This window comes from Fructilactobacillus sp. X8R1C1 (assembly GCF_059900945.1).
On sequence record NZ_JBWXVH010000005.1, the window covers coordinates 115343 to 173013 of the forward strand.

At 40.4% G+C, this 57671-nt stretch carries 48 protein-coding genes, 1 tRNA gene and 1 pseudogene (2 of these 50 running past the window's edge); 30 read left to right on the plus strand and 20 right to left on the minus strand.

Annotation, left to right across the window (positions count from 1 at the left end):
* Both AC6UD1_RS05890 and AC6UD1_RS05895 read left to right on the plus strand, forming a co-directional pair.
* Positions 1 to 494 carry the end of a D-alanyl-D-alanine carboxypeptidase family protein gene (locus AC6UD1_RS05890; protein ID WP_500707533.1) on the plus strand. It extends 835 nt beyond the left edge of the window, so the window shows 494 of its 1329 coding nt (coding positions 836–1329); its start codon lies beyond the left edge, outside the window; its stop codon occupies positions 492 to 494.
* Positions 495 to 592: 98 nt separating this feature from the next.
* Positions 593 to 666: transfer RNA gene (locus AC6UD1_RS05895), tRNA-Lys, on the plus strand.
* A 275-nt stretch (positions 667 to 941) separates the two neighbouring features.
* Here AC6UD1_RS05895 and AC6UD1_RS05900 read toward each other — a convergent pair.
* Positions 942 to 1862, minus strand: a complete 921-nt coding sequence (locus AC6UD1_RS05900) for an L-lactate dehydrogenase (protein WP_500707534.1) — start codon at positions 1860 to 1862, stop codon at positions 942 to 944.
* Positions 1863 to 2207: 345 nt separating this feature from the next.
* Between AC6UD1_RS05900 and AC6UD1_RS05905 the strand changes: the two genes are divergently transcribed.
* Positions 2208 to 3065 carry a DUF8370 family protein gene (locus AC6UD1_RS05905; RefSeq protein ID WP_500707535.1) on the plus strand — a complete coding sequence of 286 codons (858 nt, stop codon included), beginning with the start codon at positions 2208 to 2210 and terminating at the stop codon, positions 3063 to 3065.
* A gap of 154 nt (positions 3066 to 3219) precedes the next feature.
* Here AC6UD1_RS05905 and AC6UD1_RS05910 read toward each other — a convergent pair whose 3' ends face one another.
* Entirely contained in the window at positions 3220 to 4359 is a 1140-nt protein-coding gene (locus tag AC6UD1_RS05910) for a trans-sulfuration enzyme family protein (RefSeq protein ID WP_500707536.1), read from the minus strand.
* A 232-nt stretch (positions 4360 to 4591) separates the two neighbouring features.
* On the opposite strand from AC6UD1_RS05910, the gene AC6UD1_RS05915 reads away from it, so the two are divergent.
* From AC6UD1_RS05915 to AC6UD1_RS05950, 8 genes are all read left to right on the plus strand, one after another.
* Positions 4592 to 5242, plus strand: a complete 651-nt coding sequence (locus tag AC6UD1_RS05915) for a TVP38/TMEM64 family protein (RefSeq protein WP_500701453.1) — start codon at positions 4592 to 4594, stop codon at positions 5240 to 5242.
* A 166-nt stretch (positions 5243 to 5408) separates the two neighbouring features.
* Positions 5409 to 6128 (plus strand): nicotinamide mononucleotide transporter, encoded by a 720-nt coding sequence (locus AC6UD1_RS05920; RefSeq protein WP_500707537.1) that lies wholly within the window; start codon positions 5409 to 5411, stop codon positions 6126 to 6128.
* A gap of 351 nt (positions 6129 to 6479) precedes the next feature.
* The gene (locus tag AC6UD1_RS05925) at positions 6480 to 7601 is read left to right on the plus strand and encodes an NAD(P)-dependent alcohol dehydrogenase (protein WP_500701455.1); all 1122 of its coding nucleotides are present in this window, start codon (positions 6480 to 6482) and stop codon (positions 7599 to 7601) included.
* 64 nt (positions 7602 to 7665) lie between these two features.
* On the plus strand, positions 7666 to 9126 hold the full coding sequence (aldA, locus tag AC6UD1_RS05930) for an aldehyde dehydrogenase (RefSeq protein ID WP_500694229.1): 1461 nt from the start codon (positions 7666 to 7668) through the stop codon (positions 9124 to 9126).
* A 165-nt stretch (positions 9127 to 9291) separates the two neighbouring features.
* A complete protein-coding gene (locus AC6UD1_RS05935) occupies positions 9292 to 9786 on the plus strand; it encodes a GNAT family N-acetyltransferase (protein ID WP_500707538.1) in 495 nt (164 codons plus the stop codon).
* A 116-nt stretch (positions 9787 to 9902) separates the two neighbouring features.
* Entirely contained in the window at positions 9903 to 10739 is an 837-nt protein-coding gene (locus AC6UD1_RS05940) for an aldo/keto reductase (RefSeq protein WP_500707539.1), read from the plus strand.
* Positions 10740 to 10762: 23 nt separating this feature from the next.
* Positions 10763 to 11365, plus strand: a complete 603-nt coding sequence (locus AC6UD1_RS05945; RefSeq protein WP_500707540.1) for an NAD(P)H-binding protein — start codon at positions 10763 to 10765, stop codon at positions 11363 to 11365.
* Positions 11366 to 11388: 23 nt separating this feature from the next.
* Positions 11389 to 12432 (plus strand): zinc-dependent alcohol dehydrogenase family protein, encoded by a 1044-nt coding sequence (locus tag AC6UD1_RS05950; protein ID WP_500707541.1) that lies wholly within the window; start codon positions 11389 to 11391, stop codon positions 12430 to 12432.
* A 102-nt stretch (positions 12433 to 12534) separates the two neighbouring features.
* Here AC6UD1_RS05950 and AC6UD1_RS05955 read toward each other — a convergent pair whose 3' ends face one another.
* Positions 12535 to 13272, minus strand: coding sequence for an SDR family oxidoreductase (locus AC6UD1_RS05955; protein WP_500707542.1), 738 nt, complete (start codon positions 13270 to 13272; stop codon positions 12535 to 12537).
* A gap of 150 nt (positions 13273 to 13422) precedes the next feature.
* Complete coding sequence (locus tag AC6UD1_RS05960) at positions 13423 to 14169, minus strand: SDR family oxidoreductase (RefSeq protein ID WP_500707543.1); 747 nt, start codon at positions 14167 to 14169, stop codon at positions 13423 to 13425.
* A 182-nt stretch (positions 14170 to 14351) separates the two neighbouring features.
* Here AC6UD1_RS05960 and AC6UD1_RS05965 point away from each other — a divergent pair, with 182 nt between their 5' ends.
* Positions 14352 to 15578, plus strand: a complete 1227-nt coding sequence (locus tag AC6UD1_RS05965; protein ID WP_500695913.1) for an ammonium transporter — start codon at positions 14352 to 14354, stop codon at positions 15576 to 15578.
* Between the two features lie 463 nt (positions 15579 to 16041).
* Here the strand turns inward: AC6UD1_RS05965 and AC6UD1_RS05970 are convergent, their stop codons facing one another.
* Positions 16042 to 16398, minus strand: coding sequence for a hypothetical protein (locus AC6UD1_RS05970; protein ID WP_500699731.1), 357 nt, complete (start codon positions 16396 to 16398; stop codon positions 16042 to 16044).
* Between the two features lie 403 nt (positions 16399 to 16801).
* Here AC6UD1_RS05970 and AC6UD1_RS05975 point away from each other — a divergent pair, with 403 nt between their 5' ends.
* Positions 16802 to 17368: an LbetaH domain-containing protein gene (locus AC6UD1_RS05975; protein ID WP_500707544.1), complete on the plus strand. Its 567-nt coding sequence runs from the start codon at positions 16802 to 16804 to the stop codon at positions 17366 to 17368.
* A 147-nt stretch (positions 17369 to 17515) separates the two neighbouring features.
* On the opposite strand, the gene AC6UD1_RS05980 is transcribed toward AC6UD1_RS05975, so the two are convergent.
* From AC6UD1_RS05980 to AC6UD1_RS05995, 4 genes are all read right to left on the minus strand, one after another.
* Positions 17516 to 17878, minus strand: a complete 363-nt coding sequence (locus AC6UD1_RS05980; protein ID WP_500699733.1) for a type II toxin-antitoxin system PemK/MazF family toxin — start codon at positions 17876 to 17878, stop codon at positions 17516 to 17518.
* The gene (locus tag AC6UD1_RS05985) at positions 17875 to 18117 is read right to left on the minus strand and encodes a hypothetical protein (protein ID WP_500694239.1); all 243 of its coding nucleotides are present in this window, start codon (positions 18115 to 18117) and stop codon (positions 17875 to 17877) included. Before AC6UD1_RS05985 ends, AC6UD1_RS05980 begins: the two co-directional genes overlap by 4 nt.
* A gap of 301 nt (positions 18118 to 18418) precedes the next feature.
* Positions 18419 to 19435, minus strand: coding sequence for an NADP-dependent oxidoreductase (locus AC6UD1_RS05990; RefSeq protein WP_500707545.1), 1017 nt, complete (start codon positions 19433 to 19435; stop codon positions 18419 to 18421).
* 12 nt (positions 19436 to 19447) lie between these two features.
* A complete protein-coding gene (locus AC6UD1_RS05995) occupies positions 19448 to 20260 on the minus strand; it encodes an oxidoreductase (RefSeq protein ID WP_500707546.1) in 813 nt (270 codons plus the stop codon).
* A 104-nt stretch (positions 20261 to 20364) separates the two neighbouring features.
* On the opposite strand from AC6UD1_RS05995, the gene AC6UD1_RS06000 reads away from it, so the two are divergent.
* Positions 20365 to 20904 (plus strand): TetR/AcrR family transcriptional regulator, encoded by a 540-nt coding sequence (locus AC6UD1_RS06000; RefSeq protein ID WP_500707547.1) that lies wholly within the window; start codon positions 20365 to 20367, stop codon positions 20902 to 20904.
* A 12-nt stretch (positions 20905 to 20916) separates the two neighbouring features.
* Positions 20917 to 21612, plus strand: coding sequence for a type 1 glutamine amidotransferase domain-containing protein (locus AC6UD1_RS06005; RefSeq protein ID WP_500707548.1), 696 nt, complete (start codon positions 20917 to 20919; stop codon positions 21610 to 21612).
* 84 nt (positions 21613 to 21696) lie between these two features.
* Here the strand turns inward: AC6UD1_RS06005 and AC6UD1_RS06010 are convergent, their stop codons facing one another.
* Together AC6UD1_RS06010 and AC6UD1_RS06015 are read right to left on the minus strand one after the other, a co-directional pair.
* Positions 21697 to 22059: a MerR family transcriptional regulator gene (locus AC6UD1_RS06010; RefSeq protein ID WP_500707549.1), complete on the minus strand. Its 363-nt coding sequence runs from the start codon at positions 22057 to 22059 to the stop codon at positions 21697 to 21699.
* 103 nt (positions 22060 to 22162) lie between these two features.
* Positions 22163 to 22534 (minus strand): carboxymuconolactone decarboxylase family protein, encoded by a 372-nt coding sequence (locus AC6UD1_RS06015; protein WP_500699738.1) that lies wholly within the window; start codon positions 22532 to 22534, stop codon positions 22163 to 22165.
* A 290-nt stretch (positions 22535 to 22824) separates the two neighbouring features.
* Between AC6UD1_RS06015 and AC6UD1_RS06020 the strand changes: the two genes are divergently transcribed.
* The 5 genes and pseudogenes from AC6UD1_RS06020 to AC6UD1_RS06040 all read left to right on the plus strand — a co-directional run bounded on the left by AC6UD1_RS06020 (position 22825) and on the right by AC6UD1_RS06040 (position 28271).
* On the plus strand, positions 22825 to 23460 hold the full coding sequence (locus AC6UD1_RS06020; protein WP_500707550.1) for a MucBP domain-containing protein: 636 nt from the start codon (positions 22825 to 22827) through the stop codon (positions 23458 to 23460).
* Between the two features lie 546 nt (positions 23461 to 24006).
* Positions 24007 to 25023 (plus strand): zinc-dependent alcohol dehydrogenase family protein, encoded by a 1017-nt coding sequence (locus AC6UD1_RS06025; protein WP_500707577.1) that lies wholly within the window; start codon positions 24007 to 24009, stop codon positions 25021 to 25023.
* 18 nt (positions 25024 to 25041) lie between these two features.
* Positions 25042 to 25764, plus strand: a pseudogene (locus tag AC6UD1_RS06030) (DUF6198 family protein); the annotation flags it as partial.
* Positions 25765 to 25836: 72 nt separating this feature from the next.
* Entirely contained in the window at positions 25837 to 26229 is a 393-nt protein-coding gene (locus AC6UD1_RS06035) for a VOC family protein (protein ID WP_500707578.1), read from the plus strand.
* A 374-nt stretch (positions 26230 to 26603) separates the two neighbouring features.
* A complete protein-coding gene (locus tag AC6UD1_RS06040) occupies positions 26604 to 28271 on the plus strand; it encodes a teichoic acid glycosyl transferase (RefSeq protein ID WP_500707551.1) in 1668 nt (555 codons plus the stop codon).
* Between the two features lie 48 nt (positions 28272 to 28319).
* Here the strand turns inward: AC6UD1_RS06040 and AC6UD1_RS06045 are convergent, their stop codons facing one another.
* Positions 28320 to 31094, minus strand: coding sequence for a cation-translocating P-type ATPase (locus AC6UD1_RS06045; RefSeq protein ID WP_500707579.1), 2775 nt, complete (start codon positions 31092 to 31094; stop codon positions 28320 to 28322).
* A 262-nt stretch (positions 31095 to 31356) separates the two neighbouring features.
* Between AC6UD1_RS06045 and AC6UD1_RS06050 the strand changes: the two genes are divergently transcribed.
* Positions 31357 to 32265 carry an alpha/beta hydrolase fold domain-containing protein gene (locus tag AC6UD1_RS06050; RefSeq protein ID WP_500707552.1) on the plus strand — a complete coding sequence of 303 codons (909 nt, stop codon included), beginning with the start codon at positions 31357 to 31359 and terminating at the stop codon, positions 32263 to 32265.
* Positions 32266 to 32284: 19 nt separating this feature from the next.
* On the opposite strand, the gene AC6UD1_RS06055 is transcribed toward AC6UD1_RS06050, so the two are convergent.
* The 3 genes from AC6UD1_RS06055 to AC6UD1_RS06065 all read right to left on the minus strand — a co-directional run bounded on the left by AC6UD1_RS06055 (position 32285) and on the right by AC6UD1_RS06065 (position 34737).
* Positions 32285 to 32878: a cadmium resistance transporter gene (locus AC6UD1_RS06055; RefSeq protein WP_500707553.1), complete on the minus strand. Its 594-nt coding sequence runs from the start codon at positions 32876 to 32878 to the stop codon at positions 32285 to 32287.
* A gap of 11 nt (positions 32879 to 32889) precedes the next feature.
* A complete protein-coding gene (locus tag AC6UD1_RS06060; protein ID WP_500707554.1) occupies positions 32890 to 33405 on the minus strand; it encodes a hypothetical protein in 516 nt (171 codons plus the stop codon).
* Positions 33406 to 33549: 144 nt separating this feature from the next.
* Positions 33550 to 34737: a multidrug effflux MFS transporter gene (locus AC6UD1_RS06065; protein WP_500707555.1), complete on the minus strand. Its 1188-nt coding sequence runs from the start codon at positions 34735 to 34737 to the stop codon at positions 33550 to 33552.
* Positions 34738 to 34898: 161 nt separating this feature from the next.
* Between AC6UD1_RS06065 and lepB the strand changes: the two genes are divergently transcribed.
* The 4 genes from lepB to AC6UD1_RS06085 all read left to right on the plus strand — a co-directional run bounded on the left by lepB (position 34899) and on the right by AC6UD1_RS06085 (position 38685).
* Complete coding sequence (gene lepB / locus AC6UD1_RS06070; RefSeq protein ID WP_500699744.1) at positions 34899 to 35501, plus strand: signal peptidase I; 603 nt, start codon at positions 34899 to 34901, stop codon at positions 35499 to 35501.
* A 63-nt stretch (positions 35502 to 35564) separates the two neighbouring features.
* Positions 35565 to 36659: a hypothetical protein gene (locus AC6UD1_RS06075; RefSeq protein ID WP_500707556.1), complete on the plus strand. Its 1095-nt coding sequence runs from the start codon at positions 35565 to 35567 to the stop codon at positions 36657 to 36659.
* Positions 36660 to 36735: 76 nt separating this feature from the next.
* On the plus strand, positions 36736 to 38061 hold the full coding sequence (locus AC6UD1_RS06080; protein WP_500707557.1) for a C1 family peptidase: 1326 nt from the start codon (positions 36736 to 36738) through the stop codon (positions 38059 to 38061).
* Positions 38062 to 38493: 432 nt separating this feature from the next.
* A complete protein-coding gene (locus AC6UD1_RS06085) occupies positions 38494 to 38685 on the plus strand; it encodes a hypothetical protein (protein WP_500694254.1) in 192 nt (63 codons plus the stop codon).
* A 65-nt stretch (positions 38686 to 38750) separates the two neighbouring features.
* On the opposite strand, the gene AC6UD1_RS06090 is transcribed toward AC6UD1_RS06085, so the two are convergent.
* Complete coding sequence (locus AC6UD1_RS06090) at positions 38751 to 38909, minus strand: hypothetical protein (RefSeq protein ID WP_500694255.1); 159 nt, start codon at positions 38907 to 38909, stop codon at positions 38751 to 38753.
* Between the two features lie 119 nt (positions 38910 to 39028).
* Between AC6UD1_RS06090 and cls the strand changes: the two genes are divergently transcribed.
* Positions 39029 to 40501, plus strand: a complete 1473-nt coding sequence (gene cls / locus AC6UD1_RS06095; RefSeq protein WP_500706035.1) for a cardiolipin synthase — start codon at positions 39029 to 39031, stop codon at positions 40499 to 40501.
* Between the two features lie 96 nt (positions 40502 to 40597).
* Here cls and AC6UD1_RS06100 read toward each other — a convergent pair whose 3' ends face one another.
* On the minus strand, positions 40598 to 42022 hold the full coding sequence (locus AC6UD1_RS06100) for an NAD-dependent succinate-semialdehyde dehydrogenase (protein ID WP_500707558.1): 1425 nt from the start codon (positions 42020 to 42022) through the stop codon (positions 40598 to 40600).
* A gap of 207 nt (positions 42023 to 42229) precedes the next feature.
* Entirely contained in the window at positions 42230 to 43543 is a 1314-nt protein-coding gene (locus tag AC6UD1_RS06105) for an NCS2 family permease (RefSeq protein ID WP_500701520.1), read from the minus strand.
* 156 nt (positions 43544 to 43699) lie between these two features.
* Here AC6UD1_RS06105 and AC6UD1_RS06110 point away from each other — a divergent pair, with 156 nt between their 5' ends.
* The 4 genes from AC6UD1_RS06110 to AC6UD1_RS06125 all read left to right on the plus strand — a co-directional run bounded on the left by AC6UD1_RS06110 (position 43700) and on the right by AC6UD1_RS06125 (position 53220).
* Complete coding sequence (locus tag AC6UD1_RS06110; protein WP_500707559.1) at positions 43700 to 44293, plus strand: NAD(P)H-binding protein; 594 nt, start codon at positions 43700 to 43702, stop codon at positions 44291 to 44293.
* The gene (locus AC6UD1_RS06115) at positions 44293 to 47877 is read left to right on the plus strand and encodes a PD-(D/E)XK nuclease family protein (protein ID WP_500707560.1); all 3585 of its coding nucleotides are present in this window, start codon (positions 44293 to 44295) and stop codon (positions 47875 to 47877) included. The genes AC6UD1_RS06110 and AC6UD1_RS06115 overlap by 1 nt, the downstream gene beginning before the upstream one ends.
* On the plus strand, positions 47864 to 51589 hold the full coding sequence (addA, locus tag AC6UD1_RS06120) for a helicase-exonuclease AddAB subunit AddA (protein WP_500707561.1): 3726 nt from the start codon (positions 47864 to 47866) through the stop codon (positions 51587 to 51589). Before AC6UD1_RS06115 ends, addA begins: the two co-directional genes overlap by 14 nt.
* Before the next feature lie 272 nt (positions 51590 to 51861).
* On the plus strand, positions 51862 to 53220 hold the full coding sequence (locus tag AC6UD1_RS06125; RefSeq protein WP_500694263.1) for a cytosine permease: 1359 nt from the start codon (positions 51862 to 51864) through the stop codon (positions 53218 to 53220).
* Between the two features lie 54 nt (positions 53221 to 53274).
* Here AC6UD1_RS06125 and AC6UD1_RS06130 read toward each other — a convergent pair whose 3' ends face one another.
* Positions 53275 to 54990, minus strand: a complete 1716-nt coding sequence (locus AC6UD1_RS06130; protein WP_500694264.1) for an ABC transporter ATP-binding protein — start codon at positions 54988 to 54990, stop codon at positions 53275 to 53277.
* A gap of 76 nt (positions 54991 to 55066) precedes the next feature.
* A protein-coding gene (gene lanKC / locus AC6UD1_RS06135; RefSeq protein WP_500707562.1) for a class III lanthionine synthetase LanKC crosses the window boundary here: on the minus strand, positions 55067 to 57671 show its 3' portion. The gene runs 2 nt beyond the window's last position; 2605 of the gene's 2607 nt are visible here — the last part of the coding sequence; only part of the start codon is in view: it crosses the right edge, with 1 base visible at position 57671; its stop codon occupies positions 55067 to 55069.

Sequence of the window (57671 nt, forward strand, 5' to 3'; positions counted from 1 at the left end):
GCGTGATTACCGTCGTTTTGGGAGCCCCTAAGGAACAGCGTTTCGCCCAAACTCAATTAATGCTCAATCAAATCAGTCAGAGCCTGGAACCAATTACGATTGGTGACAACGTGATTAAAAATAAAACCGTCAACGTTGTTAACGGACAAAATCCTAAAACTAAAATTGGCTTGACTGCACCTCAAACGTACTGGTTACCGCAGGGTGAAAAATTAAAGACAGACTTTGTCTCTACCAACCACTCTAGGGTTTTCAAAACGCCACTTGCTCCAATTACGAAGGGCGAGAGGGTTGGAACGGTTAACATCCAGGCGTCTCAAAATGAATTAGACTTATTACCAAACAGTTCCATGAGTGTCCCCGTCGTTTACAAATCGACCAATCCAGTAAATGTGATGAAGATGGTCATGGGCGCGATTGAATTACTGGTTATCCTTCTGTTGTTAGTCTACTTAATTCTGCAAATCAGGAAGTTTAATCGACATCGTCGCTAGTAATTAAAATTATGAAGTTTTCATTAATCGACTGCAAAAAGTGTTGTCGGACGTGCTAATATGCATTATACTAGTAAATGTAATTGAGTTTTGCTTGCGAGCGGCTAGCTCAACTTGTTAGAGCAACGAATTCTTTATTCGTGAGATTGAGGTTCAAGTCCTTGGCTGCTCATATAAATGTAAAATAAAATGATTGCCTGGTGGGGCAATCATTTTTTTATGGATTTTATTTAAATTGACACCCAACCATTTATTCCATATAATAAAAACGAGAAGAAATCTCTAACTTTTTTCTCATCGCAAGTTGGATGCGATTATCATAGGTGAGTTAGTCCACTATGATTGGCTTTTTTATTATTACGTCTGCTGTGGCGATTTTAATTGCTGACAGTATTAAAACACACCGTAACTGCTAGGAGACTAGTGGTTATGGTGTGTTTTTATTTCTTAATTATATTTTTCAACGTTCTTTTTGATAAAGTTTGCGGAAGCCTGGAGTTTATCCTTCTCTTCATCGGTTAAATCAAGTGGGACATCTTCAATTACGCCGTCTCTTCCAACTACAACTGGATAGGAGAAGTAAACACCATAGTCAGAACGGTAGTTTGAAACTGGCAAAACCGTGCGGGCATTAGAGAGCACGGTGTTTGCGAGTCGTACTGCGGCACTGGCAACTCCGTAACTGGTGTAACCCTTACCTTGCATTACTCTAAAACCGCCGTGGCGCGCTTCCTGATCTAAAGTGTCGAGATCAAGATGACGACTTTTGGCTAACTTTTCGATTGGTTGATCAAGAGCTCGAACGGTCGACCATGCGGTAAACTGAGAGTTACCGTGCTCGCCAAGGTTGTATCCAGTGACCGAACGTGAATCAATCCCTAGTTTTTCACCAACGGCACGTTTCATTCTAGCGGAATCTAGGAGTGTTCCGGTTCCAATGACTTGCTTTTTTGGCAAACCAGTAATTTGTTGATACAACTGGGTAATCACGTCAACTGGGTTGGTAATGGCAATTAGAACGCCATTAAAACCAGAATCACGAATCTTAGGTGCGACCTCTTTAACCTGTTCAATGTTATAAGATAATTCGGCAAAACGATTGTCGCTGTCGTTATTTGACAGTTTAATCTTACCAAGGGCCGAGATAACAACGTCGGCGTCCTTTAGGGCGTCGTAATCATTCACAATGATATTGGTGTGAAAGGGTAGATTAGGCATGCCCTCCCGAAAATCAATGGCGTCAGCGTTGACCTTGGCGTCGTTTTTATCAATCATTACTAAGTCATCGGCGAAACCGTTCACAACGATGTAATTTGCCACCGTTGATCCAACGTGACCGTCACCAATGATTCCAATTTTTCTAGTCATAATATGCCCTCCCATTAATTATTTGGTTTTAGTTTAACAGATTGTCATGATAATTGTTCTATTGTAAATAATACTTATACGAAAAAGAGTTCAAATAGTAAACTATCTGAACTCTTTTTTAATTAGTAAATGAATTGTTAATTTATAATTAATTGGTGTTGCTAACTTATTACTCTGATATGGTACAGATGACAAAACAACATCTGTACCATATCAGAGTAATAAGCAAAAGTCAATAGCGTTAACATACTTTTAATATTTATGTAACGTTAATGTAATATAATGGGTGGATAATTATGCATAATAAAAGAGTAGACATTCTAATTTGGAAAGGTTTTGGTATTAATGTCAATTTCTCAATTTTTAAATGTAGATAATAACCATGTTAGTTTTACCGATGTTGACACTTCTACAGATACTGATATGTATATTCATCCAGCTTCAATTTATAGACAAGCATTACCAAATATTGTAAAAGCTTTTTCTGTTCCAGACGCTCGAAATAAAATGGATGATTTTGTTAATCAGCTTATTAATGCTAATGATAACGAAATAGCTAACTTATGCTCAATTCATGAGATTAATTCCACACATCTAGGACTTTCATCTCATAGATCTAAAGGGAAGGGTCCCGCTAATGCCTCAATTTACTTAATGAGAGAGGAATTGAGCGAATTATATCATGAAATCATTAACCAAAATGGTGGTCCACACGATCTTTGGGCCTCACTTTCTCTTGTAGTTCCAAGATTAGGGCCAGATACACTTTCTGATATAGTTACTTCCATAATATATGTAGAGTTGAATGAATATACATGGGAATTATACAATCAATATTCTAACGAAAATGACTTTTTAATGGTTAACAGACAATATTGGGATTTAGAAAGACATAGTTGGAATAATGATATGTTTCGAGAACCACTTATTGATGGAAATGAAACTGTCTTTGTTCCTAGAGCACTAACCGAACCTACAGGAATTAGTTATAGTAGTTTTATGTGGAGTTTGTTTAAACAATTAACGGATGATTATAATGAAAGAATGGTAAATGAAAAGAATATATCTATTAAAGACTACAAAAAGGATCGCAAATCTCAAGAGTTTCCCAATATGAATGAAAAGCAAATTGCTTTGCAATATTGTCTTGATCATCCGGGCTTTCTTTTGACATATATTGCATGGAATAATAATTTGGTATAATTAATGATTAAGATTATAGTGTCTTTGAGATTTTTAGATAATTTGAAACGTTCTTTTAAATTCGGTTAATTTGTTACCTCATGATTAAAAAATATCATTCGGCAAAATAAAAGGGCTAGCATATTCGTATCTAAATATGCTAGCTCTTTGTTTCCTAAATTTTATCAAACGCCTGTTTCAAATCGTCCAGTAAATCTTCTTTATCCTCAATTCCGACTGACAAGCGAATCAGACCGTCAGCAATTCCGTCCTTTAAACGTTCTGCTCTTGGAACGGAACCGTGGGTCATGACCGCTGGAACCTCAATCAAGCTTTCCACGCCGCCAAGGCTTTCGGCCAGGGTGATGATTTTCAAACTTTCGACAAAGGTTTTCGCTGACAGTCCTGGTTGAAGTTCAAACGAAATCATGGGACCAAAGTTACGCATCTGTTTCTTTGCCACTTCGTAGTTCGGATTGTCAGGATCACCAGGATAGTAAACCTTCGCAACTTTGGGTTCATTTTTGAGAAAATCAAGAATCGCATTGGTGTTATCCTGGTGAACCCGCATGCGAGCACCCAGCGTCTTAATGCCACGTTGAACCAACCAACTGTCATCTGGTCCAAGTGTACTACCGATGGAATTCTGCAGAAAGGCCAACTGTTCGGCAATCTGGTCATCATTGGTGACGGCAACACCTGCCACGACGTCACTGTGTCCACCGAGATACTTTGTAGCTGAGTGAACCACCACGTCAGCACCCAAATCCAACGGGTTCTGATTGTAAGGCGTCGCAAAGGTGTTATCGACGATGGTTTTGGCACCATGCTCTTTCGCCATTTCGGATAGTTTATGAATGTCGGCTACCGTCAGCAGTGGATTCGTGGGAGTCTCGAAGTAAATGGCCTTAGTGTTGGGCTGAAAGGCAGCCTTGACGGCGTCAGTGTCCTGCATGTCAACGGCCGTGAACTCAAGTCCGAAACGTTTCATTACTTGATTAATCAGACGAATCGTCCCGCCGTACAGGTCTTGTCCGACAATGATGTGGTCACCCTTGGAATACATCGAAAGGATGGTATTGATGGCAGCGGTCCCCGAACTGAAGGCAAAGCCGGCAGTTCCGTTTTCAAGTTCTGCCATTTGGGTTTCAAAGGCGTAACGGGTCGGATTGCCCGTCCGTGAGTATTCCCAGCGTGGATTGCCGCCCAGCTTAGTTTGTTTGAAAGTTGAGGCGCGATAGACCGGGACGGAAACGGCTCCCGTTTCCTTGTCACCAGTGATCCCTCCGTGAATTAATTTTGTATCAATGTGCAAAGTAAAAACCTCCTTGAATGTGACTATTAGGATTGATTATAGACTAGTGATGAAAGTTAGAAAAGAAATGGCATTATCGAATTTAATTTTGTAAAATCGGTTTTATCGTTTCGTGACATGTGTTAGAATCTCCCTATTCAATTAATGTTAGGGGAAGTTTATCATCATAAAAAAATTAGAAAACAAGAAAATCGTATATTGTCTTTTAGCGATTATCGTTGTTATTGGATTAGTGATTCTGTTTAAAGATTATTTTCCACAGATTCGGATGTTTTTTGATCCGAGTCAGCGGGGCGTGGCCGTCAAAGAAATTCATGAGCATGGGGTCATTGATGCGGCTCTGTTTTTAATTGTTTTAACGTTTGCGACGCTGTTACCGTTTGTTCCTTATCAAGTAATCTGTGTGCTAGCCGGTATTTGTTTCGGGAACGTTTTGGGCTTTTTTATTAATTTAATTGGGTTAACCCTTGGTGGACTATGCAGTGTTAAGTTGATTAAGTCCGTCCGTAATATCGCAAGTAATTATCGAGATAAAGAATTGAGTTTTAGTAACGTTAAGCATCCCTTTATCATTCTGTGTATTGGTTATGCCATCCCGTTCTTCCCCGTTTATTTAATTAGTTACGCGGCTTCACGGTTCAAAATATCACGCAAACTACTGGTTCTAGCGGTTGTGATTGGGTCAATCCCACAGTCAATTATTTATATCGTTGGTGGGATGTACATCATTAACGGTAGTTTGAAGCGAATTGTCGGCGTCCTAGTTGGTGCCATTCTGTTTATTATTGTTTTACACATGGTTATTAATCACTTTACAAATAAAGATAGTTCTAAGACTAAGCATCAAGAAACAGCGAAAGATAGTCAAAGCAAATCGAACTAGATTAATTAGGCAATCCATCCGGGTTGTCTTTTTTTACGTTCAAAATTTGGCTTCTAGTAATGATAATGGTGTTATAATCAAGCCGTTCAATTGTTTGTAACAAAAAACTAAATAACGAGGGTTGCTTCCGATACGCCTCGCTAAAAACAATGAGGAGATGTTCATAATGTTACATGCATTAGCAAAAAGTCGATGGTTTGACCTAGTTGGAGTCGCAATCGTGGTAATTGCGTCGATTGCGAGTGGTTATCTGACGGAGAATCTGGCAGACGTCACGCACTGGGGTTCCTGGGCGGTCTTTGTTCCGTTTGGAATTATTTCGATTGTAAACGCCGTCCTCTCCATTTATTCAACGCGTTTAACTGGGAGAATGAATAACCTCGGCAATGTGATTGGCATCATTAACGTAGTGTTGTCCGGCTTTATTGACTACGTTTTAGGTAATAAAGCGGCGGTTGTGACCTATCCGGTGACTTTCATCATCTACACGTTTGCGATTAACAAGTGGATGAAGACCGCTAAGTACAAGGCGACCAAACCGTATACGGGCGTCAAGAAGTGGGTTGTCATGACCAGCATTTTACTTTTGAGTCTGGTATTTTCGTTTGCGGCTAATTTAGTGGGCTGGCCTAATGGTTACACGCATTTGTTATTCTGGATTGTTGTGATTGCGTTTGATTTGTCGCTTTCGGCGAACATTTTAAACGCGATGAAACTGACCGTTCAGTGGAAGTACTGGTTCGTCTACAATCTGATCCAGTTACTAAAAGCCATCGTGCAGGGTAACTTTGCAAACGTTGGCAAATACATCTATTACATTATTAACTCGATTTGTGCGCTTGATTTCTGGGAGAAGCCAATCTTGAATCCAGCAAAAATTAAATAATTAAGTAAGGGGAATCCATTTATTTGGGTTCTCTTTTTTATACATAATTAAAGTTTATTCCATCACAATATTGGGGAATTTTTTTGGCTTTTGACTCTACTAGAAACACAAGGGTTTGAAAGGATAATTTCTTAGATAATTATGATTTTGATGTGTTATAACTTGAATTTTTTTAGAAGACGAGTATAACAATCTGTAAGCGGTTACAGATCAAACCAATCATTTCGAAAATTCCAATCCTGTTTAAAAGAAAAGAGTTTAAAAAATCAATTGTTGATTAATGAAATCAGCTTTTTCTTTGATCATAATTGCTCAATAATTAACAATTTTACATTATGGGAGGGTTTACTTATGAAGATTGAAGCAGCGGTCGTTAATAAGAAAAATGGCAAGTTCGAAATTAAAGATGATGTCGAATTAGCCAAAATGCAACCAGATGATTTACAAGTTCACATGGTTGCGACCGGAATTTGTCACTCAGATGAAGCTTTAAGAAAGGGCACGGCTGAGATTGGTTATCCGATTATTCTTGGTCATGAAGGTTCTGGGATTGTCGAAAAGGTTGGTTCGGAAGTAAAAGACTTTAAGCCCGGCGATCACGTCGTTCTGTCATTTTATGGTTGTGGAAACTGCATTAACTGTTTAAGGGGAATTCCCACTCAATGTTTAAACTACGCGGCCAATAACCTATCGGGGGTTCGTCCCGACGGCAGTGCGCACTTTACCGAAAATGGGCACGATGTTGCCGACATGTTTGACCAATCATCGTTTACCACGACCACGGTGGTTCGTGAACGAAACGCCGTTAAGGTCTCAAAGGACCTTGATTTAAGAAAGCTTGGTCCCTTAGGTTGTGGCTATGTCACGGGCAGTGGCACGGTTTTTAACACCTTAAAGCCTGAACCAGGCTCAACGATTGCGGTCTTTGGGACTGGAGCCGTTGGGTTAGCTGCCATGATGGCTGGTCGGATTGCTGGATGTACCAGTGTGATTGCCGTTGACATCGTTCCCTCACGTTTGAAGTTGGCCAAGGAACTTGGCGCCACTGATGCTATCAACAGTAAGGACGAGGATCCCGTTGAAGCCATCAAGAAATTAACTAATGGGCACGGAGTCGACTATGCCGTTGATACGACTGGCGTTAAACAGGTCATGGAAAGTTCGATTCAAGCCTTGGCTCAAGGTGGAACAACGGCTACGATTGCCGTAACCGACCAGCACATTAACTTGGATACTTGGAACGACCTTTGTACCAGTGATCGCAAGGTTGTCGGTGTTAACATGGGTGATTCGATCCCGCAAGTCGACGTTCCACGTTTAATTCGTTTTTACCAATTAGGCATGTTCGACTTTGATAAGACCGAGAAGTTCTACCCATTTGATGAAATCAACGAAGCCAATGCTGATTCCATCAGCGGAAAGACGATTAAACCGGTATTAGTAATTGATAAGGACTACCAACCTGGCAAATAAGGTTGATTAAATCACTTTAACATGATTGTTGAAATTAAACGTTATTGAAAGGAAGCATCATATTATGGCTGAATTAAAACATTACCAAATGTACATTAATGGAGAATTTAAAGATTCAGATTCAGGAAAAGTATTAACGGTGCTCAATCCAGCGACGGGACAGGCAATCTCAACCGTTCCTAGTGCTAGTAAGGAAGAGACGAAAGCGGCCATCGATGCCGCAGCTAAAGCCGAAGAATCATGGAAGAAGGTTCCGGCTGCCACCCGTGGCCAGTATTTGCACGCGGTCGCAAACGAAGTTCGTAAACAAAAAGACCATTTGATTTACATGCTTCAAGAAGAACAGGGCAAGATTAAGTCACTTGCCACCACTGAGATCCTGTTCTCAGCCGATTACTTTGACTACATGGGAAGTGCCAGTCGAACCTATGAGGGAGAAATCCTTCAATCTGATAACGAAGACGAAAGTATCATGATTGAAAAACAACCAATTGGCGTTGCGGCCGGCATCTTACCATGGAACTTCCCGTTCTTCTTAATTGCCAGAAAGATGGGTCCAGCACTAGTCACCGGGAACACCATTGTGATGAAACCAAGTTCTGACACTCCTAACTTAGCGCTCGAATTCGCTAAGATCGTTGAAAAAGTTGGCATTCCTAAGGGCGTTGTCAACATTGTCACGGGACCTGGTTCGGTCGTTGGCGACGAATTGTCAAAGAATAAAAAGGTCGGCATCATTAGTCTGACTGGTTCGGTTGAATCAGGGAAACGAGTCATGACGAGTGCCGCTACCCATTTGGCCAAAGTGTCACTTGAACTTGGTGGAAAAGCTCCCGCCATTGTATGTAAGGATGCTGATATTGACTTGGCGGTTCAATCCATCATTGATTCCCGAGTTGATAATAACGGTCAGATCTGTAATAACTGTGAACGAGTATACGTCCAAGAAGACGTGGCCGACGAATTCATCAAGAAATTATCGAAGAAAATGTCAGAAATCACGGTTGGCGATCCGATGAAGGACGAAAACGTTGGGATGGGTCCACTGATTAACCAAGGAGCTTTGGATAAAGTTTCAAAGATGGTTGACCGAGCCGTTGAAGCTGGCGGCAAGGTTACCGCTGGTGGTCACAAGTTGAACATCGAAGGTGGCTTTTACTATGAACCAACGGTCATCACGAACGTCAAACAGGATTCTGAGATTATTCAGGATGAAATCTTTGGACCGGTTCTCCCAATTGTGACCTTCAAGACCCTAAGTGATGCCATCAAGATGGCTAACGATAGTGACTTTGGGCTTACTTCATCAATCTTTACCGAGAATCTGGATAACGCTCATCGAGCCGCAAACGAACTCGAAGACGGTGAAACCTACATTAACCGTTACAACTTTGAAGCCATTAATGGTTCACATTCTGGTTGGAAAGAATCTGGAATTGGTGGTGACGATGGTAAACATGGAATTGATGAATTCTTAAACACTCACACCATCTACTTGCAGGGACACCCTGATAAAGCAAAATGATAATCAATATTAATAATTAGAAACGGGATGAACTCATAGAGTCGGATCAAAAGTCGACTTTATGGGTTCATTTGTTTTAGTTCTGTTTCTTCTTCATAAATTGTCAAAGTGAATAAAGATTGATAAGATTTAGGCACTAATTAAAAGACAACCGAGGAATAATTAATGAAATTACGTGCTTTAGAGAAAACTGATTTACCCAAACTCCATGAACTGTTTAATGATAAACGCGCCATGGACTACTGGTTCACCGAATCGTATCTTTCTATGTCGTCCCTTAACGAAAGATACGAACGTGAGAACAATGATCCGGCCGTTCGCAATTTTGCGATTGACGTCAAGGGCAAGTTCGCTGGAATCGTGGCATTGATTGATATTAATCCACGCGATCGAAACGCTGAGATTGAGATTGCGCTTGGCGACGAATTCGTTGGTAATGGCATTGCCCAGGCGGCGTTTGACGCTTGTGTGAACTATGGATTTGAGACGTTAAACCTCCACAAGATTTTCTTATACGTTGACGTGCAAAACAAACCCGCCGTTCACATTTACGAAAAGTTTGGGTTTAAGATTGAAGGAACGCTCAAAGACCAGTTTTACGTTAACGGAAGTTACCATGACGTGTACTGGATGGCAAAATTTGAAGATGACTCGGTTTAAGACAACCAATCTTTGGTTGTTTTTTTCTTTTCTACAAAACGCTTTACTTGCATTCAAGTCCAAGTAAAGGTGTAAATTATGGGGTAGTTAATAAATAACTAATAAGGAGAGTTATCATGGAATACTTTACATTAAATGACGGTAACCAAATGCCCGCAACTGGTTTTGGGACCTTTCAAATCACCAACCCAGAAGAGGCCGAACAATCGGTCATCGACGCCATCGCATCGGGTTATCGTTTAATCGATACGGCTCAATACTACCAAAATGAAGAGGCTGTGGGTCGTGGTCTCAAGAAGTCTGGCGTAAAACGCGAGGATTTATTTGTCACCTCTAAGGTCTGGTTCACTGACAGTGGTTACGACAAAACCATGAACATGTTTGAAACCAGCCTCAAAAAATTGGGACTGGATTACCTTGATTTATATCTGATTCACCAGCCTTACGGCGACACCTTCGGTTCATGGCGGGCCCTTGAAGAACTTCAAAAAGCGGGCAAAATTAAGTCCATTGGGGTTTCCAACTTCTACGATGATCAGATTACCAATTTGGCACTATTTAACGACGTTAAACCCGCCGTTAATCAGATTGAGATTAATCCTTGGGAACAACAAAAGACCGCCGTCGACTATCTGGAATCATTTGATGTTCGTCCAGAAGCTTGGGCTCCATTTGCGGAAGGCAAACACGCTATCTTTAACAATGAAACCCTGAAAGCAATCGGTGACAAGTACGATAAGAGTGTCGGTCAGGTCATCTTACGTTGGGAATTTCAACGTGGGATCGTGACCCTGGCTAAATCAACTCATAAGAATCGGATGGAAGAAAATATCGATATCTTCGACTTTGAATTAAGTGACGATGATATGAGTCAAATCGCTAAGTTGGACAAGGGTGAAAGCCAGTTCTTTGACCACCGTGACCCAAAGACCATTCAAAACTTCGTTAAATAATGAGAATGCGAAAGGCATAATTCATGAAGAAAATTTTAATTATTGGAGCGACCGGAAACGTCGGTCAAGAGGTCAGAAAGAACCTGTTGGAAAAGACCGATGATTTTTTGACACTCTTTTCAAGAAGTGCAGGTCAAAGGTTTAGTGATGACAGTCGAGAGCGGGCCGAGAGCGGCAACGTAAATGACTTATCTGACCTTGAAAAAATAGTGCATGGTCAGGACGAAGTGTTTGTGGCGCTTAGTGGCAATTTACCAGAAATGGCCAGGAACATTGTGGCCGCCATGGATGATGAAAACGTCAAACGCCTGGTCTTCATTACGTCAATGGGCATCTATAATGAGGTCCCTGAAGAAATTTCGGCAAGCGGAAACCTGAAGAACAATCCGCGACTGGCACCGTATCGTGAGGCGGCCGATGTGATTGAAGGTTCTGATTTAGATTACACGTTAATTCGACCGGGATGGTTTGATAACGGCAGTAGTGAATACGAAATTACGTATAAAGGTCAAGATGTTAGCGGTAATCGGGTAGCCGTTGCCAGTATTGCTGACCTAGCGACGCGCCTGCTACAAGATGACCAGCTGGATGTAAGAGAAAGTTTAGGAATTAATCGAAAAGCTTAGTTAAATGAATGTGAGGAATTGAAATGAAAGCAACGGAATTTATCAAACCGGGCGATGTTGAACTCGTTGACACGCCCAAACCCAAGATTGAAAAACCAACCGATGCCATTATCAAGGTAGTCAGGGCCAGTGTTTGTGGATCCGACCTCTGGTGGTATCGTGGCATTGACGAACGAAAACGCGATACCTTTGTGGGCCACGAAGCCATTGGAATTGTGGATTCAGTTGGATCAGACGTCAAGGACGTTCAACCCGGAGATTTTGTGATTGCCCCATTTACCCATGGTTGTGGTCACTGTGCCGCTTGTTTGGCGGGTTTTGACGGTAACTGTATGAATCAGGAAAAGGGTGCCAACATTGGTTATCAAGCCCAGTACTTCAGATACATCAACGCGAACTGGGGGCTTGTCAAGATTCCCGGTCAACCATCGGACTATTCAGACGAAATGTTGAAGTCACTGGTTACCCTTTCTGACGTCATGGCAACGGGTTATCATGCCGCCGCTAGCGCCGAAGTGAAGGACGGTGACACCGTTGTCGTCATGGGTGACGGTGCCGTTGGCCTTTGTGGTGTAATTGCGGCCAAGTTGCGTGGCGCAAAACGAATCATTGCCATGAGTCGTCACGAGGACCGCCAAAAGTTAGCCAAGGAGTTTGGCGCCACTGACATTGTCCCAGAACGTGGGGATGAAGCGGTTAAGCATGTGATGGAGCTAACCGACGGTGCTGGCGCTGATGCCATCCTTGAATGTGTTGGAACCGAGCAGTCGGTGGATACGGCAACTAAGGTTGCTAGACCAGGTGCTGTCGTTGGTCGAGTGGGCATTCCGCAAAAAGCCGAAATGAACACCAACAACTTGTTCTATAACAATACCGGTTTGCGTGGTGGCATTGCGCCCGTTACTACCTACGACCGTGATGTATTGCTGAAAGCGGTTCTTGACGGCAAGATTAATCCCGGAAAAGTTTTTACCAAGGAATTTGATTTAGACCATGTCAAGGATGCTTACGCTGCCATGGATAAGCGGGAAGCCATTAAATCGTTGTTGATTGTTGATAAGGATTAATTATGTTTGACTGAACAATAGTTTAATGAAATTAGAATGACTAGTTTTCCAAAAAAATGAGCCCTTACTCGATTTGAGTAAGGGCTTATTTGGTATATTCACTTACACATCCTGGTCGGTTGGACGAACCAAGACTTCGTTAATATCAACGTTTTCTGGTTGACTCATCATGAAGACCGCGATTTCCGCGATGTTTTCGGGACTCAACCAGCCATGCTTGTCAGCTTCAATCTGTTTTTTAATCTTGTCATCGTTGATGGTGTTCATCAGGTTCGTGTCGACAAAGCCGGGTGAGACAATCCCAGTCCGAATTCCATTTTGGTGTTGTTCCTGACGGAGACCTTCCATGATGGCTTTGACGGCGTACTTGGAACCGTTATAAACGGCGGAATTAGAGTAAACTACGTGACCAGCGACGGAATCGGTGGCCATGATTAAACCTTGACCCTGTTGTTTCATTTGTGGGACCGCAGCCACAATCCCGTTTAAAACGCCCATGATGTTGGTGTCAATGGCTTTTTTCCAATCGGCTAAACGATCCGGGTCATCGACAGGTCCCTGTGGCATAATGCCAGCGTTGTTATACATGACGTCTAGCTGGCCGTACTTGTCGATTGCCATGCCGGTCAGTTCCTGAACGTCTTCTTTCTTAGTAACATCCGTAATTTTGTAAGAAAAGTTTTTTGGATTATCAACTTCGGTGGAAAGCTCTTCAAGTTGTTCCTCGTTTCTAGCACCGACGACCACTTTGGCTCCCCTAGACAAAGCTAACTTGGCGGTGGCAGCTCCCATCCCAGAACTACCACCGGTGATAACTACAACTTTATTTTCGATTGTCATAATAAAACCCCTCTTCCAACTTATGACTTCCAATACGAGATCATTTAACGCTAAATTTAGTCCTGATTCAAGTAAATGGGTTTCAAAATTGATTAAGATTCTGTGACAAAAAACTCCTACTCATTGAGTAGGAGTCAAATCAAAGTTTTATTAGATGTTTTGGTCGGTTGGGCGAACCAGGACTTCGTTAATGTCAACATTTTCTGGTTGACTCATCATGAAGACGGCAATTTCTGCGATGTCGTCAGGTTCTAACCAGCCATACTTGGTGTTGTTATTTTGTTCAATACTCTTTTGGATTTTATCGTCGTGAACGGTTGACATCAGGTTGGTATCAACAGCGCCGGGTGACACAATCCCGGTCTTGATGCCGTTTTGGTGTTGTTCCTGACGCAACCCTTCCATGATGGCTTTGACGGCGTACTTGGAACCATTGTAGACGGCTGACCCAGGGTAAACCACGTGACCAGCGACCGAGTCGGTGGCCATGATTAAACCATGACCTTGCTTCTTCATTTGAGGAACCGCGGACACAATGCCGTTCAATACTCCCATAATATTGGTATTTAAAATATCCTGCCATTCGCTCAATTTAGCTGGATCGTCAACCATTCCCTGCGGCATGATGCCAGCGTTGTTATAAATTACGTCGAGCTTGCCAAACTTTTTGATGGCTAAATCGACTAAGGATTGCACCTCGTCTTTTTTCGTAACGTCAGTTTGTTGGTAGGCAAAGTTTTCGGGATGGTCAACTTCATCGGCCATTCGTTCTAATTTTTCTTCATTTCGTGATCCAACGACCACTTTGGCACCTCTTTTGAGGGCCAACTTAGCGGTTGCTTCTCCCATTCCAGAAGAGCCACCGGTGATGACAACTACTTTATCTTTAACAGACATCATAACAACTCCCTTCTTAATACAGGTAAAGGGTAAACCCTCATATGGCGTAAACGTCAAGAAAGGCGACTTGATGAAACTTTTCCGTCTTTCATGTAACGTTTTGAGACATTAAACCTGTTCAAATGAGAATTAAAGCCTAGACTATTGGTATACTAAATTGATGAACGGGCGTGACTTACATGGCAGCAAACGAGGTTTTTGTATTTATTTGTACGATTTTGGTGTTCTTCATGACACCAGGACTGGCGTTTTTCTACGCCGGGATGGTTTCAAGAAAAAACGTGGTGAACACCCTGATGTCGGTTTTCATCATGTGCAGCATCCCCGTTCTTTTGTGGGTCATCATTGGCTACTCGCTCTCGTTTTCGGGGAACTACTTCAACGTTATCGGTGGGATGCATGATTTCATGTTACATAATTTCAACTTTACCGCCCCAGCAACTGCCGGTCCCATCTCCAACGGTTCATACATGCTGTTTCAGATGATGTTTGCCATCATTACGCCAGCCCTTTGGATTGGTGGAATCGTTGGCCGGATGAAGTTTAAGTTCCTAATCCTGTTCACGATTGCCTGGTGTATCTTGATTTACTATCCACTCGTTCACATCGTATGGGGTGGGGGATTTTTACAACAGATGGGAGTCTTGGACTTTGCTGGTGGAACGGTCATTCACATTAACGCTGGGATTACCGCCCTGGTTCTGGCCATCATGCTTGGACGACACAAGCGCGGCAAAAACGACAAGGCTTATAACCTGACCTGGGTCTTTTTGGGAACGGTCATCTTGTGGCTTGGTTGGTACGGTTTTAACTGTGGGTCGGCACTCGCCATTAATCACATTGCGTTTCAGGCGATGCTGACGACCACGATTGCTACGGCAACCTCGATGTTAACGTGGATTATTTTGGACGTCTTCATCCTAGGCGCACCATCCCTGATGGGCGCATGTACCGGAACTTTGTGTGGCCTGGTTGCCATCACTCCGGCCTGTGGGTTTGTTGGAATTGGAAGTGCGATTGCGATTGGCATCATTGCCACGTTATGTAGTTACACCTTCATTAAATACTTAAAGCCCCGCTTGCACGTCGACGATACGTTAGATGCGTTCGGTTGTCATGGGGTATCTGGAATTGTTGGTAGTCTTTTGACCGGACTGTTCGCTAGTAAGGCAATTAATCCGCAGGTGAAGTTTAGTGGCATCTTTGCTGGTGGTTCACTTCATCAGTTTTGGATTCAGCTGCTGGCAACTGGTTTCAGTATCGTGTTTGTGACCGTCATGGTTTTCTTGATTGTGTTAGTGCTAAAGCACGTTACGAAGATGCGAGTTACTCCAGAAGAAGAGGCTAAGGGACTAGACCTGAGCGAGCATAAGGAACGAATTGATTGTGATGCGATTAATCGCTAGGATAACATGAAAGAAAATAATTTTATGTAGCTTGCCTATTAAGTAAAAAAGCTCCTTCCTAAAGTGAAAGGAGCTTTTCTCTAGTCTTTAGTTCCAGAAAAATAGTTAAGTAAAAAGTCAATTAATTTTTCAATCAAATGAGTTAATAAATTAATTATTACTGGAATAATGACTGATAGTAAGAGATACATCAAATCACCGACGAGTATAGTTAGTATTGTGGTGTAAATACTCGCCTTAATTAGTGTATCATTGACTAAATAATAATATTAGATATAATTAAAACAGTAAGAGATACACAAGTCACCAGTTTGTGGTGAACTGATGATTGAGCTTATCAGCTAAAGCTGGTGGGCTCTTTTTTGTCTTACTATCGAAGCTAATGCCAATTGAATTACCACGTTTTTGATTTTATTTTTTTCATTTTAAAACCAACATTGTTAATATTGTCTATTCAGTTTGATTATTCTAGCTCTATATACTTCACTTGAAATTGTGGGAATAAAATCCTAATACCTGAATAATTGAGTCTTCCGTAAACACCAATGTTTTTTTGCCCTAACGATCCTACGTAATAATCTAAGTTTCCTGACCCTTGATCATCTGATAAATTTTTTAATGTCTCATATTTATGGCGTTTTATGTAGTTATAAGTGGCTAAATTCTTGCTAAACTTTTTAATTTTAGTATTTGATAAAGTTATTGCTCTCATTTGAATGCTTACTGCTGCATGGTCAGCAAATAAAAGGTCAAAAGCAAGAAAACCAATCGATAAAATGATAATGAGTGATGTTGATATAAGAATTGTTTTAGCTTTCATTTTGTAGTCCCCTCAATTTATTATTTTTAGTGATAATATTTTATCACGAAATATTATTTATGTAACATAACACCTATGAAAACGGATGAGCTGATTTTATTTGTTGTAATTTCAATTTTCTCGGTGTTTTTGGTTGCTTTTAGTAATATTAATTCAAATCCAATTAATATTTTTAGCAAGGACTTAATGAGCATGGATATGGGGTCAAAGATTGCTCATCATGGAGAGTCAAAAGAAACGACATCACAATTGGCCTAAAACTGCATGGTATCGAAATTAGAAAAAGTGCTATTAGATATTATAGGTAGGCATTTATGTGATTTTCTGTTTCTCATTATAATGATGATACAATTGTCACAGGAGCCTTTATAACTCTAAAAAACAAAAATCGAGGTAGATATCTATGTCAAAAGAAGATGATCTTTTAAAGGCCGCCTTAAACGGTGGAACGTTTGACTTTCGTGACCCGTCGTTTAAACCAATCTTTGATATTCATTTTAAAAATGCTGAATTATTGAAACAGTTTAACAGTGAACCAGATCCAGTTAAGCAACAGGAAATCTTGGCTAAGATTACTGGCAGAGAAGTACCGGAAAACGTGATTGTCTTTCCACCACTTCAGACTGATTTTGGTCGCAACATTTTCTTAAAATCAGGAGTCTTAATCAACATTGATTGTCTGTTTGACGATGCTGGTGGAATTTATCTCGACGAAAACGTTTTGATTGGACCACGAGTTTCACTGATTACGCTTAACCACGATACGCGACCAGACCACCGGAATTTGATTACTACTGGTGCCATTCACATTCACAAAAATGCTTGGCTTGGAACTGGTGTCATTGTTCTTCCAGGTGTTACCATTGGTGAGAATGCCATTATCGGTGCTGGCTCGGTTGTCAATAAGAATGTTCCTGCCAATTCAACTTACGTAGGCGATCCGGCCAAACCAATTAAGCGGCATGACTAAGAGTAAAATTGGTTTTAGCGTTTTTGAAACATGGAATGATTTGAGATAATAAAACTGTGAGTATTAACAATATAAATGCCAAAGCCCCTAACTAATGCGATAGTTAGAGGCTTTTTGTGGCGTATCAGTTTTTTATTACTATTTGTTTTATCCCTGGCTAGGGAAATTAAAGATCTGACCTACTAGTTGTTCTATGATTAGTAAGTCGTATTGAGTTAATTTTTCAATGAATTTAATATTTCTATCACTGTTACTAGACCAATCATAACTTGCTAGTTGACTAGTTATAACCTGACCATGTGTTTTGTATCCATTTAAATTAAAATTACCAGCATAGTTCCGAATTGTACTCGTAATTGGACAAACAACAACAAAACGAGTTGCGTCATTAAAGGCTTTGGTACTGATTACTAGGCCAGGACGTCTTTTTTTAATTTCGTTTCCTCTACTGGGATCAAAATCAATCCAAACAACGTCTCCTTGATTTGGACAATACGATTGATTATTCAAATCATTTCACGTCCCTCTAGTTGACTTTTATTATTAATGGGAGACTGGTAAAGTTTTCCGTTGGCATATTTTTTGTCGCCATAAATTTGTTTTATTTTTGGGACCAACATAAGTGCTCCCTGTTGATCTTTAGTTAGAAAGTATTCTTGTCCCAAAGCTAATCCATATTCTTTTTGAGTCTCACTATTGAAGTTAATACCAATTGAGTTTCCGCGTTTTCTGATTTTAACTTTTTCCATCAACATCATCTCCTTAATTACATTGTATCACATGTAACACTGAAGAACATAAGAGTACATAGTTTTTCTTTTTTTATTGTTAATTAAACTTTTTAATATATTTAGAACCTCTTAATTGGTTTTGAATTTTTGGTATTTTATTTCTCATTATTGGTGACTGTTGTTCGTTTTTGGAGGATTTATAGGATGGTTTGTTCCTGAAATTGTTGATGTATTTAAATAAATTAAATGAAGTGCCAGACATAGAATTTTAACTTTATCTGGCACTTCATTTTATTTTTACGGTTTTTGTTAAATAGTTTTACCTCATCTCAATCACTATCTTGCCAGTAGCGTGGTGTGATTCCAGTAGTTTATATCCCGTTAGCACGTCACTAAACGGGAAGACCTTGTCAATAATCGGCCTTAACTGCTGGTCTTCAATCATCTGGGTTAAAATATCCAGTTGAGGTCCACTGGGATGCATGATGAAAAAGGTGTATTCAACGTGATGTTTTTTGGCTAAAAGTCGCAAGGGACCACTAGCAATCTCAAACAAAATCGATTTAAACCAGCCGAGATGATGTTTCATTCCAAATTTAAAGGTTGGAATTCCATTGATTGTGATTAGCTTGCCACCAGGTTTTAAGATTTTAAAGGTATCTTTGAGGGTCTTACCGCCACGACTGTCAAAGGCAATGTCGTAATCACTTAACACCTCGGAAAAATCCGTCGTATGATAATCAATCACTTGTTCGGCACCTAAAGAGCGCATTAACGCCACGTTCTTTTGACTCGTGGTTGTCGCAACGAAGGCACCTCGCGCTTTGGCAATCTGAATTGCCATGGTACCAACGCCACCAGATCCGGCTTGAATGAAGACTTTTTGGCCCTTTTTCAGTTTGCCAATTTCAATTAAAGCCTGGTAGCTTGTTAATCCGGTTAGGGGAACGGCACTGGCGTCAACTAGACTCAAGTTACTAGGCGTTTTAGCGATGTCGTTCTCGTCAATCGCGATAAATTCGGTTAAAGTGCCACTTTGATAATCATCAGGACGCCCGTACACCTGGTCACCCAATTTGAATTTAGTTACCTTTTTACCGATTTTGACAATCGTGCCAGAGAAGTCGTTTCCGACGGTAATTGGCAACTTGTACGGCATGATGATTTTTACCTTACCGGATTGAATCGTGTAGTCGATTGGGTTGAGTGACGATGCTGCGATTGACACTAAGACCTCGTTGTCATTGATTTGAGGAACGGGAATGGTGTCTTTTACAAAGGGCGTTCGGTATTTCAGCAGTTGTAGTGCGGTCATTTGTTTGGGGATGTTAGTCATATTAGACACCTCTTACATAAATTTAGGGATCAGACGATCCATCAGTCGCGTTGGTAAAACGGCATTGAAGAAAGCAGTCGGTTTTGCACCGAACCCGATGAGATATCGTGGTCTGAGATTTCTGGCTAAAACGACTTTTTGAATTGTTTTGGCAATTAAAGTGGGTTGTGACGCTAATTTTGAAGCATAAATTTTATTAGTTTTCTCGGCCATTTCTTTAGCGGCTGCTTCGTACTTGGTTCCTTTAGAGGAATCAACCAGCTTGTTCATAGCGATTTTGGACCAGTTACTTTTAACGACCCCTGGTTCGATTAGAACTACCTGGATGCCAAACCTTCTTACTTCCATTCGAAGTGAATCACTTAAAGTTTCAAGTGCATGTTTGGATGCGAAGTACCAGCCGGCGAGTGGGCTACTAAACCGGCCTGCCATTGAAGAAATGTTGATGATTTTGCCCGCGTGTTGTTTTTCCATGTAGGGTAAAACCAGTTTGGTTAGGGTAACTAACCCGAAGACGTTGACGTCAAATTGGCGTTTGGCTTCCTCAGTGCTGACGTTTTCGATGGCGCCAAAAGAACCATAACCAGCCCCGTTGATCAAGACGTCAATCTTGCCGGTGGTTTGAATAACTTGATGAACACCTTTTTGCATCGAATTTTGGTTGGTAACGTCCATGTTAATTGGTGTAACCCCGAAAGCCTTTAAAGGTTCCATTGCGTCCGTGTTTCTGGCAGCTCCAAAAACTTGATAACCGGAGTTTGCCAGTCGTTTAGCGGTTTGATATCCCATTCCGGAGCTAGCTCCTGTGATTAAGATCGTTTTCATTAGTTACCTCCTAAATGATATAAGTTTCATTGATTAAGTTACACGAGTATATTATAATACAACTGTTACATTTGCAACTATTAACCAAAAAAAGGTGATTATTAATGGAAAAGAAGATTGACAGAAGAGTTCGAAAGACCCAGAAAGCCATCCAGGACAGCTTTCGTGAACTATTGCAGGAGAAACCTAGTTTAGATCAAATTTCGGTGAAAATGATTTGCGATCAAGCCGACATTACGAGAAAAGCCTTTTACGACCACTATTCTGACAAGTCGGCGCTGGTTTTGGACTTTATGAATTCGTATTTCAAAGAGTTGAGGTTGACCTGTCAGAATGTCGACGACACCAAAGTCCAAGAAAAGATTGAACTTTGGATTAATTTCTTCACTCAGGATCGTAACTTCTTTCGTAATCTATTAAAAAGTCAAGATTCGTATCAGTTCAGAAAAGAATTCAACGATTTTACCAGGGAACAACTGGCGTTTGTCACTAAAGACATCAGTCAAACGGAACTAGACTTCATTTGCTACGGAATTGATGGCATCATCGAAGAGCTAGTTTTATCAGACGAGCAGGTTAATAAGGGTAAACTGGCTAAAAGGGTGAAGGCGATTTTAGTGCCATATCTGAGTCAAGATAAATAGGAGGATGCTGCGATGAAAAAGATTTTAGTGGTTGAGACTAACACGACTAATTTTCCCAATAGTAATCGACTGACTGGCTTATGGTTGGGGGAATCAGCTGAATTTGTGGCGGAAGTTCAAGAGGTTGGATACGACGTGGATTATCTTAGTCCGAAGGGAAGGTACGTCCCGATTGATCCGAGAAGTATGAAGTCGTCGTACGTTGATGCTGATACTCTAAGGATGTATCAAGATCGCGACTATCAGAATCATGGATTGGCTAACACTCTGAAACCAGTCGACATCAACCCCGAAGACTATTTGGCGATTTACTATACTGGTGGCCACGGAGTAATGTGGGATTTCCCCGATGACCCGCAGTTACAAAAAATCAGTTTGGAAATCTACAATAACGGTGGATACATCTGTTCGGTGTGTCATGGCATTGCGGGAATCCTTAACATTAAGTTGCCAGATGGGAAATATCTCATTTCTAATAAAAAGATTACTGGTTTTACGACTGCTGAGGAAGTTTTAAGTGGCAACTATAAAAGAGTGCCATTCTTAAATGAGAAGGTTGCCAAAGAGCATGGGGCCCATTTTGAAAAGGTACGACCATTTAAAAGCCATGTCGTGAGGGATGGACGCTTAATCACGGGACAAAATCCGCAATCACCGAAAGCGGTGGCAAAGGAGCTTGTGAGGGCGATAAATATAAGCAAGAAATAAAAAGATATATAATACTAATTATTAATTTAGCTAAAAGGAGGCTCACAATGATTGCCATTGTGAGCCTCCTTTTAATAAGAATGATTAATTTTCCCTTTCTTTTTTCATTTGCTTATATATTTCTAGTTTTTTGTTTATAAAATTGATGTAATTATTTACGATATTTTTGTTTTCAATAAGATGTTTTTTATGTTCATTTAGTAAATAAATTCTTTCATCAATTGAACTGTTACCCTTTTTTCGTAACATTGAATATTTAACAATTGTTTTTAATGGCATTCCGGTTTGTTTTAATCTTTTTATGAATTCAATCCATTTTATGTCTTTTTCTTGGTACGTTCTTCGATTACTTTTAGATCTTTTCGGATTCAATAATCCCAATTTTTCATAGTACCGTATTGTATCCATTGAAAGGTTTACTTTTTTAGAAAATTCACCAATATTCATAATTAATTATCCTATTTTGTTGATATAGATCTAAAATTGTATTTATATCAGCATTAATTATACTATATAATAATTTATTTTTAACAGTAAAAGGCTAAATAAATTAACGTGATTTAAATACAGTTTTAGCTACTTCAATTGCATTCAACACTTTAGGAAATCCAACATATGGTATGCACTGGATAAACGTTTCGATTATTTCGTCTTTTGTAAGACCAACATTTAAACTCCCATTAATATGAACTTTTAATTGCTCTTTAGTGTCTCCTTGGGTTAATAGGGAAGTAATTGTTATCATTTCTCGTTGCTTTAAGTTTAGGGTTCCTCTTCCATAAATATCGTTAAAAGCAAATTCGATAATCAAAGATCCAACATCTGGAGCAACTTCATTCAATGACTCCATAACTTGATCGGCTGAAGACACATCGATCTTATCTAACAATTTTTTGCCATTTTCAAATCTTTTGTTATCCATAAAATATTATCTCCTTTATTTTTGTTAATTAGATAATATCTTATGGAGTTAACTCCATGTAAAGCGTGATTTTAGGATATTAAAAATATCATTTTAATTACGTACTACTAATAAGGTCATAATTTAAATTATTATAGATAATTGTAGAGAAATAAGTTTATAATTAAGATGAATAATTAGAAAGATAGGAGATTAAGAAATGCTATTACATAAATATTTAAAATTATTATCTCACTCGGAATCTTTTTTGTGGTTCTCAAGTAATTAATAAAAGTGTTCATGCCGATGATGTGAATAATCAATCAGTTACGCTACAAATTAATTATCTTGATAGTGAAAGCTATCAACCAATCTCGTCGTCTACTTCTATAACTGGAAATGCGGGATCTTCTTATCACATTACTCCTTCACAAATTAGTAATTATAAGTTTTTTGGTAGTAGTGACCCGATTAATGGTACTTTTACTTCTGGTGATAATGTAATTAATTTATATTATAGTAAGACTCCTGCAGCTAGCTCAAAAACTAGTAAAGAGGCTCAAAGTCCCGCTAGTCCTAAGAATTCGTCCAGCAATAACAGTCCTATGAAAAATGGATCGAAAGAAGCAATTAATAACTCAAATAATTCAAATAAGTCTAGTAATACAAATGATTCAAGAAAATCGAAAGTCAATAAAAAGAATGCTAGTTCATCTCCGGTTACTAGTAAAACGGATGATAATGGTAAAAATGCTGGTAGCAAAAACAAAGTCAAAAATTCTGGTCATGAAAAGAAAGATACAAATAAAAAATCAACTAAGCATGATAAAAGGAATAAAAGTAGTAAAACGCCATGGATTATTGCAATTATTGTGTTAATTTTAGTTGGTGCAGTTGGTGGATTCATCTGGCATCGTTTCCACAAATCAGAACACTTTAAACATTAATTTTAATAAGAACTGAATATCAGTAAAATACAACTAATTTATGATTAGTTGTATTTTTTATGATTTATATTTTATTTAAGTGTGAAATTTGAAATTATATAGAAAGCAGTACCATTATTTCTGTCGTTCATAATAAGTCTGAACTACAGTACTTTGATCATGCAATTAATCTAAATAGCTTAATTTGATAGTCATCCTCAGGCCACTAGCGGTTTGGGGGTGATTTTATTTCCGAACAATTCGTGTGATTTTCATTTTTATTTCGTTTTATCAAAACAATTATTGTGAAATTATTATTTATGTTAATTTATTTCAGAATAAAATGAGAATCAAAATGATTTAAAATATTGATCTTAGTATATTTGCTGATCCAGAAGCGCTTGTGAAGTTGTTATTTATTGCCATGCCAATAGTGTAAGCGGTTGCATTATTAAAATTCCGAGTATATATTGAATGTGTAAATAAAAACAAGCGCTTATTTTACTTACTATTAATTAATACTAAATTTAACATGATAAAAAGAGGCTATTTATTATGAACGATAAAATGAATGCTTTAGTAATGACTGCCAAACAGAAGATGAAGATGGAGCAGATTGACACTCCAACTCCAAAAGACGATGAAGTTTTAGTTGAAACAGCCTATGCCGGAATCTGTGGGACTGATAATGGGCTGTTCAACGGACTACCAGGCTCCACTGACGCCACCCCACCAATCGTGTTAGGTCACGAAAATTCTGGGATTGTTGCCGCCGTTGGTAAAAACGTCCAAGAATTTAAAAAGGGTGATCGGGTGGCCGTTGACCCCAATATTTATTGTGACAAGTGTTTCTATTGTCGAACTGGTCGTTATGAACTCTGTGACAACTTGTCAGCCATTGGAGTAACTCGTAATGGTGGACTTGCTCAATACTTTACAGCACCTGAAAAAGTGGTTTACAAGTTACCAGATTCAGTCTCACTTCAAGCTGCATGTTCACTTGAACCAATCTCTTGTGTGGTTCACGCAATGAAGATTACCGAGAACATTACCCCTTACCAACACGCTTTAATCATTGGTGATGGTTTCATGGCTCGTCTGTTCGCTCAAATCCTGCGTGACTACGGGATTCAACGAATTGATTTAGCTGGGATTCTAGACGACTCGGTGCTTGACCGTTTGAAGACTGAATTAAAGTTAGACAACGTGATTAACACGACAAAGACCCCGATTAAAGAAAATTATGACTTTGTGGTTGAAGCCGTTGGTCGTCCTGAAACTCAAGAAGAGGCCGCTGAACACACCAACAAGGGTGCTCAAGTGCTGATGTTTGGAGTCGGTAAACCTGATCAGACCTTCTCAATGAATACTTACAACGTCTTTAAGAAACAGTTAACGATTAAGGGATCGATTATTAATCCCCATGCCTTTGAAGATGCGATTGCTTTACTGGCATCCGGTGCCGTTAAGACCACTCCATTCCAGGATAATATTTTAAAGCTTGACGAAGTTGAAGGAGTTCTAAATCACACGACCCCCAGGATGGGGAAGTCGATTGTCGCAGTTAACCCAGAACTTAAATAGAAAAATGTGGTGATTGTTATGACTTCAAATAAAACACCACGAACGATTTCGATGAGTGCTTCGATTATTTATTTTATTATTTCAATCATCATCAATTCACTTGGAAACGTTCTGACGTTGGTCACCAGTGCCAAGGTGGTTCCCCAGTTTTTGGGGTCCGCGTACTGGACGGCGGCCGAAACCAACTTTAGTATTGCGATTCATTGGAATCTTTTTTGGACCTTTGTCCTGATCGGAGTTGCCATTATCATCTTGAATGCGCTCTTGCTTGGAAAATGGGACTGGGGCAGAGCCATTGGAAACATGATTTTCATGATTCCGTTTTCCTGGTTAGTTCAGGTATTCTATGACCTTTTGACCGAGATTATCAAGTTACCGGAGGCCCGTTCGTTGGGCTTAATCACCGTTTACGTGCTGGTCAACTTTATCGGAGTTGCATTTATTGCGATTGGAATTTCGATTTATCAACGGGTCAACCTGGTCTTACACCCAAATGACGATCTAATGCAGATCCTACGTTTCAAGTATTTTAAGGGGAACGCCGCTGAAGCAATGTGGGCTTCATACATCCCACCGACTGTTATTGGAATAATTGCGATTTTGATCACACATCGAATTGAATACTATGGGATTGGAACGATTTTTGCCTTTCTTTTCCAAGGTGGCATTACCGGAATTGCCGATAAGGTCGTTTTTCCAAGCCTCAAGCACCAAGCGTTAGATACGTCTAATGGCATAGAAGATTCAACGGTGGCAACCAACGTTGATAATGATGAACACCAATTATCGCATAATAAAAAGGGGAGTAAGAAAATGAATATTAGTGATTACTTTACTGGTCTTCAACACTTAGGAATTCCTACCAAAGACCTTAACAAAACCATTCAGTATTATGAAAAACTTGGATTTAAAAAGATTGGCGATTTCCCAAATGGTAACATTCACTGTGCCTTTATGAAATACGACAACCTCACCCTTGAAATTTGGGAAGGCGAGCCAACCAACCCAGTTGATGGCGCGATTAACCACTTTGCCTTAAATACCACTGACATTGAAAGTGCCTTTAAGGCCGCTAAAGAAATGGGACTGAACGTCGATGATGATCAGATTCAATACATTGGGGCATACTGGACAAAGGGAATTAAATTCTTTAACGTCTATGGTCCTAATCACGAACGCATTGAATTTTGTCAGATTCTGAAGTAACGATTGATTGCCATTAAATTATTAAAACCTCAATTTTTAAAACCCATACCAAAAAGGGGATGTTGAACAATTTGTTCAGCATCCTCTTTTAATTTTATAGGGATTTTTCTGATTTGTAGTTATCAGATTGATTTATTTATCACATTCACAAAAAAACTCTTGCAATAAATCCTCTGGGGGGGGGGTAACATGGCATTATGAGAAGTTAAAATTTAATAACAATGTCATGATAATGTTCGTTTTTAATGAATACTTAGTACATTGTAAGATAGGATTGTGAAAGAGTAATGCATTTTAAATCAAGAAGGATTCGTTTTAATAAGGTTTTTAATCGTACGAATTTAATGTTTTTTTGTATTTTTTTATTTGCTAGTATGATTTTTTTAGGAATATGTAGTTACACTTCTCCTTTGTACTATTTTGACTATTCACCAGATAGTAACTGCTATTTTACTGTTGGGAAAGCTATGATGAATGGAATTATTCCGTATAAAGATTTATTTGAACAAAAGGGTCCTTATGTTTATTTTATTCATGGAATTGCTTGGTTAATAAATTCCAAAAGTTTAGTTGGAATGTTTCCATTTGAAGTGTTGTCTTTAATGGCAATTATGTACTTTGCTTATAAAATAACGCATCTTTATATAAAGAGTAATCCTATTTCTGTTTCAGTAGGCCTATTAACGTCAATATTATCACTCTATCACCCATACTATAATTATGGAGATTCCGTTGAGTTTTTTGCTTTTCCTGCAGTTTTAGGACTTATTTATCTTGTTTTACTAATTAGTAATAGAAACTTTACAGTTACAAAGCTTGAATGGTTAATTCAAGGTATTATTGTTGGAATTATTATATTTTCAAAATTTACTTTAATCGGAAGTTGGATTGTCTTCTATTTTCTCATTTTTGGTTTTTATCTTTTTCATAAAAGGTTTGAAGCGATGAGAAACATGATTTTATATAGTGGATTAGGTTTTTTATTATCTACTGTTCCATGGATTATTTATTTTATTATTACTAATTCATTAAAACAATTTATTAATGTTTATTTTATTGCCAATATTTTCCAATATAGTGGATCTCATGCTTCTATCATTGGGAAATTAATTAATGCTTTAATAGTATTTGAAAAATTTCTTACTTCTGATCCAATAATATTTTGTTTTGGATTTTTAGGAATTTTATTTTTATGTTTATATAATAACTTTTTTACAAACACGTTTACGCATATATTAATTTTGCTTATGTTATTTGGTAATGCACTTATTTCAATTTATGGACATGATCTATCTAATGTTCTTCAATATTATGAGCTTATATGGTTCCCTTATATTATTCTTTCAATAATTGCCTTAGTAGTCTACTTATATAAATCCTTATTAAAAAGTAAAATAAATGTAAAAGAGAGAAATATTATATTAGGAACTTTTCTTCTTTCCTTTTCACTTTTGCTAGGAATAAATAATAATGTAATGAACTCTAAAGTTTTTGCCAATAATGGATCGATGACTGTCAATCCAACTGGCAAGCCCACTCAACCTGCGCAAGTTATATTTGGTAAAATTATAGAACATAATTCGAAAGGGAAACCAACTTTATTAAACTACGGATCTCTTGATATGGGAATTTATACAACTTCAGGTGCAATGCCATCAACTTATTATTTTCAAAATTATAATTTTCCAGCAAAGTTTGAAAAGAAAGTTTTGAATTCTCAATATAATGTTATTAAGGATAGAAAAGTTCAGTGGGTAACTTTGAATACACTTGGAGGAACAAGTATTAGTGAATATAGTGGACCAGGTGGTGAAAAACAAGGACAGATGGCAGGAAGTAATTTAAATCCTGGAACACAACAAATTTCTTCGACGCTTTTTAAAAATTATAAAATCGTAGCAAAGCATGGGCAGAATTTTGAGAACCAAAATGTTACGTATTGGTTATTAGAAAGAAAAAAGATTTCTCATCATAAAAACAAACAACATAAAAATACCATTCAACGGGGTGCTTATCAAACAACATATAATAGTTATTATTGATCACAAAAAAAGGGATGTTGAACAATTCGTTCAGCATCCCTTTTAATTTTATAGGGCTTTTTCTAGTTTTTGTAGGTGAGACATGTGTTGGTTGAACTTGTTGTGAATGTGTCGTCTTACGAAGTACTTTCTGACCTCATCAATTAGAACCAGCGGAATTGGAATGGCAATCAGATAGATCCAGTCACTGACACCAATTGCGGCGGTTCCAAAGACACCTTGAAGGAACGAAACGTAGATTAGAAGGGTGATTAGGACAATCTGAAAGGCGATGCCCCACATGATGCGGTGGTTACTAAAGATCCCAATTTTAAATAGGGAAGTCGAATCGGTTCGACAGTTAAGGACGGCAGCGATTTGACAGAAGCCGATGGTAGCTAGCGTCATGGTAGTGGCTTCGGCGTAAAATGTGCCACTGCCAGCTAGCGGAATCTTGGGCCAACCGTGTTGGTAGTTGGCAAAGAAGTAACCTCCAGTTGACAAGATAGACGCAAATAGTCCGTACCAACCAAACGCTTTGATAATAAGTCCCTTGTTTAACAGGTGCGAGCTTCTTGAACGTGGTGGCCGTTTCATGATTCCCGGTTCACTCTTTTCGGTTCCAAGTCCCAGAGCTGGCAGGAGATCAGTCCCCAGGTCAACGGTTAAAATCTCCATAACCGTCAGGGGGAGTGGAATGGCACCGTTAGAGATTAGAAACAGAATTGATGGAAAGGCTTCGGCCATATTACTGTTCAAGATGTAAAGGAGGAACTTCTGGATGTTGCTGTAGACGGTCCGACCTTCTTCAATGGCAGAAACGATAGAGGCAAAGTTGTCGTCGGTTAAAATCATGTCGGCGGCATCCTTGGCGACGTCGGTTCCGTTAACCCCCATGGCGATGCCGATGTTAGCTTTCTTTAGAGCTGGAGCGTCGTTGACACCGTCACCAGTAGCGGCAACCACGTCACCGTTTTTTTGACACATGGAGACGATGCGATATTTGTCTTCCGGAGCCACTCTGGCAAAGATGACTTCACCCTTGACGGCTTCTTGAAGTTGATCGTCTGACATCTTGGTTAATTCCTCTCCGGTGATGACCCGAGCCTTATTAGAGGTAATGCCGATTTGGACGGCAACACTCTTGGCAGTTAAAGAACTGTCTCCGGTGACCATGATGATTCGAATGTCGGCACTGTGACACTTCTTAACCGCGTCGAAGATTTCCTCTCGTGGGGGATCGGACATGACGGCTAGACCAACAAACACAAGGTTCTTTTCGGTGTTGTCAATCGTGGCTTGTTTCGGATCATCAGTATCGTTATCGCGGTAGGCAAAAGCGAGTGAACGCAGTCCTTGCTTAGCGTAATCGGCGTTCGCCTGGTTAATCTTTTGCCTGTCAGTTGCGGTGATGGAGCGCACCTGACCGTTTACTAGGATTTTGTCACAAATCGAAAGAATGTTATCAAGGGCACCCTTGGTGTAAATGACGTTACTGCCGTCTGGCGCCGTCTTTTGAATCGTGGTCATGCGGCGCCGATTAGCATCAAATGGGAGTTCTTTCAGCCTTGGAGTCTGCTTTGTTGCGTCATCACGGTTTAAACCAGCCTTGTCGGTCAAGATGTTCAATCCGGCTTCGGTTGGGGTTCCTAAAATTGACGGGGCTTTCTTGTTGTCCGGGTCGTACTTAATGGCAGTATCATTATTTAACAGGGCAATCTTTAACAAAAGGGCCAAATCCGGTTCGTGAGCGAGATTGACATTTTTGCCGTTGAATTGGATTTTGCCATTGTTGAAATATCCCGTTCCGGTAACGGTATACTCCTTGTCTGGAAGCCAAACGTGGTTGACCGTCATCTGATTTTGGGTCAACGTTCCGGTCTTATCAGAACAGATGACGTTGGTTTCACCCAAGGTCTCAACGCTGTCTAAGTCCTTTAAAAGGGCGTGACGTTTGGCCATGACCTGAGTGCCATGGGCTAGAGATAACGTGACGGTCGGAAGGAGTCCCTCCGGGATAAAGGCCACGATCATTCCCAGTGCGAAGATAAACGATTTGGCAAGCGGGTAATGAACGAAGTAGATGGCGAGGATAAAGAACGTAATTCCAATCGCAAAAGCAATAATGGAAATTTGACGGGTCAAACGGTTCAATTCCTTAGTAAGTGGTGAGTCCGTCTTCTTCTGGTTTTGCGTCAGGCTGGCAATCTTACCAAATTCGGTGTTCATCCCGGTCTTAACGGCTAAGACGGTCGCCGTTCCGTTAGTGACAACGGTCCCAGCGTAGACCACGTTACTGATGGCAAACTTTCCGTCACCATGTTGGTACTTATTGTTCTTATTAACCGGAAGTGATTCACCGGTTAGAGCGGATTCGTCCACCTGTAGTGATGAAGAATGGACCACGACTCCATCAACTGGGATGGCGTTACCGGCTTGTAGTTGCAGGAGGTCGCCGGCGACAATCCCATCAGCGTTGATTTGAACTGATTTCCCGTTTCTGATGACGTTGACGTAGGTTGGTAGTAGATTGCTCAGTGCGTCGGTAGCCTTTTTGGCCGCGTGTTCCTCCCAAAATGAGAAGAGCCCATTAATAATGTTGACCGCCCAAATTGCGATTCCAAGGTCGACGGTTCCTGCCAGAACGGCAATCACACCACTGACCCACAGCAGCATGGCCATTAGTGAAGTGAAGTTTTTGAGGAAGGCGATTAAAACCGATTCCTGCTTACCCTTCTTGATGACGTTGGCTCCGTTTTTTTGTAACTTTTGTTTGGCTTCGCTGGTACTTAGACCCTTGGTGCTTGACGTGTCTAACGTGCTAGTGAGATCTGACAATGGCATTTTGGCGTAATCATCGTCAGTTAGAATTTTGTTATCCAATGTTTCTCACCCCTTTTTCCAAATATCGTTTAGAATGTGCTTCTAAACAACCGTGGACTGATTTTAGCCTCTTTTTTTAAAAAAGCAATAGAAAAAACTGACTTTCGTAAAATAAATTAATTTAACCTGAGTCAGGACGAAACCATCACGATTAAGTAGGAATAATTGCCGCCCTTCTGCTTTTGAATTATCATAAAATTAACTACTTCAAAGGAGTCTTAAAATGGTTAAATTCATTGAACGTGAACATAAATTTTCACCAGCCGATTCTGACTTCGTGGACCGCAAGTTCATCGATGTGGCCTATGCGGATGGAGAACGACACAAACTTGACGTTTACCTGCCAAACGAAAAGCGGGAGCGTTACCCGGTCATCATTGATGTGCATGGCGGCGGGATGTACTTCGGACAGAAGAGTTCCTTTAAATTAAACGGTGCTTTGGAACTGTTAAAGCGCGGTTATGCGGTTGTCAGTCCCAATTATTCGCTTAGTTACATGAAACCATTTCCCACCGCAATCTACGAATTAAAAGCCGTGGTGCGCTTCGTGAAAGCTCACGCTGATAGTTATCACTTTGATAGTAACGCAGTTTTCATGATGGGTGAATCGTCAGGGGCTCAATTAGCGATGTTACTGGCAGCTTCTGAAGCCAGTGGCCACCTTGAAAGTGATTTTGGTAGTAACTTTGACTACTCGAGTCAGGTTGATGGCGTGATTTCTTCGTACGGATTGTACGAAATGGACCTTTTAAAGCCGGAGTTTGAGGCGCTCGGTCAAAAGCCCAATTTTTATGAAACCGGTGACGCCGACTCTTTTGAGGGTGCCATGCTGGGATTTCACCGACCGATTGACGTTCCTGATTTAGTTGCCGAGGCCAATCCGGTGACGTACCTAAATGATGCCATGGTTCCGGCGCTTCTATACGCGGGAACCGGTGACCGAGTTGTTCCTTACGTTCAGACGATTAACATGGCGGCCGAACTCATCAAGTTCATTGGCAAACAGAACGTTGAGGTTCACATTGTTGACGGCGTTCCCCATGGTCCAAGTGGTTTTATGAATGAGACCGTGTTTGACCAGAAGGATCAGTTCATGAAACGAGTTATGAAACAAAAGGAAAAGGCATCCTAGTGGGATGCCTTTTTGTTAATTAATGAAAGAAATGGGCAATCGTTCCGTTTTGAACTAAAACGGAGACTCCCAAAAGAATGTACACGATTGATGACAGGTAACGGCCGTATTTTCCTAACAGCTTCTTGATGGGCTGGTTATCCTCAATGAGGATGGCACAGAAGAAAAAGATGACCGCCATGATGAGCATGGTGATGAGTGCCAAGAGTAGTTCTAAATTAGTTTTGCGGATGAAAATGGGAATGAAAACGGCGACGTTATCGGCACCACACGCAGTGATGGTGATCGCCACGACTTTCATCACGATTTTGAATTTCGATCCCTTACTGGTACTGATGTCACTACTTGAGTGCGGCTTTGGTGGAAATAACTCCTTAATTCCGAATAAAATGGGGAAGATCCCAAGAAGACCGAGAATCCACATCTGAGGCACGGCCCCGAGAATTCGCGCAATTATCATTGGCAGTAGAGTGAGCCCCACCGTTCCAATTAAGTCACCAGTTAGGACCAACTTTGGGCTCTTATAAGCTCCTAACAAGAGGACCAAGACGAGTAAGTAATCCAGATTGGTTGAAAAATAAGCCACGATTGAGCTGAAAATAATTTCGATCATTGGTTCACTCCTTAAAATGCTCGAACGGCAATGACGATGCCATCGGCGACGAAGAACAAGGCCAATAAGATGACCGTTTCTGAGGTGGAGACAAACGACAGAATGGTGAGGGCCACTGAAACGATAATGCCCAAAATCCCGAGGCCAATCACGACTGAGTGGTACCACTTCCGAACCTTAGGGATGAATTTGACCGTTAAAAGTTCGGTGAGGGAGTCCACGATTATCCAGGTAAATATTAAGATCAGGACCACGTGAAAGTTTAGTAACTGATGAAAAAACAAGATGATACTGATTACGAGTTCAATCGTTCCCGTTACAATTAGGGTCTTATTAATCACATTGAAATAGTTGGACAACTCGTAGTACAGGACGTAACGGTAAATTCCGGCAAGTAGGGTTCCAAGTGCCATAATGGTAATTAAAGAGCCAATTGGTCGGATAAATAGGAGGAACGCAACAAATAAAAAGTAGAGTCCGACTACAAGTGAGAAGGAGTCGAAGCGTTTGTTTTTGGTGGTGAGCATGGGGGGTGTTCTCCTTATTGATAGAATAAATCTGCAGAAAACCTGCAGAAAAGATACGGCAAAAACGTTGACTTGATAGTCTTTGTGTACTTGATGGTGCTAAAAACCTGCAGAAAACCTGCAGAAAAAATTAATGATTTTGCTTTATTTTCTCACAGTTTTGGGTCTGACCAACAATAAATTAATCAGAATCATGGCAATTAAAATGATGAGTCCCATTGGCAAATACGTATTTTCACCCATGATACCAACGAGTGGTGAAACAATTCCACCCATGGCGTTTTGCGTTAGACCCACAAGAGCTGAGGCACTGCCGGCGTTCTTACTGGCAGCGTTCATGGCGACGGTCGTGGATAACGTCAGCATGGCACCGATAAAGATGAGAATGATGAAGACTAGGATAATAACCACTAACAGGTTTTTAAACCAGATGGCACTGAGAATCAGGATGAAACTAGTGATGATGGTGGCCTTAATGAACCATTTTAATAGGGTGATGGAGTCGGTTTTCATTACCAAACGACCCGGCAACGCACTACCAATCCCAATTGCAACTCCGTTTATGGCGTATAAGAAGCTAAATTCGGTGACTGACATGTGAAACTGACTCTGAAAGACAAAGGAAGAGGAAGAAATGTAGCTAAATAGCGACCCGTAGACCAGTCCGGTTGCGAGCACCAGGCGGAGAAACTTGGGATCCTTTAGTAGGTAAAACATCTGTACTTCGGATTGAAAAAGGGAACCGGTGCTGCGGTTTTTGGGCGTTAAGGTTTCGGGAATGCCAAAGAGGCACATGAAAACGATGACGATTCCGATCACCCCTAAAATGAGAAAGATTCCCTGCCAGTCGGTAATTTTAATGATTAAACCACCAAAGATGGGAGCAATGATTGGGAAGATGCCGTTAACAGCAGTCAATAGTGAATAAAAACGGGTCAGGATTTTTCCTGAAAACATGTCACGAGCGACGGCTCTAGAAATGACTTGACCGGTTGCTCCAGCGATTCCTTGAATGAGTCTTAAAGTGATTAAGGCATAGATATTGGGAATGAACGCGATCATTGCAGATGAGACACTAAATAGGACAAAACCGATGATTAGTAGTGGTTTTCTACCATAATGGTCACTTAAGGGGCCGATGATGACTTGTCCAACCGCCAGGCCAATCAGACAAGCAGTGATGCTTAGTTGCATCATAGAGGCGTTGGTGTGAAACGTTGCCATCATCTGTGGGAGCGCCGGCATGTATAGGTCCATTGATAGTGGACCTGTTGCGCTCACGATCCCAAGGAGGACCGCTAACCAAATGACGTGACTTTTCTTTGTTTCCATTTTTTCATCCCTAGTAAAAAATTTGCGATCAATGACGCACTAATTGCTATTATAAGGTATACTTACTAAATATATAAAGGAAATTTTCGGGATGGAGTTCATCCCTGACAAATCATTAGTGATAGAATAAAATTATACATAATGATTGAGGAGAATCTGAAATGAAATTTTTTAAGAGCGTCATGAGTTGGGTGATTCCGATTGTGATTGGACTGATCCTAGCCTTAATAATCAGACAATATCTATTTACGCTGGCCAAGGTTGATGGACCGTCGATGCAGCCGAACCTTGAAAATGGGGAACGGATCATGGTCTTCAGACAGGCGAAGATTAAGCATCGAAGTGTCGTCGTATTTAATGCGGCAGGGGAGGATCCCACCGCTGCCCCGAACACCGACTACGTTAAGCGGGTGATTGGACTTCCTGGTGATACTGTTGCCTTTAAGGGTGGCAGTATCTACGTTAACAACAAGAAGGTTAACCAGGATTACATCAGTAAGAGTCAGCAGCAACAGGGAACTTACTACAACCGGATGCCTGGTGACTGGGATCTAACTAGTTTATCCAAGAACTGGCCTAAAAATAAGGGTGCCGTTAAAGTACCTAAAGGTGAGTACTTCGTTCTAGGTGATCACCGGAGCGTCTCAAACGATAGCCGTTACTGGGGCTTTGTTCCAAAGAAGAAGGTCGTTGGGGTTGTCAAGACCTTCCCATGGAGTACCACCAAGCAAAAGCGGTATAATATTAATGAATTAGGATATTAAATCAATAAAAGCTCATCATATTTATGATGAGCTTTTTATTTAAATTAATTTTTGGGGGATTATATGAAGGGATTGATGAAGAAGCTTTTATTTGTGATGTGTCTGCTTTTTGTTGGATTGGTCGTCATTTTTTACCTTTTAGAATTTATGAAATCAAATCAAAATGAGACCCAATCATCAAAACAAGCACACGCCTATCAGGTAGTTGACAACAAGGATTACTCACGGGGCTATTATCCATACGAATCGGCCTATAAACCCGATGAGAACTATCCGAACACTTTACATACGATTCGGGGTGACGGTCATTCTGACTTTGTTACCCAATACTTTTTACCTACTTATACCAGTAGACACGCGCGTTTGAACGACCGCAATCACCGGCTGATGCGTAATCCACAGAGTGTGGTGCTACACGGACAGTATGCGTACGTTATGTACACCTTCTACGGTGGCTCCAACACCGGGTTCGTGGTGCGCTATGATTTAAAAAAGCTAAACGAACTGGGATTTGACTTGCCAGGCTACATGGGGAAGTTTCGTCATAGTAAGACCGAATTGGCCGCCATCAAGGTTGGGCCCGTCTTTCACACGGGGCACGGGCAGTCGATGGCCTATAACCCTAAGAATAAACAGATGTGGTTTATCAAACAGAATGGCTTCAAACCGGTTGTCCAACGTCTGAACATGGACACCTTAAAGCCAGAACAAAAAGTCAGAGCACGGGTTCAGTCGACCATTCCTGGTAAGGTTCCAATGGGAATGGTCCTCGCCTTTGATAAAACCGGTCGGGCGTATTTTTACAGCATCACCCATCATGGAATTGCTCCAAGGGGAGCCGTCAAGATTTATCGCGGCCAGATTAACGAGCGGGGAGCTAAGTTCAAACTAATTCCGCAGTTAATCCGACACGCTCCTGGGATTGTGCCTCAGTCACTAGCGTACAATGATAAGAATAATAACCTATATCTCGTTTCCAATGGTGGCATCATGCGGATTCCGGTCAATAAGTTAGGCCACTTAAAGACCAGTGACATCCGGACGATTATCACCGATGGTCACCGTGAATTTGAGGGACTGTCGTTTGAAAACGGGAAGGGCATGTTGCTGGTAAACCGTGGTCCCGAGCTGATGCGAATGACGAATCCTAATTTTTAGTCCCTTCGCTTGTAAAACGATTAGTTGAGACTTAGAATTACAATTAACTAATTAATCGAAAGAAAGGACAAAAATAATGACAGAATTTAACCACCCAATTACACCAGATGACGTTGATCAAATGCAGGCCGATCTGGAAGTGCAACCAAAAAATGAAGTGATCTCACGGGCCATCATGACCAACGGGATTGATAAAGCTTCTGAAGATCCTAAGACCGCAGTCCGCTTAAACCGCACCTTTTCAATTGACATTGATACGGGAACGGTTTCTAATCAGAAACACAGTGGCCGCTGCTGGCTATTTTCATTGTTAAACACCTTGAGACATAAGTTTGCGGTCAAGTACAACAAGAAAGACTTTGAGTTATCCCAAAACTATCTGTTCTTCTGGGACAAGATTGAACGGGCGAATATGTTTTACGACCGTATGATTGCATTGGCCGATCGACCAACGAGTGACCGGGACGTTGACTTTTACTTGAGCATGCCGGGTGAAGACGGTGGCCAATGGGCCATGGCTGCGGCACTGGTTCAAAAGTACGGCGTTATGCCAAAAGAGGCCTTTCCAGAAACCGCCGTGACTGATGACACCACCGACTACGATGAGGTGATGGATCGAAAGTTACGTCACGACGGGATGGTCCTCAGAGACTTGGTTAATTCTGATGCCTCAGACGATGATATTAATCAAATGAAACAGAAAATGATGACAGAGGTCTACCGCATGACGGCTTACTCATTTGGTGTTCCACCAAAGACCTTTGACCTTGAATATCGTGATGATGATAAGAAGTATCATTTAGACCAGGGTTTGACTCCCAAGCAATTTTACGACAAGTACATTGGCGTTGACTTAAACGATTACGTCGTTTTGACCAATTCACCTGATAAGAAGATGGATGAGATGTATTCTCTTCCAAGTCAAAACAACGTTGAGGGTGGCATGCCAATTGAGTTCTTGAATGCCCCAATGGACGAACTGAAGGAAGCCGCCATTAAGCAACTTAAAGATGGCGAGACCGTTTGGTTTGGAAATGATGTTTTGCATCAAATGAACCGACAAAAGGGTTACTTGGATAGCAAACTCTACCGTCAATCTGCCTTATTCGGGGTTGATATGACCATGACCAAGGCTGAACGCCTCAAGTACCACGAAGCTGAAGTTTCCCACGCCATGACGTTGACCGGTGTTGATTTAATCAACGACGTTCCAACGAAATGGAAAGTTGAAAACAGTTGGGGCAAGAAGGTTGGAGACGACGGCTACTTCGCAATGACCGGCGAATGGATGCAGGACTTCGTTTACGAAGTGGTTGTTAAGAAGAGTTATCTAAAACACACCCAAAAAGAGGTCTTGAAGAAGACTCCAATCAAGTTGGATCCATGGGATTCATTACAATAAAAATTAATTTAACACTCTTCCGATGGGAAGGGTGTTTTTTTATGGCTTATTTTATTCCGTATGATAATATATAATTATAAAAAAAGGCAGTCGCATTGATATACAGCTGCCCGTACAATTGCTTCATACTTTAATGAATCGTTATTGGGATGCATAGCTAGGACAGTTATTGATCACAAAATGTTATTGGTAAATATTCCATTTTTGGTTTTAACGTAAGTTCGTTTCACAGTAGGTTACCTCTTTTTTAGATTTACATTCGTTGTTTTGGCATGAAAAAAGTGTTTGTGACATTATACACTATTACAATCCATTTAACAGCGGGTTAAAATTCCAAAACACCGCTACTAAGCGGTAGACACCGATTTATATTGCTTGTATAATTTGCATCAATAATTATTAAACAAGCAGTAGAATAGGTGGGAGAGTAAGATGAAGTGGTTTTTAAAAATTGGATTGTACGTCGTTGAATTTATGATATTTGGATCGTTATCTTTGGTACTAATTAGTCTCCCCATCGATTACTTTCCGATGCTAATACTGCTTTTCTCCAGTTTGGCATTCTTGTTAATCATTAATCAACGTGTTCAGAGTACAATTAATCATCATTATCGATATAAATGAACAAATAATAAAAAGTGTTCCGTAGTTGTGAACGATGTTTACTAATCGCCAACTATGAAACACTTTTATTTTTTCAAAAACAATTGATAAACTAAGATCGCGATTACTATGGCGGCAAAGACCACGGTTGCGACCTGCGGATTGGCAATCAGGGCGTTGACTAATCGATGAAGAATCGAAAAACTGTGTACACCATGTAGTCCAAGGACAAAGTAAGAATTCATTTTCATCACCTGCTATTTCATGCGAAGTACATATCATTTTAATCCATCGTTAGCAAAAAAGTAAGCAAAGTCTTTTAAAATTATGTATTATAGACGTATAAAACCTAGGAGGATCTACAATGGCAATTGATTGGATGTTAATTTGGCACATTATCGTCATCGGTAATGCGATTTTTGCGATTATTACCGTGTTCAGGCAACCCCGAGACATCGCCGCAACGTGGGCATGGCTTTTAGTACTGGTATTTCTACCATTACTAGGTTTCATTATTTACGCTTTCTTTGGGAGAAAACTACCTAAGAGTAAGTTCTTTCGGTTAAAGGGTAGCGTGAAAAAACACGTGAGACACGAACTTAGTGAAGAAAAAGCAATGCTTAAAAAACCGAAGGATGCTGACACACCATCAAAACAGATTGCGTGGGAGTCAGCTAACATGGTTCGCATGTTTATGAATTCTGATACCTCGCCACTCTATGACAACAACAAAATCGACGTTTTCACTAATGGCGACAAGTTGATGGATCAGATGTTTTCTGACATTAAGAACGCGAAAAGTTCCATTAACCTTGAATTCTACACTTTTTATGCTGATAAAATTGGGAAAAAGGTCTTAGCGGCATTGGTTGAGAAGGCCAAAGAGGGCGTTGACGTCCGGGTCATCTATGACTCATGGGGTTCGATGGGGACCACGCAGAAATTCTTTAAACCGCTGTTTGAAGCGGGTGGCCATGCTTACCCATTTTTACACACCCATTCTAATTTCTTTGATTTTCGGGTTAACTTTCGAGATCACCACAAGATTCTAGTGATCGATGGTGAGCATGCTTACGTCGGTGGCTTTAACATCGGCGACCAGTACATGGGTTGGAGTAAGAAGTTTGGTAATTGGCAGGACTGTTCAATTCGAATTCACGGAAACGCCATTTATGGACTCCAGTCCCAGTTTATTTTGGATTGGAACGCCACTGATGGGAAACTCCAAATTAATCCCAACAACCCAGAAATGATCAAGAAGTACTATCCAATCATTCATACCGACGGTGAAGCGGTCATGCAGATTGTTTCCAGTGGCCCTGATACCAGTATGGAACAAATTAAGATTGGCTACATTAAGATGATTGAAATGGCCAAACACAAGGTCCAGATTACGACGCCATATTTAATCCCTGACCCATCGGTCTTAGATGCCTTGAAGATTGCGTCCATGTCAGGCGTTGACGTCCAAATCATCGTGCCAGACATGCCGGATCATCCGTTCGTATACCGGGCCACCCAGTACTATGCACGTCAGTTAACCAAACTGGGGGTCAAAGTCTACTACTACAATAACGGCTTTATGCACGCTAAAACGGTTGTCGTTGATGATAAAATTGTCTCAGTTGGGTCCGCTAACATGGATTATCGTAGTTTTAAACTAAACTTCGAGATTAATTCATTTACCTATGATGAAGCATTTGGAAAACAAATGGGAGCAATTTTTGAAGAGGACTTGAAGAATAGTACCCTGCAGACAACGAAGATGTTTGAATCGGAATCATGGTGGTTAAACTTTAAGCAGCACTTTAGCCGTTTATTGTCACCAATTCTCTAACGTTCAAATTTAAAAATAAAGAAGAGCCTAGATTAAACGATCTAGACTCTTCTTTATTAAAAAGGATGAATTATTTAAGTTCATTCTTAGTTTGATTTATTTTTCAGGATCAGTGGCAACCAGTGCACCTGCCAGGTTATGCATATCTGGTTCTTGAGCGGTAACGATCAATTGTTGATTGACGAATGCCATTTGACCAATGTCACTCATTTCTCTACCATAACCAGAACCTTTTACACCACCGAATGGTAAGGCTGGAAGGGAAGCAAGGAAGTTGTTAACAAAGACCATCCCGGTTTCAATCTGGTCGGCAACCTTGGCGCCATGTTGTGGATCACCGGAGAAGACGATTCCACCTAGTCCATAAGGGTTGTCGTTTGCAAGATCAATGGCTTCTTGTTCACTGTGGGCCTTGTAGACCGAAGCAACTGGACCAAAGAATTCAGTGGTGTAGCCAGGGTTAGACTTGTCGATGTCGGTAAGAATGGTTGGCATGAAGAATTGGCCTGGGAGATCAACTGGTTCATTGCCATAGACTACCTTAGCGCCGGCTTTAATGGTGGCATCAACTTGGGATTGAAGTTTGTCCTTAGCTTTCTTGGAATTCATTGGAGCAAGCGTTGTGGATGGGTCCATTGGATCGCCCATTTTAACTTTGCTGAAGTCTTCCTTTAATTTCTCAACAAACTTGTCGTAAACGTTGTCCATGACGATGAAACGTTTGTCAGAACAGCAGACCTGACCGTCGTTATAGAGACGAACCCGCCAAGCAATGTCTTCCGCTTTGTCTAAATCAGCGTCATCTAGAATCAGGAATGGATCCATTCCACCCAGTTCCATTGAGTTTTTCTTGAGGTTCTTACCAGCAGCTTCGGCAACGGATGAACCACCACGTTCAGAGCCAGTTAGTGCTACTCCTTGAACTCGTTTGTCTTCGATGGCCTTGGTAACTTGATCATAAGACAGGAACATGTTGGTTAAAGCACCTTCTGGAGCGCCAGCTTTTTTAATAACATCCGCAAATAATTGAGCTGAAGCAGGAATGTTGGATGCATCCTTTAAAATCATTGGGTTTCCGACCATAAAGTTGGGAGCGAAGACTCTCATGATCTGGTAGTAAGGGAAGTTCCATGGCTCAACCATGACTAACGTCCCGAGGGCATGGTAGTGAACCTCAGCCTCACCAGTTACGATTGAAGAGATGGCCTTTGGTTGAAGTAATTCTTCGCTGTGGTCGGCGAACCAATCAGCAATGATGGCACAAAGTTCAACTTCACCTTGAGATTCGCGGAACAACTTGCCCATTTCAATGGTAGCGGTCTTAGCTAGATCGTCCTTGTTGTCACGCAAAGCCTTGGCAACGTTGTGAAGGATTTTAGCTCGTTTTTTAATGTCTTGTTTTTTCGTTTTTTGATAAAGCGCTTCGTCAGTTTTTAGGACTTGCTCTAATTCTGCGTCGGTAGCGTTTGGATAAGTCTTAATTGTTTCGTTGTTAAATGGATTTACAGTCTCATATGCCATAATAACTCTCCCTTATTATAAATAAACTTGAATTAAACTTTAGTGACCAAATAACTATGAGAATCAGTTAGCTAACTCATATCTCACCTTGAGTATAGTTCATTAGGAAGCGGTTACAATAGAATTTGCTCATTTTATTGTAAAAAAGTGAGCAAATAAAAAGATCACCATTTACTGATGGTGATCCGAATTAGATTTAGTTATTTGTTATTTAATGTTTAGTATCCACAAGAAGACTAGGAAGATAATTGCTAACGAGTACATCATCCAACCGACTTCTTTACCACGTTTAGCGGCAATCATGGTAATTGGGTAGGCGATGAAACCAAGTGCAATTCCGTCAGAGATACTGTACGTTAGTGGCATTCCAATTGCGATCAGAAAGGCTGGGGCTGCCACTTCAAACTTGTTCCAATGAATGTTACCAAGTGACTTGGCCATCAAGATTCCGACGATAATTAGTGCCGGGGCGGTGACTTGACTGGTAATGACGGTCAAAAGTGGTGAGAAGAACATCGCTAACAAGAACAGAATTCCAGTCACAATTACCGTAAATCCAGAACGACCACCAACCGCAATGCCGGCTGATGATTCAACGTAGGCTCCCATTGGGGAAGTTCCAAGAAGTGAACCAACTAGCATGGTAACGGAGTCGGCGCCTAAAGCACGGCCGATTCGTGGAATTTTATTGTTTTTCATGTAACCAGCCTGTTCGGCTAATCCAACTAACGTTCCGGCGGTATCAAAGAAGGTTACCAAAAGGAACGTCAGCACAACGACAATTAACTGGGGCGTGTTGATCTTGTCAACGTTGAATAATCCTACTAGGAAAGTGGATTTAATGCTTGGAACCGCCGAGACGATTCCGGTAGGCATTTTGATTAATCCGAAAAGGACTCCAATTACGGCTGAAGCAACCATCCCAATGAAGATTGAGGCTGGGACGTTAGCGGCCATCAAGAACAAAGTGATGACTAAACCGGCTACCGTCAGTAAAGTGAGTGGGTTACTGAACGAACCGAGGCCAACCAGCGTGGACTTGTTGGCAACCACTAGTCCACCATTGTTTAACCCTAAAAAGGCAATGAACAGGCCAATCCCACCAGCAATGGCTGACTTTAAGTCAGATGGAATCGAATCGATGATCTTTTCTCGCAACTTGAGCAAGGTCAAGATGACGAAAAGAATGGAGGCAACAAACACGCCGGCTAGTGCGGTCTGCCATGGAATCTTCATCCCAATACATACGGAGTACGCAAAGAAGGCGTTGAGCCCCAGACTGGCGGATAATGCAAACGGATAGTTTGCGATGATTCCCATTAGGAAACAGCCAAAGGCAGAGGCGAGGGCCGTTGCCGTAAAAACGGCACCTTTATCCATTCCTGCAGCACCCAAAACGTTCGGGTTTACGAATAAAATGTACACCATGGAAACAAAGGTCGTAACTCCCGCAACCGTTTCACGGGTGAAGTTAGTTCCTAATTCCTGAAAGTGAAAAAACGAGGCAATTCGATTAGCCATTTCCACAACTCCTATCAAATTAATATTCGGTTTTTCAAAAACGAATTACGATAATAGGATAACACAAAGTTAAAATGTGTCAAATCACGAACGATACTAATTACAAGGCAAAAATCGTGCATTAACGTCCGTTGACATGTTTGTTAGAATTAGAGTATGAATGGAGTTTTAGAGATGAAGAAGATTTTATTATTAGGAAATACTCCGGCCGAACAAATGGTCTTTAACTATTTTAATAGAAGTAATAAATTTCAGGTTTTTGAGATTACCGCGGGCGATTTTACTAAGGAACGGACGTATCAGGGACACTTAAAGGATGTTGATATCGTGGTTTCTTTTCTGGGACCGATGGACGTCGATTTGGACATGGAAGCGTTGTTTTCCGTGATTTATTCGCACCGCCTTCAACTAGAACGAGTTATTTTTCTTTCGGTAGCAGGTATTGACAAAGAAGTTGACGGGGAACTGGATTATCCCGGGGTTGAAGATGTTTCCGAATTTTTAAAGCAGCAGCAGTATGCCATAAAAGTAATTGATGAATCAGAAATTCCATACACCGTTTTTCGCCTGGTTAACGTAGTTAATACCAAACACAACGATGGTCATACGATTGAAGAAGGAAAGTCCGTTCCGGTTGGAGACGTTTCACATGAAACGGTTGCACATTTTGTAATTGACGCAATCGTGAACGAGAAATTTATCAATCAGTCACAAGCACTCATTGAGGAGCGTTCAGAAAGGAAAGCATAATGGCACTACAATTTGTTTTAGGCAAAGCCAGTAACGATCATTTTAAAAAAGTGGTCGGCGATCTTGATCAGTCCATGCAGCAACATCCAAATGATGCTTATTTTTATTTGGTACCGAATCACATCAAGTTTGAGTCCGAACTAGGGACGCTGAAACAATTGAATCATAAGCAGCAGAACACGTTTGCTGAGACACGGGTCCAGGTCTTTTCCTTTTCACGATTGATGTGGTATTTTCTTGGCAACAGTAAGGAGTATCAACTACCTCGGCTTTCAAAAGATGCCATTAACATGATAATTTTCCAGATTATTGAAAATCAACAAGAGCAATTATCCGTATTTAAGGGTGAAGGAGCCCAACCAGGTTTTATTTCGCAGGTGGCTGATCAGATTAACGAACTGCAGCAGGGTAAGATTGACCCCGATACGCTGGATAAGATTGCTGATCTTGATCCTGGAACGATTAATCCCGAATTACAGGGGAAACTGAAAGACATTAGCGTGATTTATCGCGAATTCTTGAAAAAAACGGACGGAAAATACGTCTATAGCTCACAGACTTTGACAATGTTAAACCAGTACCTACTGAACACCGACCTGTCCCAGATGCATTTTTACATCAGTGGTTTCTCCCAATTTTCCGCTTCGGAATTAGACATCGTCAAAACGTTGATTGATAAGGCCAAAGACATCACAATTGACCTCAACTTGGACCGTTCGTATCCAAATGAAATGCCCGATAACTCGGCCTTCTTTTTGCGTTCGGGAAGACTGTACAACCAGCTATACCAGTACGCTAAGGCAAGCGGGGTCAAAATCATGACTGATCAGTACGCGGGCGACTGTCGTTGTAGTGACGGCATTAAGGAACTGGAAGACTACTGGATTTCAAGTAGTCAGGTGGGCTCCCCAATTTCGCCGAACACGAATGGCAACTCGGACATCGAACTTTTTCGGGCTGATTCTAATTATGACGAGTTGATGAACATTGCGACCATGATTCGTCAGATGGTTGCTACGGGCCGTTTTCGTTACTCCGATTTCATGGTAGTGACTAGACATCTAGACAAGTATCAAAACGTTATTGATCCCATTTTTCAGATGCAACAAATTCCGTATTTCGTGGACATTCAGAAACACATGGACAATCATCCCTTAGTGGAACTAATCGACGCGTTGTTTTCCACCTATCGTACCGATCGGAAACGGAACTACCGCTATGACGATGTGATGCGATTACTAAAATCAGAATTACTGTTGCCAAAGGATAAAGACGGAAAGCCGATGAACATTGACCGTTACCGCCGCTGTCTTTCGTTGTGTGAAAATTTAGTCCTAAAAAATGGCTACGAAGGAAAACGCTGGACTCAGGACGAAGACTGGGAGTACGCCACTGTTTCTGATAATGATACGGGGATTGTGTCAAATCGAAATAAGGAAATCTCCACTGACATCAACGTCATTCGCCACTTTGTAAAAGAAACGTTACCACCATTTTATAAGAAAATGGCGAAGGCCAAGACGGGGAAAGATGCTGCCAACCTGCTGTACCAATTTTTGGATGAAAATGGTGTAATTAATGAACTAAAACACTGGCAGGATCATGCCACTGAACGTGGTGACCTACAGGAAGCTGGTCAGTCGGAACAAGTTTGGAACACACTGTGCGGTTTACTGGACGACTTTGTTACTTTTTTGGGTGATCATCCCTTTGAAATGGACACCTTCCTGGACCTCTTAAAGGCTGGTTTTGAAGGGGCTTCATACTCCCAGATTCCATCAACCTTGGATCAGGTCACAATCTCTGAAACCGGACTAGTCCAATTGAACGATAAAAAAGTGACCTTTGTAATGGGAGCTGACGACAATAGCATGCCAGCCACGATTGAGAACAATAGTCTTTTTAACGACGCCGATCGTGACCAGATGAATGATCACTTTACTGATGACCAGTATTTAAATGACAACAGTGAGACCCAGATGGTCAACGAACCCTACTTAAATTATTTAGCCTTCATGACGCCATCTGATAAATTGGTCTTTTCGTACAACTTGGGTGGCGGAAAGGAAGATGTGAACCAGTCCATCTCACCGTACGTCGCCAGAATTAGGGATCATTTTAACCTAAAGGAGCAACATGTAAGTGGGACACCAGCATCGGATTCTAATGATGTTCGGCAGTTCATTGGTTCCAAGCGTGCCACCCTGAAGTTTTTGGTCAAAGCCGCACTCGATGCGAAGGTTAGTGGTAAAAAATTGAGTCCAGCTTGGAATCAGATTAAAACGAACCTTGAAAATGACCCAACGATGCGGACCATCACGCAGAAGTTACTTGGTAGTCTGAAGTATGAGAACGTGCCAGCTTCTTTGAAGCCACAAATTGTGACGGGGCTGTACGGGAACACGATTAATACCTCCATTTCTAAGCTAGAAGAATTCTACTATGATCCGTACGAATACTTTTTGAAGTATGGCTTACGACTAAGAGAACGAGACGAGTTTAATCTTGACCCCAGCAGTACGGGAACGTTCTACCACGAGTCCCTTGATGAGTTGGTCAAGAAGATTAATGCCAAACACATTGACATTACTAAGTTAACCAACGAACAGATTAAAAACATGGTAACTGAAATCACTGATACCATTATTGAAAACGACCCGAACCTGCAGTACGAAATCCTGAAGAGTTCCAACCGGATGGAGTACATTGCTAGGCAGTTAGTCCAAACCGTGATTCAGATGGCGACGGCACTTAGAGACCAGTCCCACTACACCAAGATGCGACCGAAAAACACCGAGGTCATCTTTGGTGAACCCGGAAAACCGAATGGCATTGACGGTCTGAACTTTGATTTAGGCAGTCAACACTCGGTAAACGTACGGGGTCGAATCGACCGGATTGACCAGATGTTCATTGATGGGACTGAGTATCTTGGGGTGGTCGACTATAAATCTGGTGAAAAGAAGATTGATTTATCGGAAGCCTATGACGGAACGCGGATGCAGATGATGACTTACCTTGATGCGGTGCTACAAAATCAGGACAAGCTGTCTACTACTGACAAGGTGAAGTTAGCGGGAGCGCTTTACATGCACATCTTTGACCCGATTTTGAAGCCGCAGGACGTCAAGAATTTTGATGATCCGAAGCAGCTGGAAGCTGCATTGATGAAGGCTCATAAGTACACGGGCCTCTTGGTTAATAACGACGGTATGTTAAAAGACATGGTCAATAACGTTGACGATGCCGGTAATATTTATCCATATCAGTTTACCAGTAAGGGTGATTTATACAGTAATGCGGTCAAGACCAGCATTGTTGAACCACGTGACTTGGACCTTCTACTGAAACGGACTGAGGATCGGATTAAGAATGCCGGTAAGCAGATTTTTGCCGGAAACATTAAATTGGAACCGTCTCAGTATAAAGACCAATCCAAGATTATTTATTCTCCCTATAAACCGGTGATGCAGTTTGACCCATTATTAACTGAAAATAATTATCGCATTGTTAAGGACATGGGGAACAACAAGGACGTGATTGACTTCTTAAGAAAGGAGGCACGTGATAATGGCGAACAATAGTATGAATTTTACCCCCGAACAAGAAAAAGCTATTACGGAAAAGTTCCCGGGGAATGCGCTAGTGTCGGCCTCGGCTGGCTCGGGAAAAACCCGAGTGCTGGTTCAACGAGTCCTAAATAAGGTCGAACACGGCGTTGACGTCGATCATCTATTGATTGTGACGTTCACGAAGGCCGCTGCTAAGGAGATGCAGGACCGCATTAAAAAAGGTCTCCAGGATCAAATTAATCAGATCAGTGACAATGCACAAAAACGAAACTTGGTCAAACAAATTCGGAAGTTGTCAGTGGCCCACATTTCAACGATGGATGCTTTTTGTCAGTGGTTGGTCCAGAAGTACTACTACGCCATTGACCTAGATCCCAACTTTCGGATTTTGGCCGACCGAACGGAGCTGGAGATGCTCCGGGATACCGTTTGGGAAGACGTGCGCGAAGACCTGTACGGAGACGATGAGGATGGGTCATTTGCCAGATTAACCCGCAATTTTTCAAGTGATCGGGGTGACGACGGTTTAACCGACGTGGTTCTGGGACTTTATGATTTCGCAAACGTTGATCGAGATCCAGTGGCGTGGTTAGATAAGCTTTCAGGTTTGTACCAGATGGACGGTAGTATAACTCGGAGTGCGTTTTACCAGAAGTACCTCCTCCCAGAACTTCAAAACAAAATGAAGCAGGCTCTTAGTTTACTTGAACAGTCCCGTCAGGAATTTTTAAACGGTGCCATGTCTGATCGGGCCGATTTGGTTGAATCCGACATTAAAAAGTTGAATCAGATTTACGATCGGTTGAAAACGGCGGACTGGGATGCCCTCTATGATGTATTTCATGATTTTAAACTGGGAACCATGTCTCGGAAAAAGGTGGATGATTCCCAAAAAGAATTCAAGAAACGAGCCATGGAACTGCGTAAAAATGCTGATGATACGATCAAAAAGAACCTTACCAATCGGTACTTTTTTGCCAAACAAGCTGACAATCTGGATGTGATTCATCATTCTGAAACCATCGTTAACAAGTTAGTGGACGTCGTTAAGACGTTTTCGACGCGCTATGCTGAAGTCAAAAAACAAAAGCACGCCTACGAATTTATTGATATTGAACACTTTGCGTTAAACATTTTAACTGGGAACAGCAAGGACAGTCCTGAAATTCAACATCAGTTTCAGAACTACTTTAATGAAATCATGGTTGATGAGTATCAGGATAATAATCGTCTTCAAGACGCCATTTTAAACGCCATGAAGAATCCGAAACATGAGAACATGTTTATGGTAGGAGACGTCAAGCAGTCGATTTATCGTTTCCGGTTGGCGGATCCTGGGATGTTTCTGGAAAAACTAGACGATTATCAAGAATCCGATAATCCGGATACGGCGGTTGTTTTGGCTGATAATTTCCGTTCGGCCAAAAACGTCGATGACTTTACCAACTTAGTCTTTTCTCAAATCATGGATCGGGGTCTTGGTGAAATGAACTATACCGGCAACGCCAAGTTGAAGTACGGGGCCACTTACTACGGTGACGACGTTCAATCAAACGCCAATATCATGATGTACGTTGATGATTCAGACCATGATGACGACGATCTGACCCTTGAACCAGACAGTAGTTCTGAAGGTCAGGTTAAAATGGTCGCCGATCAAATCCAGGACTTAATGAAAAAGAAGATACAGATCTACGACAAGGCCACGCACGAGATGCGTGACATTCGTTACGGTGATATTGCCATCTTGGAACCAACCCGTAAGAACAATTTAGATATTTCCAAGGAATTTGCCCAAAAACAGATCCCACTTTCAATTGATGGTGGCGAGAGCTACTTTAAAACCACTGAAGTTCAGATTATGATGTCACTCTTACAGATTATTGATAATCCTTATCAAGATATTCCGCTCGCGGCTGTCCTGCGTTCGCCAATCGTGGGAATGGATGAAAATGAGATGGCTTATCTGCGAATTAACCATAAGACTGGTGACTATTTCACGTCGCTTCTTGATTTCTACCACAACTATCCGACACAGGAACCAACCGAATTCGGTAATTTGGTTTCCAAAAAAGTGCAGTTGTTCTTGGACCAACTGAATGATTTTAAGGACTTTGCGACAAAGCATGAGCTTTCGGACTTGATCTGGCACATTTACAGTGTGACGGGTTTCTTGGACTACGTTGGTGGGATGCCAGCTGGAAAGAAGCGCCAGGCTAACCTGCACGCTTTGTACGAACGGGCCGCTGAATACGAAAAGAGTAGTTTTAAGGGCTTGTTTGCCTTCGTGCAGTTTGTCAAACGACTGCAGGACAAGGACGACGATTTAGCGGAGGCCCCTGCAGAAGTTGAGACCGACTCGGTCCACGTCATGACGATTCACGGTAGTAAAGGGCTGGAATTTCCGGTGGTCTTTTTGATGGACGCTACCAAACAGTTCAATAACTCTGACAGCCGGGGAAACTACATTTTCAATAATAAATTGGGAATTGGGGTTAAATACTTAGATCAAAAAAAGCATGAACTGTTGCCTAGTCTACAGTACGTGGCCATTAATGATCTAGAGTACAACAGTATGCTAGCCGAAGAGATGCGGCAGTTGTACGTTGCACTGACCCGGGCTGAGCAACAACTCTACATCACTGGGATTGTTAAGAATAAGAAGTCGGTTGAAGATGAGACCAAGAAGTGGGAACGCGCTTATCAGAGTTCAGACCTGGTTTTAAATCAGTCCACGAGAAGTAGTGCGAATAACTTTATGGACTGGATTGGGGCGGCCCTTGCTCGTCACCCAAACTACTATCAGGACCGTGGAAAAGTTGACGCCACCCACGTTTTGGCGAAGGATCCGACGAACTTTAAGGTCGAATTTGTGACGGCAAAGGATTTGAAGCAACCTGGGACGACCGAAACAAAGTCGGCCACAGAGGAACAGGAATTTCCAGCTGATCAAATTGATCAATCACAAATTAAGCAGATTATGGGGTTCAAATATCCATACAAAGCAGCTACTACCACCACTGCCTATCAGTCCGTTTCGGAAATCAAACGATTGTTTGATGATCCGGACAACATTCAGCTGGGAAGTGTCGCCGAAAGTCGTAACATGATTTTAAGGCGAACGCGATACAATAACTCAACGTTTATGCAGCCGCAGTTCATGCAATCAGTCGGACAACCCAACTCGATGGAGATTGGAACGGCAACGCATTTGATTTTGCAGAAGATTAACGTCAAAGAACCAGTTAATCACGAGACGGTTTCAGAACTCTTGGCGCAGCTGATTAATGATAAGTTAATTACGCCGGAGGTTGCCAAAAAGGTCAACGTTGATTCGGTTGTCGAGTTTTATCAAAGTGACCTAGGCAAACTAATTAAGGCTCATCCCGATCAACTTCATCGGGAAGTTCCGTTTTCACTGCTGGTTTCAGCCGACCAAATCTTCTCTGAATTTGAAAACGATTCAAAACAAAAGTTGTTGGTCCACGGAATTATTGATGGTTATCTTGATTTAGACGATGGACCCGTTCTGTTTGATTACAAGACCGATTTCGTTAATCCGAAGAAGCCGGATGAAAGTGTCAAGAAGATCATTGACCAGTATCGTGGTCAGGTAAATATCTATGGGATTGCTTTATCAGATATCTTGGGCAAACTGGTTAAAGACGAATATTTATACCTGCTATCAAATAATACTTTGCAGCGGGTTAGAGCTAAGAAGTAAATAATAAGAACGTCAGTCAAAAATGATTGGCGTTTTTATTTTCATAGAAAACGAATAATATTAGCTAACCAACTTAATTGATTCAAAGAAAAACGAATGATAGAATTTGTGGTAACTTAATGATTTGCCTAATGTAATTCAGAATTTTAGTAATTGAGGAGGCGTTCGAATTATTCGTTGTGAAGGATTCTTTCAGTGGTATACTTGAAATAAGTTGCAAATACGACCATCAGACAGTAAACCAAACCAGTCGTTAATAATTGGAGGATAAAATGGAGCGAAATAAGAAATATGCATTTGAGTCAATCCCAATTTCCGAACGAGACATGAATTATTGGGATATGTTTGCCACGTGGTTCGGAGCGAACGCTAACAACGGAACCTGGTTCATTGGTGGCGTGATTGCCGCCGCTGGTTTCTTTGGCGGAATTAGTTCCGCCGTCATTGCTTCGGCAATTGCCTTCGCGTTTTTGAGCATGGTGGGCTACATGGGATATCAAACGGGGGCATCGACCACGATCTTGTCCAGAGCTCCCTTTGGAATTCGGGGAAGTGTCGTGCCATCAGTCATTAATCTGACGCTTTTTATGGGGTGGACGGCCGTTAACACGTTTATCGCCGCTACTTCCCTTGCGTATCTGTTCCACAGTATGTTTGGCTGGGCGTTGTTTGGTCAACCCGGCGGCTACTTTGGGATTATTGTTGGAATTATCATCATGAGCATTCTGCACTTACTTAGTATCATCGCTGGTCCCAAATCCGTTCAAATTATCGAACGAATTGGAGTGATTTTGGTAATTATTTTTGTGATTATCGAAGTCATCGTGGTTTTTCGTGACGTTTCGTTTTCACAGATTGCCAAGTATCAAGTTCCAATGAAAGCCCGGATGCCGTTTGGGGTCGCCCTCGATACGATTGCCGCAGCTGCCCTTGGTTGGGTAGTTGGTGGAGCTGACTTTACTCGGTTCACTTCCAGTAAACGCATTGCCACCCAGGCTCCATATGTCGGTGCCATTCTTGGGATGGTCAGTTTTGTCATCATCGGTCTGTGCACGACGCTAAGTGTTGCCTTGACGTCCGGGGTCTTCAATCCTAATAACTCCGATCCTAGTACGGTTGCTAATAAATTGGGACTAGGAGTTATTGCGATGGTTGTCATTGTTTTGACCAGTATGACTGCCAACGCCGTCAACATTCAGTCTGGTGGCTCCGCCCTAAATAACTTGATTCCTAAGATTAGTTTGAATAAATCACTGTTCATCGTTACCATCTTGTCCATGATTTTGACACTGGTTCCTTTGATTAACGGTAGTTTCCTTGATGCCTTTACCGCATTTCTGAACTATACTGGGATGTTTCTTGGTCCAATCATTGCCATCTTGGTGGTTGATTACTTTGGCTTGTCAGATGGGAAATACGATTTAAAAGCCTTAGAAACTCCCGCCGGAAAGTATTGGTACAAAAATGGAATTAACTGGTTTGCGATGTTATGTATCGCCATCGGGGTGGTATTGTACATTGCGTTAAACATGTTGCCAATTATTAAAGCAACGGTTGGTGCCACCTTCATTTCCATGATTGTGATTGCCATTATCTACTATGTCGGTAGTAAGTTAATGAGAAAAGCGTAATTAAATAACAAACTAAAAAAGCATCAAATCATTATGTAATGATTTGATGCTTTTTTAGTTTTTATCAATGAATTGTTCATTTACGAAGCGATGATATTCTGGAACTCGATTCATTAATTCTTCGTGGTTTCCAAAGCCTAATATTTTGTGACGGTCTAGAAAGTATATTTTATCGGCATTTATAATGGTTGAAAGTCTGTGTGCAATGGCAATAATTGTTTTGCCGGTCATCATCTTATCAATTTCATGTGTTACTAATTGTTCAGAATCAGAGTCCAGACTAGAAGTTGCTTCATCAAGAATTAGGAATTTAGGATGTTTTAAATATGCTCTAGCAATTTGTAATCGTTGTCTTTGTCCTCCAGATAATTTAAGTCCTTGTTCACCAATGATTGTTTTTATTCCATCTGGTAATGATGATACACAATTTTCTAAATCAGCAATTTTAATTGCTGTTGATATTTCTGATTTGCTTGGGATATTTACTAAACCAAGAACTAAGTTATCATAAAATGTTCCAGAAAAAATAGTGTTATCTTGAGTTACTACTCCAAAAAGCGAACGCCATTGCGAAATAGAAAAATTAGAAGCGTCATTGTCATCAAACAAGAGTTTTCCATATTGGATTGGATAAAGTCTTGTTAATAAATTGATAATAGTGGTTTTCCCAGCGCCTGAGGGACCAACGATTGCAATTTTATCACCAGGAGTAAAATCCATTGAAACATTACTTAGTACTAGGTGATTTTCATAAGAAAAAGATACATTTTTTAATTTAATAACTGAATTTTTTGAAGTGTTTTTAATAACAGGATTTTTATAGTTATTTTCTGGACTTAACTGTAAGATTCTAGTAATTTGTTTTGTTGCTCCCTTTGCTTGCTTGTAGCTTGCATAGAAATCAGCTATGACATTAATTGGTCCAATTACTTGGAATAGATACATTAGAAAAGCGACTAGGGTTCCAATGGAAAGAGTTCCAGCTGATACCCGAACACCACCGTACCAAATGATTATAATAATCAATAAAAGTCCAAACATGGTTTGAATTGGACCTGTTATAGCAAAAATTGCATTCATTTTTAGTGATAAATGATAAAGAGCATTTACGTCTTTTTTGAATTTATTTTGGATACTATGTTCTGCGTTATTTAATTTAACCGCTCGAATGTTTCTAAGACTTTCAGAACTGGTTTCATTCATTTGAGCTAGTTTCTCTTGAGATTTAATTGAAACCTTCTCATCAATTATTCCAATTGGGATGGTAACCATCGCGTCTAGTGGAAATGCAATTAAGATAAGTAAAGATAGTTTCCAATCAAGTGAAAATAAAATTGCAAATGTTCCCACCACAGTAATTATTCCACTAATTGAAGAGGGGATTATTTCAGTAGTAAAGTTTTGAATTATTGAGGCATCATTAATAACTCTACTAGAAAGTTTTCCACTTAATTGGTTATCAAAATAGGTAGTTGGTAAATAAAGAAGATGATCTTGAATACGAGTGCGAATATTTGCAATTTGTTTGGCTCCTGAACGACTAAGCAAATATCCACTAATTGCTGTAAAAATGGCACTAAAAATTAGCAAGGCCAAAATTCCAATAATTGTCCACGTATTATTTTTTTGACTGAGTAACGATTTAATGTTGATAGCCTTACCAATTAATAGGGGAATAAATAAAGAAACTATTGTTCCAATCAGACTTAAACCGAGTCCAACGAAGAAGCCGGCATCTAGTTTAATGAAATTAATTTTTGTCTTTTTCATTATTTTCCTACTTTTAATTTATTTAAGAATTAATCATAATAAATGATTTTATACGATGACATTAATTTAATTTTGATTAGGAAAGAAACAGTTGATTTAAGACAGATTTAGGCACTGGCATCCATTTCCAAGCGTTATTATCTTTAATGCCTTGTAAGACAGTCATTAGACCAGCATTTCCAGTAAACAAATCATTTGAAAAACGATATCCATATGTTCCGGGTGACATAATATTATTATTAGAATCTACAAGCAGATAGTTTTCTAATGACTGGACTAATTTATCGATGTCGGATAATTTGTTTTTATTATCAATTCCTATAAGGATAATTCCACTGATCCCTCTGGTTAGTCCAGATGAGTATGTGCAGTAAGTTTGGAGATTTTTAGTGAATTGTTCTTGAAGGTTTAAATATTTTTCGTTTTGAAATTCATGTAAGCGCCTAATAAATTGGCTCAATACTAATCCGACACCAGCTCCTCCTTCTCCTAGATATGGAAGTATTCTGGGAAAACCAATTGAATTATCCAAAATCTCTGCAGATTGTGAGTCGGAAATTTCAATGTTTTTATCTAGTTCAAAATTCAACATATCTTTGGCATTTTTCAGAGTTTCTTTGTTTTTTGTTACATCAAATAGTAGTAATAAAAATAAACTCGCGCCTGACCATCCATTCATTAATCCATAAGGAATGGTATCTTCATCATCTGGTTGAGTTCCCGAACCATTTATAAATAATGTATTTAAGCGGATCGCGATTAATTTACTCATTTCTAAAAATTTATTATTATTATTTTTTTTAAAGAAGGCTAGTAAACTTAAACCAATTCCGCTTAATCCAGAGTAAAGAGTGTAATCTGTTTCTTTTAAAATTCTATTTTTTTGATCAAGTATAAATTCAAGAAATTGGTTTGAATGTTCCTGTAAGTTTAAATCATCTAAAATAGACGCGATTCCTGAAATACCATTAAATAGTCCAAGACTGGTGTCTTCATTGAAGTGGCTAATAAGATTTTTGCTGCTATTATTAGCCCAATTGATTTCTTTTGTTAACTTTGTATTACTCCGATTTAATGCCATTAGTATTCCAAAACCACCATTAGCGATGTTAACTTTTCCAAGCTTGTCAATAAATTGTCTAATGTCACCACCTGAAAAACTATCATTTTGATTTGATGAATATTCAATTATTCCGGTTTTTAACCCATTGATGAGTTTGTCTACTGCTTTTATATTGATTTCAAATTTTGGGACGTCGAAAATGTTCTTTAATTTTGGAATGAAATTTTTACAATCCTTTTCTGTATTTTGTAATATATCAAGTGCTTTTTCTCCAAAATAATCTGTTATCCATTTATTTTGATTTTCTTCAATTTTTAAAGACAAATCAGAAACGAACTCAATCGGTAGTAACAAAAATCTTGAGATCCTCATGTAAGCAAACCAATCAGCACTTTTAAAGTCACTAATTTTAGAATTAACGTATCCCATAGTTTGTAGTTCTGGATGATATTCATTTGAGAGGAGGATAGCAGTCTCAAAATCGATTAGTTTAATGTTATTGTTAGGAGTAACCATAATATTATTTGGATTTAAGTCACCAATAGCAAAACCAGCCTGATGAACTTCTGTGATTGCCACTTTTAATTGTTTGATTAATTGATCTATAAGTTTTAAATATTCATTTCGATTCTTTTCGTATGAGAAAGGAAAGTTTTCTGGAATGAAATCGGATAATGAATTTCCAGGAACAAATTCTTCAATCAAGTAATTATTTTCCCATATCTCAAAATAATCATAGACCTTAACTGTTCTGTTAATCCCATTTAATTTTTTTAGGGTATTGTATTCATTCTTTACACGGAAAAAACCATCATTCCCTTGTGCATCAATTCCAGACTGTTTTCGTCCCTCCTTCATTACATAATTTTTACCATCTTTTGTGACTTGATAGACGCCGCCACCATTACTAAAGTGAATTGCGGAAATAACCTCATAGCGTTTGAATTTAGTTAAATCAATTTTGGAATATTCAATCGTTTGTATTTTATCCATTTTTTTAATTTCTTTTGGTTCAGAAATAAATGAGGGAACGTTATAGTATGGAACCCTTAAGTCTGGCACTAACTCTCCATTTGGATTTTTGATTCCCATGATCGTTTTTCCATCATGTACCATTGGCATTCCAATAAATCCCCCATACCTAAAGAAGATGTTGGAATTGTACCACTGTTTATCGTTTAAAATATATGCACCCTTGGGGATGTCATTGGTTAGGTCAGTTAGGGGACTTAATAGTTGAATAAATTGATCTTCATCTTTGGGGTAAATTGTTATGAATTTTCCACATGCAGATCGATCACCATATTTTGAATTTTTCATAATTAATTCTTTTTTGGTAGGAACAAATTTAAAAGAAATGTTATTTTCTATCAAATACGGTGTGATTTGGTCCAATGTTTTTTGCGCGTAATCAATGGGAGATGTTACATGAATTTTCCACCCTTGGTTTGGCAGTTGTCTATTTTTATTGATAAAATAATTCCAATTTTTATCGATATGATGATTCCATTTATCCTTGTCGTGAATAGTAACTTTATAAATTAAACTGTTTGTTTCGGCTGTGGTGGGTTGATAAAATAATGATCCTTTTTTTAAATAATCTAAATATCTTAAATCC

Coding starts and splice junctions, on each gene's coding strand:
- AC6UD1_RS05900 (WP_500707534.1), bottom strand. CDS start 1,862: ATGACTAGAAAAATTGGAATCATTGGTGACGGTCACGTTGGATCAACG.
- AC6UD1_RS05905 (WP_500707535.1), top strand. CDS start 2,208: ATGTCAATTTCTCAATTTTTAAATGTAGATAATAACCATGTTAGTTTT.
- AC6UD1_RS05920 (WP_500707537.1), top strand. CDS start 5,409: ATGTTACATGCATTAGCAAAAAGTCGATGGTTTGACCTAGTTGGAGTC.
- AC6UD1_RS05925 (WP_500701455.1), top strand. CDS start 6,480: ATGAAGATTGAAGCAGCGGTCGTTAATAAGAAAAATGGCAAGTTCGAA.
- aldA (WP_500694229.1), top strand. CDS start 7,666: ATGGCTGAATTAAAACATTACCAAATGTACATTAATGGAGAATTTAAA.
- AC6UD1_RS05935 (WP_500707538.1), top strand. CDS start 9,292: ATGAAATTACGTGCTTTAGAGAAAACTGATTTACCCAAACTCCATGAA.
- AC6UD1_RS05940 (WP_500707539.1), top strand. CDS start 9,903: ATGGAATACTTTACATTAAATGACGGTAACCAAATGCCCGCAACTGGT.
- AC6UD1_RS05945 (WP_500707540.1), top strand. CDS start 10,763: ATGAAGAAAATTTTAATTATTGGAGCGACCGGAAACGTCGGTCAAGAG.
- AC6UD1_RS05950 (WP_500707541.1), top strand. CDS start 11,389: ATGAAAGCAACGGAATTTATCAAACCGGGCGATGTTGAACTCGTTGAC.
- AC6UD1_RS05955 (WP_500707542.1), bottom strand. CDS start 13,272: ATGACAATCGAAAATAAAGTTGTAGTTATCACCGGTGGTAGTTCTGGG.
- AC6UD1_RS05960 (WP_500707543.1), bottom strand. CDS start 14,169: ATGTCTGTTAAAGATAAAGTAGTTGTCATCACCGGTGGCTCTTCTGGA.
- AC6UD1_RS05965 (WP_500695913.1), top strand. CDS start 14,352: ATGGCAGCAAACGAGGTTTTTGTATTTATTTGTACGATTTTGGTGTTC.
- AC6UD1_RS05970 (WP_500699731.1), bottom strand. CDS start 16,398: ATGAAAGCTAAAACAATTCTTATATCAACATCACTCATTATCATTTTA.
- AC6UD1_RS05975 (WP_500707544.1), top strand. CDS start 16,802: ATGTCAAAAGAAGATGATCTTTTAAAGGCCGCCTTAAACGGTGGAACG.
- AC6UD1_RS05985 (WP_500694239.1), bottom strand. CDS start 18,117: ATGGAAAAAGTTAAAATCAGAAAACGCGGAAACTCAATTGGTATTAAC.
- AC6UD1_RS05990 (WP_500707545.1), bottom strand. CDS start 19,435: ATGACTAACATCCCCAAACAAATGACCGCACTACAACTGCTGAAATAC.
- AC6UD1_RS05995 (WP_500707546.1), bottom strand. CDS start 20,260: ATGAAAACGATCTTAATCACAGGAGCTAGCTCCGGAATGGGATATCAA.
- AC6UD1_RS06000 (WP_500707547.1), top strand. CDS start 20,365: ATGGAAAAGAAGATTGACAGAAGAGTTCGAAAGACCCAGAAAGCCATC.
- AC6UD1_RS06005 (WP_500707548.1), top strand. CDS start 20,917: ATGAAAAAGATTTTAGTGGTTGAGACTAACACGACTAATTTTCCCAAT.
- AC6UD1_RS06010 (WP_500707549.1), bottom strand. CDS start 22,059: ATGAATATTGGTGAATTTTCTAAAAAAGTAAACCTTTCAATGGATACA.
- AC6UD1_RS06015 (WP_500699738.1), bottom strand. CDS start 22,534: ATGGATAACAAAAGATTTGAAAATGGCAAAAAATTGTTAGATAAGATC.
- AC6UD1_RS06025 (WP_500707577.1), top strand. CDS start 24,007: ATGAATGCTTTAGTAATGACTGCCAAACAGAAGATGAAGATGGAGCAG.
- AC6UD1_RS06035 (WP_500707578.1), top strand. CDS start 25,837: ATGAATATTAGTGATTACTTTACTGGTCTTCAACACTTAGGAATTCCT.
- AC6UD1_RS06040 (WP_500707551.1), top strand. CDS start 26,604: ATGATTTTTTTAGGAATATGTAGTTACACTTCTCCTTTGTACTATTTT.
- AC6UD1_RS06045 (WP_500707579.1), bottom strand. CDS start 31,094: ATGCCATTGTCAGATCTCACTAGCACGTTAGACACGTCAAGCACCAAG.
- AC6UD1_RS06050 (WP_500707552.1), top strand. CDS start 31,357: ATGGTTAAATTCATTGAACGTGAACATAAATTTTCACCAGCCGATTCT.
- AC6UD1_RS06055 (WP_500707553.1), bottom strand. CDS start 32,878: ATGATCGAAATTATTTTCAGCTCAATCGTGGCTTATTTTTCAACCAAT.
- AC6UD1_RS06060 (WP_500707554.1), bottom strand. CDS start 33,405: ATGCTCACCACCAAAAACAAACGCTTCGACTCCTTCTCACTTGTAGTC.
- AC6UD1_RS06065 (WP_500707555.1), bottom strand. CDS start 34,737: ATGGAAACAAAGAAAAGTCACGTCATTTGGTTAGCGGTCCTCCTTGGG.
- lepB (WP_500699744.1), top strand. CDS start 34,899: ATGAAATTTTTTAAGAGCGTCATGAGTTGGGTGATTCCGATTGTGATT.
- AC6UD1_RS06075 (WP_500707556.1), top strand. CDS start 35,565: ATGAAGGGATTGATGAAGAAGCTTTTATTTGTGATGTGTCTGCTTTTT.
- AC6UD1_RS06080 (WP_500707557.1), top strand. CDS start 36,736: ATGACAGAATTTAACCACCCAATTACACCAGATGACGTTGATCAAATG.
- AC6UD1_RS06085 (WP_500694254.1), top strand. CDS start 38,494: ATGAAGTGGTTTTTAAAAATTGGATTGTACGTCGTTGAATTTATGATA.
- AC6UD1_RS06090 (WP_500694255.1), bottom strand. CDS start 38,909: ATGAATTCTTACTTTGTCCTTGGACTACATGGTGTACACAGTTTTTCG.
- cls (WP_500706035.1), top strand. CDS start 39,029: ATGGCAATTGATTGGATGTTAATTTGGCACATTATCGTCATCGGTAAT.
- AC6UD1_RS06100 (WP_500707558.1), bottom strand. CDS start 42,022: ATGGCATATGAGACTGTAAATCCATTTAACAACGAAACAATTAAGACT.
- AC6UD1_RS06105 (WP_500701520.1), bottom strand. CDS start 43,543: ATGGCTAATCGAATTGCCTCGTTTTTTCACTTTCAGGAATTAGGAACT.
- AC6UD1_RS06110 (WP_500707559.1), top strand. CDS start 43,700: ATGAATGGAGTTTTAGAGATGAAGAAGATTTTATTATTAGGAAATACT.
- AC6UD1_RS06115 (WP_500707560.1), top strand. CDS start 44,293: ATGGCACTACAATTTGTTTTAGGCAAAGCCAGTAACGATCATTTTAAA.
- addA (WP_500707561.1), top strand. CDS start 47,864: ATGGCGAACAATAGTATGAATTTTACCCCCGAACAAGAAAAAGCTATT.
- AC6UD1_RS06125 (WP_500694263.1), top strand. CDS start 51,862: ATGGAGCGAAATAAGAAATATGCATTTGAGTCAATCCCAATTTCCGAA.
- AC6UD1_RS06130 (WP_500694264.1), bottom strand. CDS start 54,990: ATGAAAAAGACAAAAATTAATTTCATTAAACTAGATGCCGGCTTCTTC.